The 57,671-nt window shown below is 52.9% G+C and carries 50 protein-coding genes and 2 tRNA genes; 26 read left to right on the top strand and 26 right to left on the bottom strand.

The window, feature by feature from the left end; genetic code table 11:
* Positions 1-48: 48 nt before the first annotated feature.
* Positions 49-633 (top strand): nuclear transport factor 2 family protein, encoded by a 585-nt coding sequence (locus tag SBO83_RS14965; RefSeq protein ID WP_396132042.1) that lies wholly within the window; start codon positions 49-51, stop codon positions 631-633.
* A gap of 82 nt (positions 634-715) precedes the next feature.
* On the opposite strand, the gene SBO83_RS14960 is transcribed toward SBO83_RS14965, so the two are convergent.
* Positions 716-916 (bottom strand): hypothetical protein, encoded by a 201-nt coding sequence (locus SBO83_RS14960; RefSeq protein WP_034789351.1) that lies wholly within the window; start codon positions 914-916, stop codon positions 716-718.
* A 214-nt stretch (positions 917-1,130) separates the two neighbouring features.
* Here SBO83_RS14960 and SBO83_RS14955 point away from each other — a divergent pair, with 214 nt between their 5' ends.
* A complete protein-coding gene (locus SBO83_RS14955) occupies positions 1,131-2,858 on the top strand; it encodes a potassium/proton antiporter (protein ID WP_396132041.1) in 1,728 nt (575 codons plus the stop codon).
* 109 nt (positions 2,859-2,967) lie between these two features.
* Here SBO83_RS14955 and osmE read toward each other — a convergent pair whose 3' ends face one another.
* Entirely contained in the window at positions 2,968-3,300 is a 333-nt protein-coding gene (gene osmE, locus SBO83_RS14950; RefSeq protein ID WP_034789322.1) for an osmotically-inducible lipoprotein OsmE, read from the bottom strand.
* 246 nt (positions 3,301-3,546) lie between these two features.
* On the opposite strand from osmE, the gene SBO83_RS14945 reads away from it, so the two are divergent.
* On the top strand, positions 3,547-4,149 hold the full coding sequence (locus tag SBO83_RS14945) for a cupin domain-containing protein (protein ID WP_396132040.1): 603 nt from the start codon (positions 3,547-3,549) through the stop codon (positions 4,147-4,149).
* A gap of 12 nt (positions 4,150-4,161) precedes the next feature.
* Here the strand turns inward: SBO83_RS14945 and SBO83_RS14940 are convergent, their stop codons facing one another.
* From SBO83_RS14940 to SBO83_RS14910, 7 genes are all read right to left on the bottom strand, one after another.
* The gene (locus tag SBO83_RS14940; RefSeq protein ID WP_084674052.1) at positions 4,162-4,662 is read right to left on the bottom strand and encodes a GNAT family N-acetyltransferase; all 501 of its coding nucleotides are present in this window, start codon (positions 4,660-4,662) and stop codon (positions 4,162-4,164) included.
* Between the two features lie 56 nt (positions 4,663-4,718).
* Positions 4,719-6,368 (bottom strand): methyl-accepting chemotaxis protein, encoded by a 1,650-nt coding sequence (locus SBO83_RS14935; protein ID WP_396132039.1) that lies wholly within the window; start codon positions 6,366-6,368, stop codon positions 4,719-4,721.
* Between the two features lie 97 nt (positions 6,369-6,465).
* Entirely contained in the window at positions 6,466-7,536 is a 1,071-nt protein-coding gene (locus tag SBO83_RS14930; RefSeq protein ID WP_353501594.1) for an ABC transporter ATP-binding protein, read from the bottom strand.
* The gene (locus SBO83_RS14925; RefSeq protein ID WP_034789316.1) at positions 7,529-9,298 is read right to left on the bottom strand and encodes an ABC transporter permease; all 1,770 of its coding nucleotides are present in this window, start codon (positions 9,296-9,298) and stop codon (positions 7,529-7,531) included. The genes SBO83_RS14930 and SBO83_RS14925 overlap by 8 nt, the downstream gene beginning before the upstream one ends.
* Before the next feature lie 233 nt (positions 9,299-9,531).
* Complete coding sequence (locus tag SBO83_RS14920; protein ID WP_353501593.1) at positions 9,532-10,620, bottom strand: ABC transporter substrate-binding protein; 1,089 nt, start codon at positions 10,618-10,620, stop codon at positions 9,532-9,534.
* 284 nt (positions 10,621-10,904) lie between these two features.
* A tRNA-Ser gene (locus SBO83_RS14915) sits at positions 10,905-10,992 on the bottom strand.
* 241 nt (positions 10,993-11,233) lie between these two features.
* Positions 11,234-11,321, bottom strand: a tRNA-Ser gene (locus tag SBO83_RS14910).
* A gap of 271 nt (positions 11,322-11,592) precedes the next feature.
* On the opposite strand from SBO83_RS14910, the gene yccA reads away from it, so the two are divergent.
* Positions 11,593-12,255, top strand: a complete 663-nt coding sequence (gene yccA / locus SBO83_RS14905; protein WP_034789313.1) for an FtsH protease modulator YccA — start codon at positions 11,593-11,595, stop codon at positions 12,253-12,255.
* 106 nt (positions 12,256-12,361) lie between these two features.
* Positions 12,362-12,691, top strand: coding sequence for a sulfurtransferase TusE (gene tusE, locus SBO83_RS14900; protein WP_396132038.1), 330 nt, complete (start codon positions 12,362-12,364; stop codon positions 12,689-12,691).
* Positions 12,692-12,711: 20 nt separating this feature from the next.
* Here the strand turns inward: tusE and yccX are convergent, their stop codons facing one another.
* Complete coding sequence (gene yccX, locus SBO83_RS14895) at positions 12,712-12,990, bottom strand: acylphosphatase (RefSeq protein WP_396132037.1); 279 nt, start codon at positions 12,988-12,990, stop codon at positions 12,712-12,714.
* Positions 12,991-13,087: 97 nt separating this feature from the next.
* Between yccX and rlmI the strand changes: the two genes are divergently transcribed.
* Positions 13,088-14,281: a 23S rRNA (cytosine(1962)-C(5))-methyltransferase RlmI gene (gene rlmI, locus SBO83_RS14890; RefSeq protein ID WP_353501590.1), complete on the top strand. Its 1,194-nt coding sequence runs from the start codon at positions 13,088-13,090 to the stop codon at positions 14,279-14,281.
* Between the two features lie 123 nt (positions 14,282-14,404).
* Positions 14,405-14,722: a heat shock protein HspQ gene (hspQ, locus tag SBO83_RS14885; protein WP_353501589.1), complete on the top strand. Its 318-nt coding sequence runs from the start codon at positions 14,405-14,407 to the stop codon at positions 14,720-14,722.
* A gap of 81 nt (positions 14,723-14,803) precedes the next feature.
* Here hspQ and SBO83_RS14880 read toward each other — a convergent pair whose 3' ends face one another.
* On the bottom strand, positions 14,804-15,217 hold the full coding sequence (locus SBO83_RS14880) for a CoA-binding protein (protein WP_396132036.1): 414 nt from the start codon (positions 15,215-15,217) through the stop codon (positions 14,804-14,806).
* A 203-nt stretch (positions 15,218-15,420) separates the two neighbouring features.
* Between SBO83_RS14880 and SBO83_RS14875 the strand changes: the two genes are divergently transcribed.
* On the top strand, positions 15,421-16,080 hold the full coding sequence (locus tag SBO83_RS14875) for a DUF2057 family protein (RefSeq protein WP_396132035.1): 660 nt from the start codon (positions 15,421-15,423) through the stop codon (positions 16,078-16,080).
* Between the two features lie 132 nt (positions 16,081-16,212).
* Positions 16,213-16,674, top strand: coding sequence for a methylglyoxal synthase (locus SBO83_RS14870; protein WP_396132034.1), 462 nt, complete (start codon positions 16,213-16,215; stop codon positions 16,672-16,674).
* A gap of 49 nt (positions 16,675-16,723) precedes the next feature.
* Here SBO83_RS14870 and helD read toward each other — a convergent pair whose 3' ends face one another.
* Positions 16,724-18,778: a DNA helicase IV gene (gene helD, locus SBO83_RS14865; protein ID WP_396132033.1), complete on the bottom strand. Its 2,055-nt coding sequence runs from the start codon at positions 18,776-18,778 to the stop codon at positions 16,724-16,726.
* Positions 18,779-18,969: 191 nt separating this feature from the next.
* Here helD and SBO83_RS14860 point away from each other — a divergent pair, with 191 nt between their 5' ends.
* Positions 18,970-19,431, top strand: a complete 462-nt coding sequence (locus tag SBO83_RS14860; protein ID WP_353501584.1) for a YccF domain-containing protein — start codon at positions 18,970-18,972, stop codon at positions 19,429-19,431.
* An 88-nt stretch (positions 19,432-19,519) separates the two neighbouring features.
* Positions 19,520-21,661: a YccS family putative transporter gene (gene yccS, locus SBO83_RS14855; protein ID WP_396132032.1), complete on the top strand. Its 2,142-nt coding sequence runs from the start codon at positions 19,520-19,522 to the stop codon at positions 21,659-21,661.
* A 48-nt stretch (positions 21,662-21,709) separates the two neighbouring features.
* Here the strand turns inward: yccS and SBO83_RS14850 are convergent, their stop codons facing one another.
* On the bottom strand, positions 21,710-22,336 hold the full coding sequence (locus SBO83_RS14850) for a TfoX/Sxy family DNA transformation protein (RefSeq protein WP_396132031.1): 627 nt from the start codon (positions 22,334-22,336) through the stop codon (positions 21,710-21,712).
* Positions 22,337-22,554: 218 nt separating this feature from the next.
* Here SBO83_RS14850 and sulA point away from each other — a divergent pair, with 218 nt between their 5' ends.
* Entirely contained in the window at positions 22,555-23,067 is a 513-nt protein-coding gene (sulA, locus tag SBO83_RS14845) for an SOS-induced cell division inhibitor SulA (RefSeq protein WP_396132030.1), read from the top strand.
* A 360-nt stretch (positions 23,068-23,427) separates the two neighbouring features.
* On the top strand, positions 23,428-24,507 hold the full coding sequence (gene ompA / locus SBO83_RS14840; RefSeq protein WP_353501580.1) for a porin OmpA: 1,080 nt from the start codon (positions 23,428-23,430) through the stop codon (positions 24,505-24,507).
* A 169-nt stretch (positions 24,508-24,676) separates the two neighbouring features.
* On the opposite strand, the gene matP is transcribed toward ompA, so the two are convergent.
* Positions 24,677-25,132 (bottom strand): macrodomain Ter protein MatP, encoded by a 456-nt coding sequence (gene matP, locus SBO83_RS14835; protein ID WP_396132029.1) that lies wholly within the window; start codon positions 25,130-25,132, stop codon positions 24,677-24,679.
* 210 nt (positions 25,133-25,342) lie between these two features.
* Here matP and SBO83_RS14830 point away from each other — a divergent pair, with 210 nt between their 5' ends.
* The gene (locus SBO83_RS14830; protein ID WP_353501578.1) at positions 25,343-27,109 is read left to right on the top strand and encodes a Lon protease family protein; all 1,767 of its coding nucleotides are present in this window, start codon (positions 25,343-25,345) and stop codon (positions 27,107-27,109) included.
* Positions 27,110-27,177: 68 nt separating this feature from the next.
* Positions 27,178-27,696, top strand: a complete 519-nt coding sequence (gene fabA / locus SBO83_RS14825; protein WP_353501577.1) for a bifunctional 3-hydroxydecanoyl-ACP dehydratase/trans-2-decenoyl-ACP isomerase — start codon at positions 27,178-27,180, stop codon at positions 27,694-27,696.
* 155 nt (positions 27,697-27,851) lie between these two features.
* Here the strand turns inward: fabA and rmf are convergent, their stop codons facing one another.
* The 6 genes from rmf to rlmKL all read right to left on the bottom strand — a co-directional run bounded on the left by rmf (position 27,852) and on the right by rlmKL (position 35,886).
* The gene (rmf, locus tag SBO83_RS14820; protein WP_072009867.1) at positions 27,852-28,019 is read right to left on the bottom strand and encodes a ribosome modulation factor; all 168 of its coding nucleotides are present in this window, start codon (positions 28,017-28,019) and stop codon (positions 27,852-27,854) included.
* A gap of 276 nt (positions 28,020-28,295) precedes the next feature.
* Positions 28,296-28,868 (bottom strand): membrane integrity-associated transporter subunit PqiC, encoded by a 573-nt coding sequence (gene pqiC / locus SBO83_RS14815; RefSeq protein WP_396132028.1) that lies wholly within the window; start codon positions 28,866-28,868, stop codon positions 28,296-28,298.
* Positions 28,868-30,523 (bottom strand): intermembrane transport protein PqiB, encoded by a 1,656-nt coding sequence (gene pqiB / locus SBO83_RS14810; RefSeq protein WP_396132027.1) that lies wholly within the window; start codon positions 30,521-30,523, stop codon positions 28,868-28,870. Before pqiB ends, pqiC begins: the two co-directional genes overlap by 1 nt.
* Positions 30,510-31,775, bottom strand: coding sequence for a membrane integrity-associated transporter subunit PqiA (gene pqiA, locus SBO83_RS14805; protein ID WP_396132026.1), 1,266 nt, complete (start codon positions 31,773-31,775; stop codon positions 30,510-30,512). Before pqiA ends, pqiB begins: the two co-directional genes overlap by 14 nt.
* An 80-nt stretch (positions 31,776-31,855) precedes the next feature.
* Entirely contained in the window at positions 31,856-33,760 is a 1,905-nt protein-coding gene (locus SBO83_RS14800; protein WP_396132025.1) for an ABC transporter ATP-binding protein, read from the bottom strand.
* A 5-nt stretch (positions 33,761-33,765) separates the two neighbouring features.
* Positions 33,766-35,886 carry a bifunctional 23S rRNA (guanine(2069)-N(7))-methyltransferase RlmK/23S rRNA (guanine(2445)-N(2))-methyltransferase RlmL gene (gene rlmKL / locus SBO83_RS14795; RefSeq protein ID WP_396132024.1) on the bottom strand — a complete coding sequence of 707 codons (2,121 nt, stop codon included), beginning with the start codon at positions 35,884-35,886 and terminating at the stop codon, positions 33,766-33,768.
* A gap of 115 nt (positions 35,887-36,001) precedes the next feature.
* Between rlmKL and SBO83_RS14790 the strand changes: the two genes are divergently transcribed.
* A complete protein-coding gene (locus SBO83_RS14790; protein ID WP_396132023.1) occupies positions 36,002-37,105 on the top strand; it encodes a YcbX family protein in 1,104 nt (367 codons plus the stop codon).
* A gap of 30 nt (positions 37,106-37,135) precedes the next feature.
* On the opposite strand, the gene SBO83_RS14785 is transcribed toward SBO83_RS14790, so the two are convergent.
* Entirely contained in the window at positions 37,136-37,684 is a 549-nt protein-coding gene (locus SBO83_RS14785; RefSeq protein ID WP_353501571.1) for a cell division protein ZapC, read from the bottom strand.
* Between the two features lie 200 nt (positions 37,685-37,884).
* Positions 37,885-38,895, bottom strand: coding sequence for a quinone-dependent dihydroorotate dehydrogenase (pyrD, locus tag SBO83_RS14780; protein ID WP_396132082.1), 1,011 nt, complete (start codon positions 38,893-38,895; stop codon positions 37,885-37,887).
* Between the two features lie 280 nt (positions 38,896-39,175).
* Between pyrD and ssuE the strand changes: the two genes are divergently transcribed.
* The 5 genes from ssuE (at position 39,176) to ssuB (ending at position 43,550) form a co-directional block, all read left to right on the top strand.
* The gene (gene ssuE / locus SBO83_RS14775) at positions 39,176-39,757 is read left to right on the top strand and encodes an NADPH-dependent FMN reductase (RefSeq protein ID WP_353501570.1); all 582 of its coding nucleotides are present in this window, start codon (positions 39,176-39,178) and stop codon (positions 39,755-39,757) included.
* A 73-nt stretch (positions 39,758-39,830) separates the two neighbouring features.
* Complete coding sequence (locus SBO83_RS14770; RefSeq protein WP_396132081.1) at positions 39,831-40,754, top strand: sulfonate ABC transporter substrate-binding protein; 924 nt, start codon at positions 39,831-39,833, stop codon at positions 40,752-40,754.
* A 62-nt stretch (positions 40,755-40,816) separates the two neighbouring features.
* Entirely contained in the window at positions 40,817-41,971 is a 1,155-nt protein-coding gene (gene ssuD, locus SBO83_RS14765) for an FMNH2-dependent alkanesulfonate monooxygenase (RefSeq protein ID WP_353501569.1), read from the top strand.
* 11 nt (positions 41,972-41,982) lie between these two features.
* Positions 41,983-42,780: an aliphatic sulfonate ABC transporter permease SsuC gene (gene ssuC, locus SBO83_RS14760; RefSeq protein WP_353501568.1), complete on the top strand. Its 798-nt coding sequence runs from the start codon at positions 41,983-41,985 to the stop codon at positions 42,778-42,780.
* On the top strand, positions 42,777-43,550 hold the full coding sequence (ssuB, locus tag SBO83_RS14755) for an aliphatic sulfonates ABC transporter ATP-binding protein (RefSeq protein WP_353501567.1): 774 nt from the start codon (positions 42,777-42,779) through the stop codon (positions 43,548-43,550). The genes ssuC and ssuB overlap by 4 nt, the downstream gene beginning before the upstream one ends.
* An 80-nt stretch (positions 43,551-43,630) precedes the next feature.
* Here the strand turns inward: ssuB and pepN are convergent, their stop codons facing one another.
* Positions 43,631-46,246, bottom strand: a complete 2,616-nt coding sequence (pepN, locus tag SBO83_RS14750) for an aminopeptidase N (protein WP_396132022.1) — start codon at positions 46,244-46,246, stop codon at positions 43,631-43,633.
* A 347-nt stretch (positions 46,247-46,593) separates the two neighbouring features.
* On the opposite strand from pepN, the gene SBO83_RS14745 reads away from it, so the two are divergent.
* The 5 genes from SBO83_RS14745 to SBO83_RS14725 all read left to right on the top strand — a co-directional run bounded on the left by SBO83_RS14745 (position 46,594) and on the right by SBO83_RS14725 (position 54,058).
* The gene (locus SBO83_RS14745) at positions 46,594-48,006 is read left to right on the top strand and encodes an MFS transporter (protein ID WP_396132021.1); all 1,413 of its coding nucleotides are present in this window, start codon (positions 46,594-46,596) and stop codon (positions 48,004-48,006) included.
* Between the two features lie 318 nt (positions 48,007-48,324).
* Entirely contained in the window at positions 48,325-49,530 is a 1,206-nt protein-coding gene (pncB, locus tag SBO83_RS14740) for a nicotinate phosphoribosyltransferase (RefSeq protein ID WP_396132020.1), read from the top strand.
* A 290-nt stretch (positions 49,531-49,820) separates the two neighbouring features.
* Positions 49,821-51,221 (top strand): asparagine--tRNA ligase, encoded by a 1,401-nt coding sequence (gene asnS / locus SBO83_RS14735; RefSeq protein ID WP_185688136.1) that lies wholly within the window; start codon positions 49,821-49,823, stop codon positions 51,219-51,221.
* Positions 51,222-51,523: 302 nt separating this feature from the next.
* Positions 51,524-52,633, top strand: coding sequence for a porin OmpC (gene ompC / locus SBO83_RS14730; protein WP_396132019.1), 1,110 nt, complete (start codon positions 51,524-51,526; stop codon positions 52,631-52,633).
* Positions 52,634-52,867: 234 nt separating this feature from the next.
* Positions 52,868-54,058 carry an aromatic amino acid transaminase gene (locus SBO83_RS14725; protein WP_396132018.1) on the top strand — a complete coding sequence of 397 codons (1,191 nt, stop codon included), beginning with the start codon at positions 52,868-52,870 and terminating at the stop codon, positions 54,056-54,058.
* 91 nt (positions 54,059-54,149) lie between these two features.
* Here SBO83_RS14725 and SBO83_RS14720 read toward each other — a convergent pair whose 3' ends face one another.
* The 3 genes from SBO83_RS14720 to ldtD all read right to left on the bottom strand — a co-directional run bounded on the left by SBO83_RS14720 (position 54,150) and on the right by ldtD (position 57,456).
* Positions 54,150-54,797 carry an MBL fold metallo-hydrolase gene (locus SBO83_RS14720; RefSeq protein WP_396132017.1) on the bottom strand — a complete coding sequence of 216 codons (648 nt, stop codon included), beginning with the start codon at positions 54,795-54,797 and terminating at the stop codon, positions 54,150-54,152.
* An 84-nt stretch (positions 54,798-54,881) separates the two neighbouring features.
* Positions 54,882-55,430, bottom strand: a complete 549-nt coding sequence (locus tag SBO83_RS14715; protein ID WP_353501560.1) for a YcbK family protein — start codon at positions 55,428-55,430, stop codon at positions 54,882-54,884.
* A gap of 178 nt (positions 55,431-55,608) precedes the next feature.
* A complete protein-coding gene (gene ldtD / locus SBO83_RS14710) occupies positions 55,609-57,456 on the bottom strand; it encodes a L,D-transpeptidase (protein ID WP_396132080.1) in 1,848 nt (615 codons plus the stop codon).
* Positions 57,457-57,671 lie beyond the last annotated feature (215 nt).

Here is a 57,671-nt window from a genome sequence, read left to right as displayed (position 1 = left end):
TGCTGTCAGCAGAAAATGACTAAGCAACGAATCATCAGGAGCAGCACCATGAGCAATACACTGCAAGACCGCCAAGACATTGCCGACCTAATGACCGGCTGGATACATCGCGATTTAGCTGAGTGGGATCAACTGCTCGAATTGTTCCATGACGACGGCATTATTGAAGTCACATGGTTTGAAGGCCTGTTCGGCGAGTTCGTCAAGGGGTCGCAGAAAATGGGCAATTCTGGCTTCAGCACCAAGCATGTGATTGGCTCGCCGGTGATCACTTTTAATGGCGATCGGGCGATTGTCGAAACTAATGCCATTATTATTGGCGAAAATGCCTCGCTGGGGCTGGGCTGTAACGGCCACAACCGTTTCTATGACTTGGTGGAAAAACGCGACGGCGTGTGGCGTATTGTTAAACGCCAGTCGATTTACGACATGGGCAACTTCACCTTCCCAGTTGGCGTGGTGGATATCGATCAGGCCACGGTGGCGAAGTACCCGCGCGAGTATGCGGCGCTGGCCTATCTGCTGGAGAAGAGTGGTTTCCCAGTGAAACGGGTGTTCGCCACCAAATTTAGTCAGCAGGAACAAGAGATGAAAGCCAAAGGCAAACAGTGGCTGGCTGAGGCGAAAGAGTAGCGAGGTAAAGTTGTTCTGAAACAGAGATGGCAGGCCCGCGCGGCCAGCAGCGGCGCGGGCTGCGTTAAGCAAGAGACGAAAACTAGCCGTTACCTTTGCCCGTTTTCGGATACTCGCTACCCGCCGAGACTTCCGGCAGGTCGTCTAAATCGGGCTGAATGCCCTCCGAGATATAGTCTTTCGCCGCTTTGGCCTGTTCATGGCCAGATTTATCGCGCACCAGTACGTGCTTAATAGTGCCGTCTTTCAGGACTTCGCGATGGATGCCAGTAAATTCGCTCATAAGTTCCTCTTTCTGGTGATCAAACTGAAGCCGGATGCTCATATCAGGTTCCATGAGCTCAGTAATAAGCATAGTTTTATTCCGCCAGAGTTCGAATAATAAATATCTGAATATTCCTTCAGCGACGATAACTTTTTCCTGATAAATTAATACGCGAGTCAATGGCATACTGGCTCAATCAGGTTTTATCGGTGCATTAGTAGGAGAAGGCATTTTGGACGCAAGCACTATCAACACACTTTTCTTCGTCGGCGCCCTGTTGGTAGCAGCAAGCATTCTGCTCAGTTCGCTCTCTTCCCGCCTCGGAATTCCCATTTTGGTCATTTTTCTCGCCATCGGTATGTTGGCGGGGGTTGACGGCATTGGCGGCATCGCCTTTGACAACTATCCGGCGGCCTATTTAGTCAGTAACTTGGCGCTGGCGGTTATCCTGCTCGACGGCGGCATGCGCACCCGGGCCTCCTCCTTTCGCGTGGCCCTCTGGCCCGCCCTGTCGCTGGCCACCGTCGGTGTCCTCATTACCGCCGGATTAACCGGCATGGCGGCGGCCTGGCTGTTTAAAGTCGATATGATTCAAGGCCTGTTGATTGGCGCGATCATCGGCTCCACCGACGCCGCGGCGGTGTTCTCACTGATTGGCGGCAAAGGCTTAAACGAACGCGTCAGCGCCACGCTGGAGATTGAGTCAGGCAGCAACGACCCGATGGCGGTATTCCTGACTATCACCCTGATCGACATGATTGCCAAGGGCCAGCACGGCCTGAGCTGGATGTTCGTTCTCGACGTGATTCAGCAATTTGGTTTGGGTATTTTCTTCGGGCTGGGCGGCGGCTGGCTGCTGCATAAGCTGATCAACAAAATCTCTCTGGCCACTGGCCTCTACCCCCTGCTGGCTTTCAGCGGCGGGCTGATGGTTTACGCGCTGACGGTAGCGATGGACGGCAGCGGAATTTTGGCGGTGTATCTCTGTGGTCTGGTGCTGGGCAATATGCCGATCCGCAACCGCCACGGCATTATGCAGACTTTCGACGGGCTGGCGTGGCTGAGCCAAATCGGCATGTTCCTGGTGCTCGGCCTGCTGCTGACGCCAAGCGATCTGCTGCCGATTGCCGCCGGCGCGCTGGCCTTGTCTCTATGGATGATTCTGGTTGCCCGCCCACTTTCGGTATTCGTCGGGCTGTTCCCGTTCAAAAACTTTACCCTGCGCGAGCGTTTCTTTATTTCGTGGGTCGGGTTGCGCGGCGCGGTGCCGGTGATTCTGGCAGTATTCCCCATGATGGCGGGCATCCCGCAGGCCAACTTGTATTTCAACGTGGCCTTCTTCGTGGTGCTGGTTTCCCTGCTGCTGCAAGGCACCTCGCTGGGTTTTGCCGCCAAGAAAGCCAAGGTGATCGTGCCGCCGATGCCTACGCCGATTTCCCGCGTGGGGCTGGATATCGACGTGTACAGCAATTGGGAACAGTTTATTTATCAGTTGGGTTCTGAGAAGTGGTGCGTAGGCGCGGCGCTGCGTGACTTGAAAATGCCTGCGGAGACGCGCATTGCGGCCCTGTTCCGTGGCACCGAAATGCTCCACCCGACTGGCAGCACCAGGCTGAAAGAAGGTGACATTCTTTGCGTGATTGGACAGGAAAAAGACCTGCCGGAGTTGGGCAAGCTGTTTAGCGACAGCAACGCGGTGGTACTGGATGACCGATTCTTCGGTGACTTTATCCTGCAAGCCGATGCCCCTCTGGACGCCATTTCACAGCTTTATGGCTTGAATCTGGATGATTCGGTGGATAAATCCCTGTCACTGGGCAACTTCGTGATTAATCTGCTGGGCGGTGAGCCGGTCATTGGTGACCACATTGAATGGGATGGCCTGACGTGGACCATTGCTGAGATGGATGGCAAAGACGTGAGCAAAGTCGGGGTAAGAATTGTGACTGAGAAAGCCTAAGCCAAAGGTTTCCCACCCCAAAAAACCCATAAAAAAACGCCTGTGAGGTTAAACCTGACAGGCGTTTTCTTATTTAGCGGCCAGCAAAAGCTGCCGCTAAATCAAACCGTTATTGGCCGGCTTGTGGGTCTTTGTCGTAATCTGAACAAGACTGGTAGCCTTTATTCATTACGTGGCCCGTGTCGTTAAAGCTGACGAAGTAAGTCTGAGCTTTACCATCACGTGGCGCAACGGCGTAGGTCTGACAAGTCCCTTTAGCATGGACCAGCGTCGCTTCTGTTGAAGGTGGGCCCGCCAGAGCACGAACCTGAGCTTTGGTCATACCGACTTTAACGTCGCTGACCACAGGCTCTTTAACATAGCTTGCCGCGCGATCGTAAGTCTGACACCCAGCAAGGACTGATACCGCTGTAGCAACAATAATTAACATCTTCTTATTCATGACTTCTTTCTCCTGAAGTGCTTATGTTTAGTTAAGACTAGAAGAAACGGTCAGTTTCGCCAGTTAATATGACTTTTATTTGTCAATTACCCCGCCAATTCGGCTTTTTCTGATAAGAGTGATTAAAGAGTGAGCGGCCTTGCGGCGCTGTTAATGTCAAAACGGCGACTTTGTTCTATAAATGAAAGAAGTAAACCCTCGGACTTAGGGTAATTGGTTTCTCTTTTGTAACAAGGAGCAGTGCTAATGGCTTTGGACAGACGTCGATTTTGTACTTTACTCAGCGTTGCCGCCCTGCTGCCCTTACCTTTCACCCTCAAAGCCCAACCTCGGGAGGTCGCCGTGGAGATCCTGCACACCGGCAAACCTGACGGCGGCGTGCCCAACAGCAAGCTGCCTCTGCTGATTTACCATCACGTTATCCCACCAGAAGTGGCTGACAATGCCGAATACCTTGAGCATCTGTTCCGTTCTAACGGCTGGCCGCCCCAGTGGCGTTATCCGGTCTACCCGTTTACCCATTTCCACTCCAATACCCATGAGGTAGTGGGCGTGTACGCAGGCTCGGCCAAGCTGCAGTTGGGAGGCGAGAAAGGCAGGATTATTGAGGTTAACGTCGGCGATGTGCTGTTAATTCCGGCGGGTGTCGGCCATAAGCAGATTTCAGCGGATGACGATTTTATGCTGGTCGGCGCCTATCCGCCAAACGTCACCGCCGACCTGTGCCACGATGAGCCGAAGAAGATGGCGGAGCGAATTAAGGCGATAAATCAGGTGCCGATGCCGGAAAGCGATCCGGTCACCGGCCATTCAGAGGGAAGTATGCACTACTGGCGCACGGCCAAATAAGCTCAAGCCAAGTTAGCGCAGCGGGCGCTGCATAACCGTGACCTGCTCGTTGTCCACTTCGCGCGTTTCCACTTCCTGCCAGCCAAGGCGGGAGTAGAGTCCCTTTTGATCAGGCGTGTAGAGCCAAAGCGTATCAACACCCGCCGCGCGCGCACGCTCGATGCTGGCATTGATCAAGGCGGAGCCAATACCACGGCCGCGCAGGTGGTGGCGGGTAAAGACTTCGCCCAGCCAATATTTGCGCTCGGCCACGTCGTCCAGCTCGTAGCGCATCACGCCGGCAGTGCCGACAACTTCGTTATTCTCATCGAAAGCGACCAGCACGAACTGGCGGCCTTTACTGGCTAAGCGCTGGGTAAGTCTCTGACGAATATACTCTTTCTGGGCCCAGTGCGGAAAAGCAGACCATTCGCCATGCAGGTATTCTGTGATAACCTCGAGGTACTGGGGTACATCCGCAAGGTTGGCAATCTTCACAGCACAGGCGTTGGATGGGGATGAAGTCTCAGTCATGGGAAAACCGTTTTAAGCAATCAGGGCAACTAATTTGTCGATTCCCCCGTTGACTGTCAAGCCGCAGCCTGAATTTCGCCCAAACCAAATCTAGACACCGCCCTCTCCAAACGTTGCGATTGCGCCAATAACTCCTGTGAAGAACTGGCCGCCTGCTGCGCCAACTGGCTGTTTTGTTGCGTAACCTGAGTCAGAGTGACAATGCGTTCGGAGACTTCATGAATGCTTTCGCGCTGGTGCTGGGTGGCGTCAGAAATTTCACCCACCAGCGTGTTAAGCCCGCTAAAAATGGTGATGATCTCATTTAAGCTCTTACCCAAGTGAGTCACCGACGTCGACCCTCGGCCAATTTGCGCCATCGAATCTTCAATGAGTTGATGAATGCCGCGCGTCGAATGGCTGCTTTTTTGTGCCAACAGCCCAATTTCTTTCGCCACCACGGCAAAACCGCGACCGTGCTGCCCGGCGTGAGCGGCTTCAATCGCGGCATTCAGCGCCAAGATATTGGTTTGAAACGCCACGCTGTCGATCATCGCCACGATGTTACTCATCTCGGCGGACTGGCTGACAATCTCTTTCATCGCCGTGTCCACTTTGTGCATCACGTCGCCGCCGCTGGTTGCCACCTGCTGGGCCTGCTCGGCGCGCTGGCTGGCCTGATGGGCGTGCTGCGCGTTGTCCTTCACGCGCTCGGTCAGTGAACTAATGTGCTGGTTGGCGGCGTTTAGCTCATCGCGCTGCTTCAGGGCCTGGGCTGAAAGCTCCTCATTACCTAACGCGATTTCATTAATGTTCACCATGATATGCGACGACGCGTCGCGCACTTCGCTAATCAGCCTGCGCAACCCGGACTGCATCTCGCTCAGGCTTTGATTGAGCTGGTAAACCTCGGTCACCCGCAGGGTTTTGCCGCCAATCTGCTCGGAGAGATCCCCAGCCGCCAGCACGCGAATGTGGGCGATAAGCTGCTGTAAAGGCCTGATAACCCAGCGAGTAATGCCGCGCCAGACCACCAAGGCGATCACCGCCAGCAGCACCAATGCGCCGAGGAACAGAGACTTCGCCTGCGACAGCGCCGCCAGCAGATGGTCGCTGAGCGAGACTGCCGTCTGTTCATTCACACTCAGGTAGCGATAGTATTTGTCGCTGAAATCATCCTGAAACGCCTGAATAGGCACGTTAAAGAAGGAGTCAATGGTGTTGGTTTTTTGCAGGCCGTCGGACTGCTCGCGCAGACCGTCGTAGAACATTTGGTAGCTGGCCTGTAGATCGGCCGCCGCCTTTTGCGCGTCGCCCTGCAAGCCGCCGGTCATGGTGGCGAACTGCTTGAAAGCCTTGTCAGACGCGGCGAGCGCGCCCTGCGACTCCTCCATCAGGCTGTGCCAGCTGCCGTCTGAACCGGTTTCTTTATCCTGCATGAAATAGATCCCCGCGCGGTTGAGCTTATCGCTGGCGATCAGCAATTCCATGCGCGCTTTGTCCATCACCGCCTGCTGCTGGCGCAGGCTTTCGGTGGCAATAACGTTTTGGCGGGCATCTTGCAGGATGTTGGTGAGGATAATGGTCGAGAAAATCTGCAAGGCGGAAAATAGCGTGATAACGCAAATTACTCCAAAAAGAATACCTCTTGGGCGAGAAGTGAAAGCTGTGCGGAATACTGTGCTGAAAAGGCCATGAGATTTAAAGAAAGGGGAAGTTAATTTCATGATAATTCTGCATAATTTTTAGCGTAGGCAGAATTTTACTCGTGGGAAATGACAGAAATATTTCAGGGGCCGCAGCCCCTGAAAGTCAGTCATCACATCAGATTTTCGGGAAGATCCACAGATGTTCAGCGGGTAGCGACAGGCGGAACATCTCCTGACCGCGCACTTCACTGCCATAAGCGCGAACCACAAAATCTTCGGCGACCGTGCGGAACAGGTATTCCCAGCGATCGCCAAGATACATGCTGGTTAGGAGCGGCAGCTCGATTTGGTTGCCCTCGGCGCTATCGCCCAGTTTCACCTGCTCGACGCGGATCACCGCCGTGGCTTGCTGCCCGACCTGCACGCCCTCGCCCGCCAGCCCCCACAGCGCCCAATCCTTACCTTCAATGCGCGCCCTGCCGTTGCTCAGCTCAGTGATTTTGCCGTGCAGACGGTTATTGCTGCCCATAAACTCGGCGGTAAACAGGGTTTTCGGCGAACCGTACATCTCCTGCGGCGTGCCCTGCTGTTCAATTTTGCCATTGTTGAGCAGCAAAATGCGGTCGGAAATCGCCATCGCCTCGTTCTGGTCGTGGGTGACCATCAGCGCCGACAGGCCTAGCTTAATGATCAGTTCGCGCAGGAAGACGCGTGCTTCCTCGCGCAGTTTGGCATCAAGGTTGGAGAGTGGCTCATCCAGCAAAATCACCGGCGGGTTATAAACCAGGGCACGGCCAATGGCCACGCGCTGCTGCTGACCACCAGACAGCTGGTGCGGGTGGCGCTTGCCGAGATGCCCCAGCCCGAGCTGGTCTAGCACCGATTGCACCCGCTGGTTCATTTCGCCCGAGGCCACTTTGCGCAGTTTCAGCGGGTAAGCCACGTTTTCGAACACGGTTTTGTGCGGCCATAGGGCGTAGGACTGGAACACCAGCCCCAAATTGCGCTCTTCGGCCGGGATTTCGCTGCGCGGGCTGCCGTCGTAAACGGTGTTTTTCCCGATCACAATGCGACCCTGCGTCGGCTTCTCCAGCCCCGCCACGGCGCGCAACAGCGTGGTTTTGCCACTGCCGGATGGCCCAAGGAGTGACACCACTTCTCCACGTTTTAAATCCATGGATACGCCTTTCAGCACCGGGTTGTCGCCATAGGTTAAATGCAGATTATCGACGCTTAACTCAATCATGTAATTTGACTCCAAAACGTAAGGCAATACCCAGACCTAACACCACCAGCAGGATGTTAATAAAGGAGAGCGCGGCCACGATATCAATCGCCCCCGCCGCCCACAGGGAAACCAGCATTGAGCCGATAGTCTCCGTGCCCGGCGACAACAGATAGACGCCGGTGGAATATTCGCGCTCGAAAATCAGGAACATCAGCAACCAGGAGCCAATCAGGCCATAACGCGACAGCGGGATGGTGACGTGGCGGGTGATTTGTCCACGGGTGGCGCCCGTGCTGCGTGCCGCCTCTTCCAGCTCCGGCCCGACCTGAAGCAGGGTCGAAGAGATAAGCCGCAGGCCGTAAGCCATCCACACCACGGTATAGGCTAGCCAGACGCTGAAGATGGTGCTGCGCAGCGAACGCAGCCACACCACCAGATTCTCACGCAGCCACTCAGACACCGGCAGGCCAGAGAGCCAGCCCGATTTCAGCGCGTTATCAAGCCACATCGGCAGGAACAGGAACACCCACAAGAAGGCCAGACCGGCCAGCAGGCCCGGCACCGCGCGCGGCACCAATACGCTGTAGTCGAGGAAGCGCGTCACGCCGTCCGGCTTGCGGTGCATGGCGATGCCGATGAACAGGTAGCAAACTACCGCCAGCGCCCCGCCAAAGACGCCAATTGCCATTGAGTTCACAATCGCCCGCAGCAGGTTTGGCTGTTCCCAAATGGTGCGGAAAGTATTGAGCGAAAGTTCGTCCCACAGCGACACGCCGACGCCCCAGTTGGAGATAAAGGCGCGCAGCACCACGCCCACCAGCGGCACGCCGATAGTGACGGTCAGCCAGAATGCCACCACCGCGCCAGCCACCCAGCGCCATTTGCCCAGAGGCAGTGCGCGAGCCTGCGAGGCCTTACCTTTGACGGTGACAAAACGGTTGGCGGTGCGCATCAGGCGGCGTTGCAGCATCACCAGCGGCACGGTGATACAAATCAGCACCACGGCGACGGCGGCCATCAGGTGATAAGACGGCGTGCCGAGCTTGTTGGTCAGCTTATAAAGGTAAGTGGCCAGCACCATGTTGCCTTCCGGGTCGCCCAACACCAGCATCAGGCCGAACACTTCCAGCCCGAGGAAAAACAGCAGCACGCTGGCGTAGAGGATTGACGGGCGCACCATCGGCAGGCTGACGGCGGTCATGACCTGTAGCGGCGTGGCCCCCGCCGTGCGCGCGGCCTCTTCTACATCTGACCCAACGCTGCGCAGCGCTGAGGAGATATAAAGGTAGGCGTGCGGCACGTGAGTCAGGCCCGCGATCACCACGATGCTCGACATGGCATAGATGTTCCACGGTACGAAACCGAACAGCGATTCAGCCCACAGGGAGAAGAATCCCACCGGCCCCGCCGCCACCACGTAACCAAAGCCCAATACCATTGGCGAGACGAAAATCGGCACCAGGATCAGCGGCTCGATCAGCCGTCTTCCCGGTAAATCGGTGCGCACCATCAGGAACGCCAGAATACCGCCCAGAGGAATAGAAATGACAATCAGCCCAAAGGCCAGAATAAAGCCGCTTTTCAGCGCCTTATAGAAATCAGGATCGGTGAAGATAAATTCAAAGGATTCAAGGCTGAACTCCTTCGAAGGCGAAAAGAATGGCGCCGAGAGAAAACTTTGTATAACGATAAACGACAGTGGAATGTAGATAACCAGCGCGGTTATCAACACCACTACGCTGCGCGGCAGGCTCTGCCACTTTCTGCGTAATGCAATCATGTCACGTCCCTTCGGTTATGCGCTCTGAGCCATGCAAATGAAGACGGTCAGAGCAAATCGAGGGGATACGCGCCCTTTTTCACCGACGCGCATCCCGTTTTACCGATTTAAATCAATCAATACCCTAAATCATTTGAGTCATAGGAAGGCGGCAAGCAAATGACCCCCGATGTGCTTACTCAAGTCAGTGATTCGGGTGAGTCGCCCCTGTGGCTCGAAGGATGACGAGTATTTTATTTGGCCGCGGCCTCGCGCCATTGCTTGATGTAATCAAGGCGTTTTTTCTGCTGTAAGTACTCCAGCAGCGTTTCATCAACCGGGATAGGTTTGAGGGCGTTACCCAACATTTTGGTCATACCGTCGATATCGTTATTGCCTTCGATGTCGTTACGGATGGAAGGAATGTCGCCCTGATTCGCCAGGATGCTTTGGCCTTTTTCCGACAGCACGTAGTCCAGCCACAGGCGCGCCGCGTTGCTGTTTTTGGCTTCTTTGCTGATAAAGGAGACGCGGGACAGGACCAGCGTGTAATCCTTCGGATAGGAGATCCCGAGAGACGGATCAGTTTTGGCGCGGGCCTCGGCGTAGGAGCCTAAGATGTTAAAACCAATCAGGTTTTCGCCAGACGACACCCTTTCCATCATGGTGCCGGTGGAGGACTGCACGGCTAAGCCGCCCTTGGCGACGTCAGCCAGCGTTTTGAAGTAGTTCGGGTCAGCCTTGAAATCTTCAACGGAAAGCATGAAGCCCAGACCTGATTTCTCAATGTCATAGGTGGTGACTTTCTTCTTGAATTTGTCGGTCTGGCTGGCAATCAGCTTAGCCAAGGCCGCATGAGAGTCCGGCACGTCACCGGCTGGGATCAGGCGTTTGTTGTAGATAAACACCACTGGCTCATAGGTGGTGCCGTAAGCCTTCTCTTTCCACACTGCCCACTTAGGCAGTTGCCCATGTTCCGGCGAGGTATATTCCTGCGCGTAGTCGGTCGCCAGCTTCAGCGCGGTGTCCATGGAGGAACTCCACACCACGTCGCCGCTGTTGCCGCCCGCCGCCTGCTCACTAATAAAACGGTTGTACAGCTCGGTGCTGTTCATGTCGTTGTATTCGACTTTCACACCCGGATAAGTCGCTTCAAAGCCCTGGATCAGCGGCCCTGCGGCCTTAACGTCGGTGGTGGAATAAATAACGACTTTGCCCTCTTTCTTGGCGCCGTCGACCAGCTTCTGGTAGTCAGCCGGGTACCCTTGAGGTAATGCAGAGATTGCAGAGGAAGACATCAAAACGGCAGTAGCAATCAGAGAGATACGTAATTTCTTAGACATTATTGTTAACCTCTAGTTACATTTGGGAAACTAAAAATCAACATATAGGCAGTGCCACTTCCTGCGCAATCAGGTTAACGGGTTATGTTCGCGAATTGTGAGACGGGGCATTTTTTAGGCAATTAACACCATTAACACCACGAAAAAACCCTCAAGAAAGAGTTAAAAACCGGGGGTAAACAGCCTAGGAAAAATGCAGAAAGAGGGGAAAAGTGAGATTTCGGTGAATTTTAGGCACAAAAAAAGCCGCTAATCACTTAGCAGCTCATTTGCGTTGTTGTTAATGGCGGAGGAGAAGAGATTCGAACTCTTGAATGGTTTCCCATCGCCGGTTTTCAAGACCGGTGCCTTCAGCCGCTCGGCCACCCCTCCGCAACAACAATCTGTCTCAAGAGCAGTGCTCATCAGACGGGGCGTAGTATACAAGAAGCAGAAGAAGATGCAAACATTATTTTCGTTCTATTTTGTTGATTTAATAAGCATTCTTGCAAAATTCATTAATTGCCGAGAAATCGAACAAAGGAAGAAACATGGGAAGGTCGAGACAGGGAATACCAAAACGCAGAGACAAAAAAAAGCCGCTAATTTCTTAGCAGCTTTCTTGTGTTGTATATGGCGGAGGAGAAGAGATTCGAACTCTTGAATGGTTTCCCATCGCCGGTTTTCAAGACCGGTGCCTTCAGCCGCTCGGCCACCCCTCCGCAACGAAGCGAACTATAAACATAGGCCATTAGGTTGTAAAGCCTGATTATGTTCGTTTGCCTGAAAAACAGGCACTGGCGTTTCAAATGATGATTAAATCGACATTACGGCCAGTTTTAAAACAGGGAAGCGTCATTTCTACGGCGAGTTGGCGGTAACTCATGGGTAAAGAAGGGTAAAACGCCTTTAATCACGGCAGGTAACTATCTACTATTCAAGGCTGATTGTATTTTCACCGACTCCAACTTTTGTCGATAAGTGAGATTTTAAATGGAACGTATTGTTGCCTCTTCCTCCTCTCGTGCGGGCGCGCTGTTAAGCACCCACAGAGTTCTACGTAATACCTATTTCCTGCTGGCGCTGACGCTCGGCGTTTCCGCTATTACGGCTACCGCTAGCACCCTGCTGCGTTTACCTTCGCCGGGTATGCTGCTGACGCTGGTGGGTTTCTACGGGTTGATGTTCCTGACTTACCGCACGGCTGACCGCCCTGTGGGTATTCTGGCGGCCTTCGCCCTGACCGGCTTTATGGGTTACACCCTCGGCCCACTGCTTAGCTCCCTGCTTTCGGTTGGCGCGGGTGACATCATTATGCTGGCCCTTGGTGGCACGGCGCTGGTGTTCTTCTGCTGTTCAGCCTACGTGCTGACCACCCGTAAGGACATGTCCTTCCTGTCAGGCATGATGATGGCGGGCTTCGTGGTGCTGCTGGTAGCGGTTATCGCTAACCTGTTCCTGCAGATCCCTGCCCTGTCACTGGCGATTAGCTGCCTGTTCATCCTGTTCTCCGCAGGCGCAATCCTGTGGGAAACCAGTAACATTATTCACGGCGGCGAAACCAACTATATTCGTGCCACGGTGAGCCTGTACGTTTCTCTGTATAACGTATTTGTCAGCCTGCTGAGCATCTTAGGTTTGTCCCGCAGCAACTAATTCGGCCCTTCAGCCAGCCAAGCCTCGCGAAAGCGGGGCTTTTTATTTTGCGGCTCAGGCCTTTTTGCTAAACTGCGCGCAGCGTTTTATTGAGAATTGAGGTGTTATGTTGGAGTTTGCAGGCCGCGAGATAGAAACCGATGCTCAGGGCTACCTAAAAAACAGTGCTGATTGGCACGAAGATCTGGCCCCTATATTGGCGGAAGAAGAAGAGATCGTGCTGACCGAAGCTCACTGGGAAGTGGTGCGCTTTGTGCGGGAATTCTATCTCGAATTCAATACCTCTCCCGCCATTCGCATGCTGGTCAAAGCCATGGCGCAAAAATATGGCGAAGAGAAAGGCAACAGCCGCTACCTGTTCCGACTGTTCCCTAAAGGCCCGGCGAAGCAAGCCACCAAAATTGCTGGCCTGCCAAAACCGGTCAAATGCCTGTAGCTTTTAGGGGATAGCGAAAACTAATGGCGGATTTTAAATTCGCCATAATCTTCCGGTGGCGCGGGCTCGCTTAACACTTTATCTACCTTGGCGTGTTTCGGGCCACCCAGTTTAAGCCACGCCAGCAGTTGATCCACCTGCTCCTGCTCGCCGCAAACAATGACTTCTACGCTGCCATCATCCAAGTTTCTCGCATAGCCCGTCAGGCCCAAGCCGTTGGCCTGCTGTTGCGTCGCGAAACGAAATCCTACGCCCTGCACCCGGCCGTAGACATAGGCGGCTATACTGACTTTTGCCATAATATTCTCTCCGTTAGCGGTATGGTTCGTTGCAATTTAGACTGCTTGCTCGGACAATGACGCTCTTTTTTGCCCCGAACTGACAGAACCTAATTCTATGACTGCTCGTTTATTCTTGGCCAAAGGCCGCGAAAAATCTCTCTTACGCCGCCACCCGTGGGTATTTTCCGGTGCAGTAACCCGTGTCGAAGGTAAAGCAAACTCTGGCGATACTATTGATATTGTAGACAGTCACGGGAAATGGCTGGCTCGCGGTGCATATTCTCCGTCGTCGCAAATCCGCGCGCGCGTCTGGACCTTCCGCCAGGACGAAGATATCGATATCGAATTTTTCGTGCGTCGTTTACAGCAAGCGCAAAGCTGGCGTAACTGGATTGCCAAGCGTGACGGGCTTGATGGCTATCGCCTGATTGCCGGTGAGTCTGACGGTTTGCCGGGTATCACCATCGACCGTTTCCAGAATTTCCTCGTGCTGCAACTGCTTTCAGCCGGTGCTGAATACCAGCGCGCCCCTCTGCTGGCCGCGCTGCAAAAATGTTACCCGGAATGCGCTATCTGGGATCGCTCCGACGTCGCCGTGCGTAAGAAAGAGGGTTTAGAGCTGACTCAGGGCCACGTGATTGGTGCCGAGCCACCTGCCCTGCTGCCGATCCAAGAGCACGGCATGAGCCTGCTGGTGGACATCAAACAGGGTCACAAAACCGGTTTCTATCTCGACCAGCGCGATAGCCGCCTAGCTGCGCGTAAATATGCCGAAGGCCGCAAAGTCCTAAACTGCTTCTCTTACACCGGCGCTTTTGCCGTGTCGGCGCTGATGGGCGGCTGTGAGAAAGTGACTAACGTTGATACCTCGCAAGACGCGCTGGACATCGCTCGTCAAAACGTTGAGCTGAATAATCTGGATCTGTCGAAAGCCGAGTTCGTGCGCGAAGACGTGTTCCAACTGCTGCGCAAGTACCGTGCCGAAGGCGTGCAGTTCGACATGATCGTCATGGACCCGCCAAAATTTGTTGAAAACAAGAGCCAGCTGGCCAGCGCCTGCCGTGGCTACAAAGATATCAACATGCTGGCGTTGCAGTTACTGCGTCCGGGCGGCATTTTGTTAAGTTTCTCCTGTTCCGGCCTGCTGCCGACCGATCTGTTCCAGAAAATTCTGGCCGACGCGGCGCTGGACGCCAATCGCGAGATCCAGTTCGTGGAGCAGTTCCGTCAGGCTGCTGACCATCCGGTTATCGGTTCTTACCCGGAAGGTCTGTACCTGAAAGGCTTCGCCTGCGTAGTGATGTCGTAAATTTATCGTTCTGTGCCTTATCTCGGCACAGAACCTGAATTAACGTCAAGAAACAGGGTCAAAACTTGAAATAGTGCCGCTAACCTCCATATAGACGTTAAGGTAATTTTTCAGGAGATGACTATGATCGCCAGCAAATTCGGTATTGGCCAGCAAGTACGCCACAGAATGTTAGGTTATCTCGGCGTAGTGATTGACGTGGACGCAGAGTATTCGCTAGAGAAGCCAAAGGTTGAAGAACTCGAGACGGATGACTCTATGCGCACCGCGCCTTGGTATCACGTGGTGATGGAAGACGATAAGGGCGAGCCGGTACATACTTATCTGGCAGAGATCCAAATTGATCACGAAGCGGCGCGTTCTCACCCAGAACAAAGCTCTTTGGATGATTTGGCAGAATCTATTCGCAGCCAATTGACCTTACCGCGCCTTCGCCACTAATCCTGCTGAGGGCGGAAATAAAAAACCGACTCTTTTGGGTCGGTTTTTTTATGTCCACATGCAGCAGATTTATGGCCAGACCTACTTCTCCAGACCTAAGCGCGGAATTTCAATTTTCGGGCATTTATCCATGACCACTTTCAGACCGGCCTGTTTAGCCAGCACCGCCGCTTGTTCGCTAATCACCCCCAACTGTAGCCATAGCACTTTCGCGCCAATATCGATGGCCTCTTGCGCGACGCCGTAAGCCGCCTCGGTATTGCGGAAAACGTCAACCATATCAATCTCATGGGGAATATCCGCCAGCGTGGCGTAGACCTTCTGTCCGTGCAGCGTGCTTCCAGCCAGTTTCGGGCTGACAGGGGTTACCTCATATCCCTGAGACAATAAATAAGCCATGACGCCGTTGCTCGGCCTGTTCAGCTTGTCACTCGCCCCCACCAGCGCAATAGTTTTCATCTCTTTTAAGATGGTGACGATGTCATTATCTTGCATGCCATTTCCCTCATTAAGCGACGTATTACCAGTTTAACTCAGTGTCAAAACTTCGGCAGTTTTTAGCTTAAAACTGCGGCAGAAAGCACTGATTGCCAAGAAAATGGCTATAAATGTAACAATAAATACATCCTGTAAAGTTTTGACACATTCGCCGCATTGCTCAATAATAGAGGCTGTCAGTGAAAGGTAAGGAGTGAAGTATGAAAGTCAGATTAATGGCCGCTTTAATGTCGGTTAGCCTGTTGGCACCCGTTTGCGCGACCAGTCTGAAACTTTCATCGGATATCGACCTGCTAGTGCTGGATGGAAAACGTATATCCGGCGCTATTCTCAAAGGGGCTGAAAGCCTTGAAGTCGATGCAGGACAGCATCAGATTTTATTCCAGGTCAGCAAAAACCTGCATCCGGCCACCATGAATGCCCTGATGTACCACTCCCCCGCCATGATAGTCAGCTTTAGCGCCAAAGGGGTTCGTTCGGCTTCCTTCATTTTGCCAACGCTGAATAACGAAATGGATGCCGCATTCTTTAGCAGAAAGCTCAATTATCGCCTTGTTGATCAAGACGGTCGAGACATTCCGAGCCGCCGCGACGTGCTTCGTCAGGTGGTTTATGGCAATGCGACTGATTTAGAAAAGGTGATGCTGCGCTATAACTTATCTGGCCTGCGAGCGTCCGTGCCGGCCTTCGCCACTGCCGTACAGCAGCGGGACAGCTCACTGTTCACTACCACATCACTGTCGATGCTCAACGTTTCCAGCCAAAAGCACAGCAGCCCGGGTAAAACGAGCTGGCCTAAGCTGGTCGCCTCCCCACACGTCGGCCGTTTTTTCTCTTGGTTCAGCTTCCCTTCATCCTGAAAAACCCACCATTATCAGCCTGATGTCACGAAAAACCTCAACGTTCGGCTGAATTGTTGTATCAGAGCTATGCAGAAAATATGAGTTTCAGTACTCTGGACGCAACTCTATTTGGCGTCGAAGGGAATGTTTATGGAATTCACCACCCGCACCATTGGTAAAAAAAAGCATATCGCGCTGGTTGCCCACGATCACTGCAAAAACATGTTGATGAGATGGGTTGATAAGAACGTCGCGGAGCTGTCGCAGCACACCCTGTATGCCACCGGCACCACCGGGAATCTGGTGCAGCGCAATACCGGAATTGACGTGAAAAGCATGCTCAGCGGCCCGATGGGTGGGGATCAACAGGTGGGCGCGATGATCGCCGAAGGGAAGATTGATCTGCTGATTTTTCTCTGGGACCCGCTGAATGCCGTGCCGCACGACCCCGACGTTAAAGCCCTGCTGCGCCTCGCCACCGTGTGGAACATTCCGGTTGCCACTAACCTTGCTACCGCCGATTTCCTTATCGCCTCGCCGCTATTTAAAAATGAAGTCGAGATTTCTATTCCCGACTACCAAAATTACCTGCTTTCCCGCCTGAAATCCTAAGTAAAACGCCCCCATTCACGGGGGCGTTTTACTGTATTACGGAGCCAGATTACGGCTTTCTCTGCGCCGGCACGCCCAAATCTTCAAGCTGGGCAACAAACACTGAAGGCTGCGATTTATCCTGCATTAGCCACACCTGATGCTTGGCGCGGGTGATCGCCACATACAGCAAGCGGCGCTCTTCGGCATCGGCAAAATCCTCTGGCTCGGGCAGTAACACCTCTTCCAACAAAGATTCGCGCGCCGGGGCCGGAAAACCGTCATTGCCCTCGTGCAAACCGACAATAATCACATACTCCGCCTGCTGCCCTTTGCTGGCGTGAATGGTCATAAATTCGATATTGAGCTTAGGCCAGCGCGTCGCCGCTTTCTGCAAAACCTCCGGCCTCAGATGGTGATAACGCGCCAGAATCAGAATTTTTTCATCGGCTTTGGCGAAGCCGCTCAGCTTATCCAGCAGGGCATCCAGCTGTTCATTGGGCAAAATCGTGACGCTTTTCTTGCTGCCTTTAGTCAAGCTATTCAACGGCTTCTTCAACTGATACGGGTTTTGCAGAACAAACTTATTGGCGATTTCACCAATGCGATCGTTAAAGCGATAGGTGGTATCCAGCGCGCACTGCGCCCCTTCGCCAAAATGGCCTTCAAAGGCGGTAGTGAGGGAAAGCTCGGCGCCGCTGAAACGATAGATAGCCTGCCAATCATCGCCAACGGCAAACAAGCTGGTGTAGCTATTTTGCTCGCGCAATGCGGCCAGTAGGCGCGCCCTCTGCGGGGAAATATCTTGGAATTCATCAACTAAGATGTGTTTCCACGGGCTGACAAAACGCCCCTTCTCCAGAATATTGACCGCCTGATGAATCAGCCCGGAGAAGTCCACGGCGTCCTCTTCTTTCAGCGCTGACTTCCAGGCTTTGAGCAGTGGCGCCATCAGGCGAATCCGCTTCTGGAACAGATCGCGCACCTCGTCGGACGCCTGCTCCACCATTTCAGCTTGACTGCCGCCGTGCATGCGCATCAGCCCCAGCCAGCGCTCGAGGCGGCTGCCTAAACGCTCCGCCAGCGCTTTGTTCTTCCAGTAATCTCCTTCAGGAACCTCCCACTCTAGTTCCTCGGTCATCCATGCGCGCCAGCCGCTGGCCTGAACTTTCTTCTCGGCACACTGCTGCTGCCAGGTTTTGATCAACAGGCTGCGACGGGCTTTGCTATCAGTTTCCAGTTTGCTGATTTTTGGCGTTTTCTTGCTCCCTTCCTGAATAATGTGCAGCGCCAGAGCGTGGAAGGTTTTAGCTTTAATGTCACTGGTGTGCAGGCGTTCTTTAATTCTTTCATTCATCTCGTCTGCGGCCTGACGACCAAACGCCAGTAGCAGGATCTGTTCTGCAATCGCTTCCTGACGGTACAATAGCCAGCCCGCGCGGGCCACCAGCACCGACGTTTTGCCACTCCCTGCCCCTGCAAGCACTAAAACGGCGTCTTCGCCGTTGACCACGGCGCGGCACTGGCTGTCATTAAGGGGAGTGGTTTCGATGTTGTCGAAGAAATCGCGATGCTGCTCGATAGTTCTTTCAGTCCATGCCTGATTGCGGGACACCACGCTCTCTTTGCCCTGACGCAGCCATCTCAGACACAGCTCGTAGTCTTCGCGACAATTGTTGAACTCGTGCAAACGCTCAACCGGCACCGGCACGGCGGTAAAGGATTCGGCGATACTTTTTTGCACGGCGGCCAACTCGCTGCTTTTGAACCATTTATCCTGCTGTTCAATGCGCGCGATCTTTTCCGCCTGCTGACGCAAGACGCCAGCGCTGACCTCACTCATCTCCTCACTCCAGCTGCGCCAGACTTTAAGAAGATGGTGATAAAATTGCTGCGTCTCCTGCCATTCCGTGCCGTGCAGGCGCACGACCTTTTCTTCCGGTAGCTCAAACTCCAGCTCGCCCCAGACGATGCCACGTTTACAGCGAATAGAAATTAACTGGTTGAAAGGGATGAGATAATGATGCTTATCGCCACTGACTTCGACGCCTGCGTTGAGTAGCCGCACCCGATTATAGGGGTGCTGCGCCAGATGTTTTCCAAATGAAGTCGATTTCAGTTCCATATCATCACGCCATTTTCTTAGTATTAGGAGCCGCTAACGGGTAGCTGGTTATTAATTAAGGAATTATTTGCTTCAGTTTACCTGCGATAAGCACTGGCGCTCTACCCCCAACATCAGGGTAGAATAAAAAGCGTAGGATTTCCGTTAACGCACTGGCGTTACCCTCTTTTCTGACATGACTGAGTGATAACATGCGCGCAATTTTGAACATTTTGAACTTTGTGCTGGGTGGCTTTTTTACCACGCTGGCCTGGCTGTTTGCCACATTGATCAGCATCGTGCTGATTTTTACCCTGCCACTGACCCGTTCTTGCTGGGAAATCACCCGCCTGTCGTTGATTCCGTTCGGCAATGAAGCCGTGCACGTTAACGATCTGTATCCAGAGAAAAGCAATGCCATCTTAACCGGCACCGGCACGCTGCTAAACATCTTCTGGTTTATCTTTTTCGGCTGGTGGCTGTGCTTGTCCCACATCACGGCCGGTATCGTGCAATGCCTGACTATTATTGGTATTCCAGTGGGTATAGCCAATTTTAAAATTGCCGTGATAGCGCTTTGGCCGGTCGGCCGTCGCGTGGTATCAGTAGAAATGGCAAAACAGGTCCGGGAAGCCAAAGCGGCTCGCAACTTGTCCAATGGCCGCATTCGTTAATATAAAGTTAGTCATTAATTTATAGACCTTTTATATCATTGCTGAGGTTTTCAGCTTTTTAATTAGCCTTTTGCTAAGTGGAGTTCCCTTGTTCTCTTTCGCCCCGGGTTTAAGACGTTATGCCTATAACAGCAACGTCCTTTACAACATCCGCATTTTTATTGCGCTCACCGGGGCGGCCGCCGTGCCTTGGTGGCTGGGGCTGCCCACGCTGACTATCCCTCTGACTTTAGGCGTGGTGGCAGCTGCGCTGGCTGACTTAGATGACCGCCTCTCGGGGCGGCTGCGTAACCTGCTGATCACCTTAGTCTGTTTCTTTATCGCATCAGCCTCTATTGAACTGCTTTTTCCTTATCCATGGGTGTTTGCCTTGGGGCTGATGATCTCCACCTGCGGGTTTATCCTGCTCGGCGCGCTCGGTCAGAGATACGCCACTATCGCCTTCGGCGCACTGCTTATTGCCATCTACACCATGCTCGGCACCAGCATGTATCACATCTGGTACCAGCAACCTGTGCTGCTGATATGCGGCGCAGTGTGGTACAACCTGCTCACGCTGGCGGGGCACATTCTCTACCCGATACGCCCTCTACAGGACTTGATTTCTCGCAGCTATTCTCATTTAGCGCACTATCTGGAAGCTAAAGCGACGTTGTTCGACCCAGATCAGGAAGGCGACAATAAAAATGAGTTGGTGGCGCTGGCGATGGCTAATAGCCAGTTAGTGGCCACCCTGAACCAAACTAAAACCACTCTCCAGACCCGGCTGAAAGGCGATCGCGGGCAGAAAGGGACGCGCCGAACGTTGCATTACTACTTTGTGGTGCAGGATATTCACGAGCGCGCCAGCTCTTCCCATGTGCAATACAAAAAGCTCAGCGAGCAGTTCCACCACAGCGATATTCTCTTCCGCTTCCAACGTTTAATGAGCATGCAGGCGCGAGCCTGTGCTCAACTTTCGCAGTGCATTCTTTATCACCAGAAATACCAGCATAACACTCAGTTTGAGCGGGCTTTCCTGCGTCTTGATGAAGCCCTAAAAAGGCTCGATACCCAGACCCAGCACCGAGAAATGCTGCAAGCGCTGCGCCACCTCTTAATCAACTTACGGGCTATCGATGCACAACTTGCCAGCATCGAATCCGAGCAGGCGCTGCCGGAGAATCAGGAAAATACCAAGACCTTTGCCGAAGACAAGCTGACGGGAATCGACGACATTTGGCTGCGAATATCTCGCCACCTCACGCCGAAATCCGCCCTCTTCCGCCATGCCATTCGCATGTCGATTGTTTTAGCGATGGGCTATGCCTTTATCCAAATCAGCGGCTTAGATCACGGGTATTGGATTTTGCTGACCAGCCTTTTTGTCTGCCAGCCCAACTACAGCGCGACCCGTCGTCGTCTGGCATTGAGGATCATCGGCACGCTGGCCGGTATCGCCATAGGCATCCCAATTCTCTATTTCGTGCCCTCTATTGAAGGCCAGATGGTGCTCATTGTTATCAGCGGTTTGCTGTTCTTTGCCTTCCGCAATGTGCAGTATGCCCATGCCACGATGTTCATTACGCTGCTGGTTTTGCTGTGCTTTAACCTGTTGGGTGAAGGCTTCGAAATTGCCATTCCGCGCGTCATCGATACGCTAATTGGATGTGCTATCGCCTGGGCGGCAGTGAGTTTTATCTGGCCAGATTGGCGATTCAGGCAATTGCCCGTGGTGGTGGATAAGACATTTACTGCCAACTGCCGCTATCTGGATGCCATTCTGGTTCAATACCATCAGGGCAAAGATAATAGTCTTGATTATCGGCTAGCTCGTCGCGACGCACATAACTGTGACGCGGAACTTGCCTCTGTCGTTTCCAATATGACGTCGGAGAAGAATAACGATCAGCAAACCCTTGAAGCCGCTTTCCGCCTACTGTGTTTAAACCACACGATGCTGAGTTACATCTCGGCGCTGGGGGCACACCGGGAAAAGCTGCATGATGCAGAAACCCTGAAACTGCTCGACGACGCGGCCTGCTGCATTGATGACGCGCTGCATCATGAACCTGCAGATGCCGAGAAAGTTCATCGTGCCATTGAGCAACTGATGGCCCGTATTGAACAAAGAACCACGGAATCCGACAGCAAAGAACAGCTGGTCTTACAACAGATTGGTCTGTTGCTGGCACATATGCCGGAATTCACCAATTTAAATAGCAAAATCGTACCGGCCCAAAGCCTCTAGGGTTGAAATGATAAGCCAGCAAAGTCGCTCACTTTGCTGGCGCTATTTTTAACGAGCGGTCTTATCGATCATCGGCTGATGAGATTTAAACCACTGCATTAACACTTCGCGGGAAGCCATAGGTAAAGCAGCCTCATGGAACCCCTGTATCGCTGCTTCAAGTGCAATCAATACATTTAGTCCCAGATTTTTCTTTACTGATTTCAATTTAAGATAAGTAACACAAGCCCCCTGCGCACGCAGTTGTGAAGAGGTAGAGATACCGACTTGCCACAGTAGACGCTCCAGATTGAGCGAAATATTCGGCAGGTCCTTCAGTCTGGCCTCCCCCTCTTTTTTGGTTTTCATATCGTCTAACATGCCTTGCAAAGAGCACTTTGCAAGGGTGATCAACTGGGCAGTGTCTTGCCAAAGCTGCTGGTGAACTTTGAAATAGCGAAGGGTTATCGCGATACCCCGTTTGCGATAAATCAGCGATTCCATCCCCATACGGCGAAAATGTATTTCATTTTCTGGCGTTGCTCGCAGATAGAGATCCCCGTCAGAAACTAAGGCAAACATCACGCCGTTAGCCGACAGGCTATAGCCTCCAAACTGTGAGCGAGAACGGATATTTCCCAGGCAGGTAAATAACTTTTGAGATTCAGAAACTCTTATTTTTGTACGATTAATCATTGCGATATCCTTTCATGAATAAATCCAGACGTACCCTTTGTTGTTACTCGTAAAGCTATTTGCAAAATACGCAAAGTCCCTCACAGCACCAAACATAAAATGCGATTACATTCCGTTGCCTTCCATTTTTGCGAGATTTCTTGGAAAAAATTGGGTTGATCTTTGTCCAGCCAACGAGTACTGTACATCCATACAGTTACTCACTGGCAGGATACATCATGCGAACTCAAGCTCTGACAAATCATCATTTACGGCATCAAGCGGTTTCTGTAACTCCACCGCACGTCAAACAATCGACACCGATATCGAGAAATAGTGGCCTGCTCACAGAGTTCGTATACTGTGAAAGCCAGCCGGCATTGTCGGAACTATTATTACCTGTGCTGCAACATTTAGGTTTGCAGTCACGTTGGTTGCTGTGGTTAACCCCGCAACAGAAACTGAGCCGTAATTGGTTGTCTCAGTCTGGATTGCCGGTGAGCAAAATCGTTCAGGTTAGCCAAATGAATTCCATGTCGCCGATAGATGCGATGGAAAAAGCACTTTTGACAGGGAACTACAGCGTTGTTTTGGGGTGGCTGCCTGATTTAAACGATGCAGAACGTGAAAGATTGCGCTTGGCAGCACTTCAGGGAGGGTCTTACGGATTCATCATGAGACCGACAAATGCTCAAATCTCAGCTCATGGACAGCAATCAACAGTAAAAATTCAGTCCTCTGTGTACCATTAGTTCAAATTAGGAATGTTCTGATGAAATTACCCCCTTTTTTAGTGATTTGTGCTGAAAAGTGGGTTTTTATCGGTAAATTTGCGCCTTCACGGTGCAACTAACTCCAAAGTTTCGTCAACAAATGGCCTTTGATGTTAAGAAATGTGTACATTTTTCCTTTTTTTTCCACGCTGTTAACACATCAAGCTTGTAAGTTTCTCGCCACGTTGTAGACTTTACAACGCCAAGGTTGCTTTATAATGCCAACGTAAAGTGGCAAAGTTCTTAACGGAAGCAATAACTTTGGCGTAAGGATTTTATAACCAAGGGCTTAAAAGCTTAAAGCTCAATTGCCTATTTGGATGATAACGAGGCGCAAAAATGAAAAAGACAGCTATCGCATTAGCAGTGGCACTGGCAGGTTTCGCTACCGTAGCGCAAGCCGCCCCTAAAGATAACACCTGGTACACCGGTGGTAAGCTGGGCTGGTCCCAGTACCATGACACTGGTTTCGCTAACGCTTACAACGGTATCGGCAACGGCCCTACCCACGAAAGCCAACTGGGTGCAGGTGCGTTCTTGGGTTACCAAGCAAACCAATACCTGGGCTTTGAAATGGGATATGACTGGCTTGGCCGCATGCCTTACAAAGGCGACACGAACAACGGTGCTTTCAAAGCACAGGGCGTTCAACTTGCTGCTAAACTGAGCTACCCACTGACTGACGATCTGGACATCTACACTCGTCTGGGTGGTATGGTTTGGCGTGCAGACTCCAAAGGTAACTTTGGCGATACTGGCGCTCGCGTAAGCGATCACGACACCGGTGTTTCTCCACTGGCAGCCGTTGGTTTCGAATACGCTGTAACCAAAAACTGGGCTACTCGTCTGGATTACCAATGGGTTAACAACATCGGTGATGCTGCTACCGTTGGCGCACGTCCTGACAACGCTATGCTGTCTGTGGGTGTTTCTTACCGTTTCGGTCAAGATGAAGCAGCTGCTCCGGCACCAGCTCCAGCACCAGCACCAGCTCCAGTTGTAGAAACCAAGAAATTTACCCTGAAGTCTGACGTTCTGTTCACCTTCGGTAAATCTAGCCTGAAACCAGAAGGCCAGCAGGCTCTGGATCAGCTGTACACCCAACTGAGCTCACTGGATCCGAAAGACGGTTCAGTAGTTGTTCTGGGCTACACTGATGCAGTAGGTTCTGAGCAGTCTAACCAGAAACTGTCTGAGCAACGCGCTCAAACCGTGGTTGACTACCTGGTATCTAAAGGCATTCCTAAAGACAAAATCTCTGCACGTGGTATGGGTGAAACTAACTCAATCACTGGCAACACCTGTGGCTACAAAGCTGGCCGTGCTACTAAAGCACAGATCGCTTGCTTGGCTCCAGATCGTCGCGTAGAGATCGAAGTTAAGGGTATCAAAGACGTTGTGACTCAGCCACAGGCTTAAGTCATACCGCTTTCTACTGTTTAACGACAGATACTAAAAACCCCGCCTAGGCGGGGTTTTTTTATGGATGTAGATTTTTAGAATAACGAGCTTTGTAGAATGGCGAGGTTATAGAATTACTGAGATGATGACTGCGCAGGCCTACTCATAAAGCCTAACGCCTTCCCCCCTACTCTTTATTACCCAGAATCTGCTGCAAATCTTCTTTGAGGGATGACATCTGGCTCGCATACTTCTCTTTGCGTTCCGCGTCTTCTAACAGTTGGATGATGGTATCCGAAAGGGTTGAACCACGGCGCTGCGCCAAGCCAGCAAGACGTTGCCAGACCAGAAACTCCAGATCGATGGATTTCTTGCGGGTGTGCTGATGCTCAGAATTAAAATGTCTTTTTCTGCGGGCACGGATAGTTTGCTTTAGGCGATTTTCCAAAGCAGGATTCATATTATTAGCGATCCAATCCAGAACTTTGACCGGCTCGTTTTCTAATTTGAGAAGTTTATCAACAGCATCTTCGGCGGCGCTATTTTCTAAATGGCGGGTAATTCGTTCACCTTCACGGTGTTTTTTTACCAGATACTTCCACTTCCAACCGCTCTCAAGATTTTCCAGTTGCTGATATTTCATCGTGAGCTCTTCTGTGACCCCGTAACTTTGATAAGCATAACAGCTTTATTCGAATTTTCACTGCAAAAAGCACATGCAAAACTGTTCAATTTTTACACGAACAAACCTTAGCTGCCGTGACCTGCGTCTTAACCACGACACTCCCTGTGTTCATCACTGTTTATTCTTGTATAATCGCCCTTTCCCATTTTACAGAACACAGCTAACACATTGACCAATAACCGACTTGATTGGCAGCTCTTACTGCCCGATACCACGCCCTATGAGGCTATTTTCGCAACGGCTGCTGAGTTGGCCCCAGTGGATTTCGCTGCTATTCAGCCACGACTGGAAAATGGTTTAACGCTGTTCTGTCACCCGCTCTCCCGCCCCCGCTTTATGACCATCAAAGCACTGGAGAGCCGTGAATATCTCTCTCGCATTAATGACGCTATCACCCAGATCCTCCCTGAAGAACGGCCTGTATTTGGCTGTCGCTATCTTATTGAAGGTGGAAAAATCTCGGTGGCGGATGCCAGCACGGTTGAAGATAATTTTGCCGCCAAACTCGCCAGCCACTACCAAGAGTGGATTGAGCCAGAGCAGCTTTTCGGCTGTGTGCGCATCTATAAAGACCAGATTCAGCTTGAGCCGGGCCTGATTCATCAAGTTAACGGCGGCGTGCTGGTGCTATCCATCCGCGCCCTGCTGGCTCAGCCACTGATGTGGCTCCGCCTGAAGCAGATGATCACTCAGGGTGTTTATCACTGGATCTCACCTGATGAGAGCCGCCCGCTGCCCGTCGCTATTCCGTCAATGCCCATCGACATTCGCTTGGTGCTGGTTGGGGATCGCATTTCATTGGGCGAATTCAATGAAATGGAGCCGGAGCTGCTTGAGTCTGCGGTTTATGGCGAGTTCGAATCTGACCTGCCGTTAACCGATGCCGACGATATGGCGACCTGGTGTGGCTATGTCAACACGCTGGCGGACGAGCTGGACATTCCACGTCTGGCTGCTGACGCTTGGCCTGCGATGCTGCGTCTGGCGATTCGCTATAGCACCGACCAAGGTAGCCTGACGCTTTGCCCTGCGTGGCTCAGCGCGCAACTCACCGAGGCGGCACTGTATAATCAGGATGAGTTACTGACCCTGACCTCGTTCGAAGCCGCAATTAACGGGCGCGCATGGCGTGAAAGCTACTTGCAGGAACGCATGCAGGATGAGATTGAATTGGGTCAAATTCGTATTGAAACCGAAGGCGAAGTGATTGGCCAGATTAACGGCCTGTCCGTGCTGGAATATCCGGGACATCCGCGCGCCTTTGGTGAACCTTCGCGCATTAGCTGTGTCGTACACACGGGCGACGGTGAATTCACCGACGTTGAGCGTAAAGCCGAGCTGGGTGGTAATCTGCATGCTAAGGGCATGATGATTATGCAGGCGTTCCTGATTTCCGAACTGGAACTGGATCAGCCTTTGCCCTTCTCCGCCTCAATTGTTTTCGAACAGTCCTATGGCGAAGTCGATGGAGACAGCGCGTCTCTGGCCGAGCTTTGTGCGTTAGTCAGCGCCTTATCGATGCAGCCGATTAACCAGCAAATCGCGGTTACCGGCTCTGTCGACCAGTTCGGCAACGTGCAGCCAATTGGTGGCGTGAATGAGAAGATCGAAGGATTCTTTGAAGTTTGCCAACGCCGCGGCCTCACGGGCAATCAAGGAGTGATTATCCCGACCAGCAACGTGCGTAACCTGTGTTTACACCCACAGGTGATTGACGCCGTGCGTGAAGGCCAATTCCATTTATGGGCAGTCGATAACGCAGGTGAAGCACTGCCTATCCTGACCGGATTAATTTACTCTCACGAAGAGCAAGCTGAAGAAGCTCGCCCAAGTTTACTGGGCTTGATTCAGGAACGTATCGCGCAGGCATTACCTCAGGAACGCCGCAGTTACCCCTGGCCACTTCGCTGGTTGAGTTGGTTCAGCCACAGCTGATCGGAGTTGTTCGGCTTACACCTGTTAGCTAAACTCCGTCCTTCAATAAAATAAGGCTTACATAGAACATGGTAGATAAACGCGATTCCTATACTAAAGAAGATCTAGAAGCCTCTGGCCGTAGTGAACTCTTCGGTGCCGGTGGCCCACCATTGCCATCAGGCAACATGCTGATGATGGACCGCATCGTGAAGATGCAAGAAGATGGCGGCAGCCATGGCAAGGGTTACGTTGAAGCAGAATTAGATATCAATCCTGATTTGTGGTTCTTCGGTTGTCACTTCATCGGCGACCCGGTAATGCCCGGTTGTCTTGGTCTTGACGCCATGTGGCAGCTGGTTGGTTTCTATCTTGGCTGGCTCGGTGGCGAAGGCAAAGGCCGCGCACTGGGTGTTGGCGAAGTGAAATTCACCGGTCAGGTTTTACCGACTGCGAAAGTGGTAACCTACCGCCTGAACTTCAAACGAGTGATCAACCGTAAACTGATCATGGGCGTAGCAGACGGCGAAGTGCTGGTAGATGGCGAAGTGATCTATACAGCGAGTGACCTGAAAGTGGGTCTGTTCAAAGACGCCAGCGCCTTCTAAATCTGTCAGAGCTTGCCCGCCAAGTTCTATCCCACAGGTTGAAAGCTAAAAAAAGCGAATATGTTCTGCATATTCGCTTTTTTGCATCTGAGGGAAATCGAAACAAAAACCTCCGCCCGCGGCGGAGGTTGTTCCTTTTTCTGACAGGGTGCCGCTTAAGCGGTTACTGCCCTGTCCTCCATGGCTTGTCGCCAACCCCCGAGCCAATGTGCGCGGGCATCAACTGCTTGATGCGGACAAACCTCTTTTGAGCGTCCGACAATACCTGCTTGGTATCCACGTGATTGTGCCCGTTCCAGGCGATCGCGTTTTTGTCTCTTCATGCCTTGTTTCCCTCATTTATTCAGGTTCAGGTGGAAAGAAAACAATGGCCCGCTTGCGCGTCCACACTTAACAAATAGCCGCAATTTTTGGTCAGGTCAATGCACAAATTGCACACAACTGTCATATTCATGCGCTATCTTATCGGATTGCGCGCAAGCTAATCGCGCCTGAAAATCCCCATCTGGCTGATCGCCAATAAAAAATCCCGAAGTCTGAAAACTCAGAATTCGGGATTTTGCGTCTTTATCTTAAATTAAATTAAGCTTAAAAAATGTTCATCTTAGCTGGCTAGCAATCTGGCTTGCTTCTTGCTGCCAACCTGCGGCCAGCGTTCGCACCAGCGCGTCGTAACCATCTTCATTTTGCTTAAGGATCAGGTTGAAGCTGCGCTGAATGGTCTGCCCATCGCGGGTTAACACCCAGCTGCCGCTAATCAGCGCAGAGCCGTCATAGCGACCGTGGAAGCCGGTCACATTAACGTTCAACACATCCTGCTCGGCGTTGTTAGCTGGCTGCGCGGACACCACGCGGCCCGGCAGATCACGCCCGAGATAAGTCACCAGCGACTGTTGAAGCTGCTGGTCGAGCGGGCTGGCCCACAGGTTATTTTGCGTCAGAACGTACTGCACGTCATTGGTCTGGAATACTAGACCGTTGCCCGCCAGATAATCCGCCACGCTGACATGCTCCACCCAAACTTGCCGTGGCTGCCCTTGTGGGATCATACTGCCGCTGCTGGTGGCTACCGGCGTGCTGCCCAGAATAGGCAGTTGGTAATAAGTTTTCTGATCGCTACTGCTACAGGCAGTCAGCAACAATGCTAAGACGACAGGTATCCATTTCATCATTATTTGGCCTTCTTCGGCTGAGGATCATCTTGCCCAGGGGCGGCGAAAATCAGTGCATTACTCTTACCATTTAAGGTCTTCAGCACCGGCTGCAATTCACGCAAGGTTTTATCCAGACTCTGCATATCTCCCACCAGATTGCTGTAAGCCGGAGAACCAGGCTGGAAACCCTTCAGGCTGCGATTAAGCTGGATGAGCGTCTGCTGCATATCCTGCGGCAGATTTTTCATCTCTTTGCTGCCCACAATGGCATTAAGCGAATCGAGGGTTTTCTGCGTGGCTTTCATCGTCTTCTGGCTTTCCGCCAGCGTGGTGGTCGCCTCGCGCAACATAGGTTCGATCGGCAAGTTGTTGATCTTGTCGAGCGTGGTCATCAGCTTCTGCTGAATTTGCGCGAAACCGGCGCTGACGGTCGGCAACAGTTTCTGCCCGTCAATCTGGTATGGCCCTTTCCACGGCTTCTCATTGGGATAGAAGTCGAGATCGACATACATCGAGCCGGTCAGCAAGTTAGCAGACTTCATCGAGCCTCGCAGACCTCTGGCAATGCCGTCACGGATATGGTCAGTGATATTGAAATCATTGCCAATCAGCTGGGCAAAACGGTCTGGCTCGATGCGAATCAGCACCGGAATACGGTAATCATTATCCATCTGCTGTTTCAGCACGTTCATTGGATAAGGCACCTGCGCCACGGTACCCAGACGGATGCCACGGAACTCAACTGGCGCCCCCGGTTGCAGGCCGCGAATAGAATCGGAGAAGAACATCACGTAATCGATATGCTTGGTATACAGCGACTCTTGAATACTGCGCTGGTCGTCAAAGAGCTGATAGTTATCGCCATTTTTGGCCGCCGAGCCTTGCTCCCAGCCGTTCGGCACGTCAAAGCTCACGCCGCCGCTGAACAGGGTGGTGAGTGAACCCATCTCAACGCGCATACCCTGTGCCGACATGTCGAAGTTAACGCCGCTGTCTTTCCAGAAGCGCACGTTATCCGTCACCAGCCCATCATAAGGCGCACGGATAAATAGCTGATATTTGATATTGCGGGCTTTCGGATCAAAGTGGCTGGTTTCCACGGTACCCACTTGGAAGCCGCGGAACAGCACCGGGTCGCCCGGACTGAGCTGGCCCGAGCGCTCGCTTTCCAGAATAACGCGGATACCTTGAGCGTCTGGCGAGGCCAGCGGCGGCGAGTCATTTAGGGCATATTGCGCCTTCTCCTCACCTTTATTGCCCGGCTGGAGCTGGATGTAAGCACCAGAGAGCAAAGTACCCAGCCCCGAGATACCCTCACGGCCCACCTGAGGTTTCACCACCCAGAAAATAGAGTCGTCGCGCAGCATCTTTTCCATACCGGAGTTCAAGCGCGCCTTGATGATAACCTGCTGCAAGTTTTCACTCAGGGTGACGCTTTCGACTTTGCCGACATCAACGTTGCGGCTTTTAATGGTCGTTTTACCCCCTTCAATGCCTTCAGCGGAGCTGGTGATCAGCGTCACTTCTGGCCCCTGATGGCTGTAGTGGTAAAACAGGATCCAGGCACCAATTAATGCCGTGACGATCGGAATGATCCAGACTGGTGACCAGCGTTTGATCTTTTCGACCTTCGCAGTGCCGTTGTGATTCTCATTGATATTATTTTCCGCCATCTTGTTGCTCCTTCAAAGACTGAACTCCGGCCCGATCCCAAATTAATCTTGGGTCGAAAGTCATCGCGGCGAACATAGTAAGAATAACGACCCCAGCAAATAGCAGTGCGCCGATGTCCGGATAAATACTCATTAGCTGCCCCATTCTGACCAGTGCAGAGAGCACGGCTATGACGAACACGTCAATCATTGACCAGCGCCCAACAAACTCCACCACTTCATAAATCACGTGCAACCTTTCCCTGTCGATTTGTTTATTACTGTTGGCATCCCAGCACAACCAGCCGATCGCCAGCATTTTCAACGACGGCACCATAATACTGGCGATGAAAATCACCATCGCCACCGGATAAGAGCCTTCACTCCACAGCAACACCACGCCCGCCATGATGGTCGAGGTAATTTTGGTGCCAAGCGCCTGAGTGATCATGATCGGCAATAAATTGGCCGGAATATAGAGCAGCAGCGAGGTTACCAACAGCGCCATGGTCCACTGTAGGCTGTTTTTGCGGCGCGCGTGGCCTTTGGTTTCGCAGCGGCTACACACCGACTGGTCGACGGGCAAAATCGCCATACAGCAGTGGCAAGAACGCAACCCCTGACTCAGACCACTTTCGCCAATTTTCAACGGCTGTGTCAGGCGCGGCGCGGGTTCCACCTGCTGCCACAGCCAGTAGCGGTCGGTACATTGGAAGGCGCGCAGTTGCAGCAGACAGAACAGCACATAGGGCAGGAAGCTGGTGCCAACGCCAACATCGCCATAGGCCATCAGCTTGACGAAACTGACCAAAACCCCCGCGAGGAAAATTTCCACCATACACCAGGTTTTAAGGCGGAAAAGCGTGCGCGCAATGCTGACTTTCCACTGGGTAGAGAGCCGCGTCTTGAGGCAGAGGACAATTATAGAGAGCATGCAAATCGCCGGCAGGAGCTGGACGACGATCATAAAGAGTGTCGCCATACTGGCATAGTTATCAGACACTAATACCCGAGGGATCTGCACCAGCGTCACTTCGCTGCTCAGTCCGGCGACATTCATATTAACAAAGGGGAAAAGGTTGGCGAGCACCAGCATAAACAGCGCGCTGATAGCGAAACCAATAGGACGTTTACGAGGTTCTTTCCAGCGTGAGGTCAGCGTGGTGTGGCAACGCGGACACTTAGCCTTTTGCCCGATGGCGATAACCGGGAGTTCCACCAACAGGTCGCATTGTGGACACAAAATGTGCGGGTCATGAACATGAGAACACACAGTTAACTCCTCAAGTGCGCTAAGGGCAAGAACTGTGCAGACGACGCGCTCCCTGCTCGTCTGCACAGCTGAGGGCAAACTTAACCGTTTTTCTGCGCTTCCAGCGCTTCCCAACGTTCAAAAGCCTGCTCTAATTCCTGTTCTGCTGCAGCCAGTGCGTTCAGCACCTGCTGCGTTTCGTCATGCGGACGAGTAAAGAAGTTGGCATCACTCATCTGCTCTTGTAAACCCGCAATGCGAACTTCAAAGTCGCTGATTTGTTGCGGCAAAAGTTCGAGTTCGCGCTGCTGATTATAGCTGAGCTTATTCGCCGTGCGTTTAGCAGGTTCTGTCTTAGGCTGTGCCGCAGCTTTCGTTTCAGTAGCTGCAACCTGACGAATAGGCTTCTGGTTGCGGCGCTGATGCTGTGCGTCATGGTAGCCACCAACATAGCTGTTGATCACGCCATCGCCTTCATAAATCCAGCATTCGGTAGCTGAGTTATCAACAAATTCACGGTCGTGGCTTACCAGCATCACGGTGCCCTGATAGTTGTCGATCATCTCTTCCAGCAGCTCGAGGGTTTCCACATCCAGGTCGTTGGTCGGTTCATCGAGAATCAACAGGTTGCTTGGGCGAAGGAACAATTTCGCCAGCAGCAGGCGGTTACGCTCACCGCCGGACAGGGCTTTGACCGGCGTCATCGCGCGTTTCGGGTGGAACAGGAAGTCCTGCAAGTAACCCAACACGTGACGAGAACGGCCATTGACCATCACCTCTTGCTTACCTTCAGCCAGGTTGTCCATTACGGTACGTTCTGGATCTAACTCAGCACGGTGCTGGTCGAAGTAAGCCACTTCCAGCTTGGTGCCGCAGTGGACGCGGCCGCTGTCCGCCTGAAGCTGGCTCAGCATCAGTTTCAGCAAGGTGGTTTTACCACAGCCGTTCGGGCCAACCAGCGCGATTTTGTCGCCACGCTGCACCTGCGCGGAGAAATGGCTGACCAGCTGTTTGCCGGAGATGGCGTAGCTGACATCTTCCATTTCGAAGACGATTTTGCCGGAGCGGGTTGCCTCTTCCACCTGCATTTTCGCCGTGCCCATCACTTCGCGGCGCTCGGAGCGCTCGCGACGCAAGGCTTTCAGTGCACGAACGCGGCCTTCGTTACGGGTGCGGCGCGCCTTGATGCCTTGGCGGATCCACACTTCTTCCTGCGCCAGTTTTTTGTCGAACTCGGCATTTTGCAGCTCTTCCACGCGCAGCGCTTCTTCTTTCGCCAGCAGGTAAGCTTCGTAATTGCCCGGGTAAGAAACCAGCTTGCCACGGTCCAAATCGACAATACGGGTAGCCATATTGCGGATAAATGAACGGTCGTGGGAGATGAAGATAATGCTGCCCTGAAACTCCTTCAGGAAATCTTCCAGCCAGCTAATACTTTCAATGTCCAAGTGGTTGGTCGGTTCGTCCAGCAGTAAGACCTGCGGAGAACTCACCAGCGCACGGCCCAAAGCGGCTTTACGCAGCCAGCCGCCGGAGAGCGATTTTAGCTCGGTATCGGCGTCTAAACCCAGTTGCAACAGCACTTCGTTGATACGGCTATCGAGCTGCCACAGGCCCTGATGGTCAAGAATTTCCATCACCTGGGACAGTTTGTTCATGTTTTTCTCGCTCGGGTCGGACTCCACCAGATGAGAAATCGCGTGGTAGGCTTTCAGATGTTCAGCCTGCTCGGAAACGCCTTCTGATACGAAGTCGAAAACCGTACCTTCCACGTTACGCGGCGGGTCCTGTTGCAGACGCGCCACGATCAAATCTTGCTCGTAAACAATGCGGCCATCGTCCAGCGGCACTTCGCGGTTGATGATTTTCATCAGCGTCGATTTACCGGCACCGTTACGGCCTACCAGACACACGCGCTCGTTCGGCTCGATGTGTAATTCGGTGTTATCCAACAGCGGCGAGTCACTGAATGACAGCCAGGCACCTGACATACTAATTAACGACATAAACTTTATTTTTCCTCGCCGGCGTGGGACAGCAGCCAGCAGTTATGAATTTGACGATTACGGGCGAAATCCTGTGACAGGGTTTGGCTGGTGATCTCTTTTGCGCTCAGGCCAAGTTTGCTCAGCCCGTCGAGATCCATCTGGAAACCGCGCTTGTTGTTGGAGAACATGATGGTACCGTTGCGACGTAAAATACGCTTCAAATCTTTCATTAATGCCAGATGATCGCGTTGAACGTCGAAACTGTCGGCCATGCGTTTGGAGTTTGAGAAAGTCGGCGGATCAATGAAGATCACGTCGAATTGCTCATCACACATGCCCAAATAAGAGAGGCAGTCAGCCTGAATCAGGCGATGCTGGCGCCCGGTTAAGCCGTTCGCCCGCAGGTTCTTCTCTGCCCATTCGAGATAAGTACGCGACATATCTACCGTGGTGGTGCTGCGCGCCCCGCCCAGACCCGCGTGCACGCTCGCCGTGCCGGTATAAGCAAACAGATTGAGGAAGTCTTTACCGTTGCTCATTTCACCCAGCATTTTACGCGCAATGCGGTGATCAAGGAACAGGCCGGTGTCCAGATAGTCGGTCAGGTTCACCCACAGCTTGGCGTTATACTCTTCCACCAGCAGGAATTCGCCTTTTTGTGCCAGTTTCTCATACTGATTTTTGCCCTTCTGGCGCTCACGCGTCTTCAGGATCAGCTGACTGGAAGAGATATCCAGCACGGAGAGCGTGGCGTTAATCACGTCGAACAGACGCTGGCGGGCCTTTTGCGCATCCACGGTTTTCGGCGGCGCATACTCCTGCACCACGATTTTGCTGCCGTAGCGGTCAACCGCCACGTTGTAATCTGGCAGGTCGGCGTCATACAGGCGATAGCATTCGATGCCCTGCTGCTTGGCCCACTTCTCCAGCTTTTTCACGTTTTTGCGCAGGCGGTTGGCGAAGTCTTCCGCAATTTGCGCGCCAGCAGCGCCGGCCGGGTTCTCAGCCAGCTGGTAGTTTTTCTGCACGCATTCCAACGGGCCGTTTTTCGCCTTAAATTGGCGATCGGCGCGCAGTTGCAGGCAGCTCAGAAGCTCCGGCGAGGCGCTGAATAGCGACAACTGCCAGCCGCCAAACTGCGTTTTCATGATGCGGCCCAGCAGGTTATGCAAGGCAATCAGCGCGGGTTCGCTTTCCAGACGCTCGCCGTACGGCGGGTTGCTGATAACCGTGCCGACCGGGCCTTCTGGCAGTGGGTTAGTCAACTTGCCGACTTCTTTGGCATCAAAGCTAATCAGCTCAGAAACCCCGGCGCGACGGGCGTTGGCACGGGCCATTTCAATCACACGACGGTCAATATCAGAGCCGAAGAAGCGAGAAGTGGTTTCCTGCACCGCGCGGCGCGTACGCACCTGCGCCTCGGCGGTCAGTTCACGCCACATCTCGGCATCAAACTTGTTCCAGGCGGTAAAGCCCCAGTGTTGGCGATGCAGGCCCGGCGCGCGATCGGCGGCGATCATCGCCGCTTCAATCAGCAAAGTGCCAGAGCCACACATTGGATCAACCATCGGCGTACCGACTTGCCAGCCTGAACGCATCACGATGGCCGCTGCCAGACTCTCTTTCAGCGGAGCCTGTCCCGCCAGATCGCGGTAGCCGCGCTGGTGCAAGCCTTCGCCGCTCAAATCCAGAGCAACGCTGGCAGTGTCGCGCTGCAAAAATACGTTAACGCGGATGTCTGGTTGCTGTTTCGCCACGTTTGGACGCTGGTCAATTTTGCGGGTGAAGCTGTCAACGATGGCGTCTTTCACTTTCAACGCGCCGTATTGGCTGTTACGGATCTCATCGTTCAGCCCGCTAAAATGCACTGCGAAGGTTTTATCGACGCCGAAAATTTCCGGCCAGTCGATTGCCATCACACCCAGATAAAGGTCTAAGTCACTGTGGACTTTAAATTCATTCAGAGGCAAAAGAATACGCGAAGCCAGACGGCTCCAAAGCAAACTTTGGTACAGCAGGCGATCGTCACCTTCAAAATGCACCCCTCCCTGCACAACTTTGCAGGCTTGCGCACCCAGCGTTTCCAGTTCGCTTTTTAAAAGTTCTTCCAGTCCACGCGCCGTGCTGGCAAACAAAGAGTTCATATCGACATATCACCAAAAAGAAAATAGTTGCGCATTATAGCTAATCCAGCCAGCTTGTCATAAAGTCTCTGGTCATCATAAAAAATATAACCGAAATCAAAGGAGGCACGTTCCCGTGGCTACCCTTTCTCGCCTTTTTATACACCCTGTTAAATCAATGCGTGGGTTACAGCTGTCGCACGCGCAGGTGACGGCCAGTGGTCTGGCATTTGACCGGCTTTTCATGTTGACTGACCCACAAGGCACTTTTATTACTGCCCGACAATATCCTCAGCTGGTTCAGTTCACCCCTTCTTTATTACCCGACGGTCTGATGATCACCAGCCCGGATGGCGATACCCTCTGCGTACTTTTTCGTGATTTCAGCGGCCAGGGCCACCCCACCGAGGTGTGGGGCAACCATTTTACCGCCGTTATCGCCCCCGAAGCTGTCAATCAGTGGCTGAGCGGCTATTTAAAACGCGACGTGCAGCTGCGCTGGGTGGGCGAAGAACTGACCCGCCGGGTGAAAAAACACGCCGAAGTCCCCCTCTCCTTCGCCGACGGCTTCCCTTATCTATTAATGAATGAAGCCTCGATGCGCGATCTGCAAAATCGCTGTCCGAGCGGCGTCAAGCTAGAGCAGTTCCGCCCCAACTTAGTGGTCAGCGGCGCTGAGGCCTATGCCGAAGACACCTGGCAGACTATCCGCATAGGCGAAGTGATCTTTGACTTGGTGAAGCCATGCAGTCGCTGCGTTTTAACCACGGTGAGCACCGAGCGCGGGCGTAAGCATCCGCGCGGCGAGCCGCTGAAGACCTTGCAGGGCTATCGCACGGCAGAGAACGGCGACGTCGACTTCGGCCAAAACATGATCGCCCGTAACACCGGCATGATCCGCGTGGGCGACAGCATACAGGTGCTGGCGACTAAGCCGCCGCGCCCCTATTCTGCAGGTGAAGTGATTGAAAGCGTGGCTGCGCCTAAGAATGAAAGTAAAACGTTGGAAATTAACTATCAGGGCACGACGTTTACTGGCAACAACCAGCAGATTTTGCTCGAGCAATTAGAGATGCAGGGGTTGCGCATTCCCTATTCATGCCGTGCGGGGATTTGTGGCGCTTGCAGATTGACGCTGGAGTCGGGCGAAGTGTCACCGTTGAAAGCCAGTGCGATTGGCAAAGATGGGACGGTATTGGCGTGCAGCTGTATTCCGAGTTCGGATGTGGTTTTGGGCTAACGTCGGCAATAACAAACAATCAGGCGGAAATCACACCGCCTGATCGTAAAGCTGGCGGTTATCAGCGCGCACCGGGGCGGGCATCAGGCGGTCATGCATAATCTTAATCGCGTCGCCGAGCACCATGCCGCGCCCTGCCAAGGTTAAACGCTCTTGCGCCAACAGGCACAGGCTGGCGTTATCTCCAGACTCCACCACCAGCAGCGTCGCCTGCTCGCCGCTCTCCATCACCTGCACTTGCGCTATCTGGCCGTTGTCAGGCTGGAAAGGACGGGACTGCTGAGTGAAATGCCAGCTTTTAGGCATTAAAGGTTTGAGGAATCGGAATGCCACTAAAGCGTTAAGCACTAATTCAGCGCGCTGCTCATTGGCTAATTTAATTGCCTTACAATGCTCTTCATAATCGAAATATAAGGCAGCGTCGTCGACACAAAATGAGGCGTCACCAAATGCATCTGGCGTTAACATTTTTGCTGGAAAGCGCGAACGGAAAATCATGCCATTAGCTAAATCCAGCATGAGCCGGTCATGCTCAGCATCAAAATACCAACGCCAATTATCATCTGGTTTGATTTTCATTTCGTTATCCTGTTTGCTCCGAACCCACAATCCGATCACTCACTATTTAAAAGGCGGCAAAACAGCATAGGCTTTTTAGTAGAGAGGCTAAATCAGACAAATCTTGAGCTGCCGCTAACCTTATATCAGGCCAGTGGACAAAATATAGACGAGCCGGGTTAATAAATAAACCCCCCGGCTGCCTGAGATATGAAAAAATATTAGATATGGGTAACAATATCTTTAATCAAACGCGGTCCGTGATAGATAAACCCTGAATATATTTGTATTAATGAAGCACCCGCTACCATTTTTTCACGGGCCGAGGTTAAGGAGTCTATTCCCCCCACGCCAATAATCGGCATCTGGCCTTTAAGTTCATTCGCCAGCATACGGATGATTTCGGTGCTGCGGAACTGTACCGGGCGGCCACTTAATCCACCCGCCTGCTCGCAATAATTAAGCCCCTGGATCAATTTACGATCGAGGGTGGTATTTGTGGCGATCACCCCATCCATATTATGACGAAGCAAACTGTCGGCTATTTGGATCAATTCTTCTTCTGAAAGATCCGGCGCGATCTTAACCGCCACGGGAACATATTTTTGATGGCGCTGCTGAAGTTCCAGCTGCTTATTTTTAATCGCTGCCAGTAAATCATCCAACGCTTCGCCATACTGAAGTGAACGCAATCCGGGGGTATTTGGCGAGGAAATATTGACCGCGATATAGCCCGCATATGGATACACCTTCTCCATACAGGTCAGATAATCGTCTTTACCATTTTCCACCGGCGTGTCTTTATTCTTGCCAATATTGATGCCGAGAATTCCACCAAAGTGTGAACGCTTTACATTATTGACCAGATTATCCACGCCCAGATTATTAAAGCCCATGCGGTTGATAAGCCCCTCGGCTTCAACGACGCGGAATAAGCGCGGCTTGTCATTACCTGCCTGCGCACGTGGCGTCACCGTCCCCACTTCGACAAAACCAAAGCCCATCGCGCCGAAGGCATCAATGCATTCGCCGTTTTTATCCAGCCCGGCGGCAAGGCCTAACGGGTTTTTAAATGAAAGCCCCATGCAGCTAACCGGTTTGGTTGGCACGGATTGGCGAATAAGGAATTCAAAAGGTGAACCTGAAAGGCGGCTCAGTTGGCGGAAAGTTAATTCATGCGCGTGCTCTGGGTCGAGCTTAAACAGTGCTTTCCTGACAAGTGGGTAATACATGCAGACTCCTGGGGTCCCGTGGCTAGACGGGGCGGTATTATCGACTAACATCCGAGCAAAGGGAAACGATTCACTACTAAAATTCCCTATCCGCGCAATCGATACCCTTTTATTTACCTCTTCGTTACCTTCACGTCACCTTTGCAGCATCTCTTAAACCGGTTTTTGGCTATATATAGTCAAAATTTAGATTTCCAGTCCCCCGCCCGCGCCTGTTAGCTTTAAACCACTAAGTTAAAGAAAATGATGAATCTATAATTTTTGGTTATAAGGAGTAGTGATGCGCGTTATATCCCTTGCAGGCAGCCCGAGACAACCTTCACGTTCATCGGCGTTACTGGCCCTGAGCCACCGCTGGTTGGCCTCTCGCGGCGTTGAAGTGATTTCCTACAGTTTGCAGGACTTCAATGCAGACGATCTGCTGTTCGCCAACTTCGGCAGCCCGCAGTTGAAAAAGCTCATCGCACAACTCGCTGACGCGGATGGCCTGATTGTCGCCACGCCGGTCTATAAAGCCTCTTTCTCTGGCGCGTTGAAAACCCTGCTGGACCTGCTGCCTGAGCGCGCGTTAGACCATAAAGTGGTGCTGCCTCTGGCTACGGCAGGCTCGATCGGCCACATGCTGGCGGTGGATTACGCCCTGAAACCGGTTTTGGCTTCGCTAAAAGCGCAGGAAGTGCTGCAAGGCGTGTTCGCCGACGACAGCCTTATCACTGACTACCAGACCTTCCCGGCCACGCTGCAACCCGCGCTGAATGAACGCCTCGAAGAGTCGCTGGAAAACTTCTATCTGGCCCTCAGTCGCCGCCGCCCAATCCCGCACTCTGCCACTCAGACCTCTGCGGCGAGTATTGGCGTCTGACTGCACTAACAGGAGTTTGCTGATGCCATCCCCCTATTCTTTATTGCAACGCCTGCCGCTGATTGCCGGGCTGATGGCCGCCATGGCCTTCGGCGCGCAGGCCGCCAACTCGCCAGAGAAAGATCCGGCGACCTTCCGCATCGCCTACCAAAAAGGCTCTGTCGGGCTGGTGCTGGCGAAATCGCATCAATTATTAGAGAAGCGTTTTCCGCATACCAAAATCAGCTGGATTGAATTCCCCGCAGGTCCGCAAATCCTGGAAGCACTGAACGTCGGCAGCATTGATCTGGGTGGAACCGGCGACCTGCCGCCGCTGTTTGCCCAAGCCGCCGGGGCCGATTTGCTGTATGTCGGGCAAGAGCCGCCGAAGCCGCAGGCTGAGGTGATTCTGGTCGACAGCAACAGCCCGATTAAAAGCGTTGCCGAGCTGAAAGGACGCAAAGTCGCCTTCCAAAAAGGTTCCAGCTCGCACAACCTGCTGCTGCGCGCGCTGCAACAGGCGGGGCTGAAGTTCACTGACATCAAACCGGTGTATCTCACGCCGGCCGATGCCCGCGCCGCCTTCCAGCAACACGACGTCGATGCCTGGGCGATTTGGGATCCGTACTACTCCGCGGCCAAACTGCAAGGCAACGTTCGCGTGCTGATCGACGGCAGTACGCTCAACCAAACCGGCTCCTTCTATCTGGCACCGAAGCAATATACCGAGGCCAACCCGCAGTTTATTCATCAAGTGTTAGCCGTGTTAACGCAGGCCAACGCGCTGGTGAAAACCGACCGGGCGCAGAGCATTCAGCTGCTTTCCAAGGCCATGGGATTACCAGAAAACGTGATTGCCAGCTATCTAGATCACTTACCTGATTCCCCCATCACCCCGGTGGATGCGCGTACCGAGAAAGCCCAGCAGGCCACGGCTGACCTGTTCTATCAAAACAAGATTTTACCTAAGCAGGTCGAGATCAAAGACCGAATCTGGCGCGACGCCGCCACTCACTGAGTTAGCAGAACAAAATAGCCGCCCTCCCAAGCAAGGGCGGCGATAAGAGAGGAGTAAATCACATGAGTCTAAACGTTTTCTGGTTTTTACCGACCCACGGAGACGGTCGCTATTTGGGCACGGACAAAGATGCCCGCACCGTTGACCACGGCTATCTGCAACAAGTGGCGCAGGCGGCTGACCGTCTGGGCTTCGGCGGCGTGTTGCTGCCAACCGGCCGTTCGTGTGAAGACTCCTGGCTGGTAGCCGCCTCGCTTATCACCGTGACGCAAAAGCTAAAGTTTCTGGTGGCGCTGCGCCCGGGGATTATCTCCCCGACCCTTGCGGCGCGTCAGGCGGCGACGCTCGACAGGCTGTCCGGCGGCCGCGCGCTGTTTAATCTGGTTACCGGTGGCGACCCTGCCGAGTTGGCAGCCGAAGGTTTACACCTCAGCCATAAAGAGCGTTATGAATCAGCGGCCGAGTTCACTCGCATCTGGCGACGCGTGCTGGAAGGCGAAACCGTCGATTACCAAGGCAAACATATTCATGTCAAAGGGGCCAGCCTGATGCAGCCGCCGGTGCAGTTCCCGCGCCCGCCGCTCTATTTCGGTGGCTCTTCGGATGAAGCGCAGGACCTGGCCGCCGAGCAGGTTGAGCTGTACCTCACCTGGGGCGAACCCCCGCACTTAGTGAAAGAGAAAATCGAACAAGTGCGCGCCAAGGCCGCTGCTCAGGGGCGTACCATTCGCTTCGGCATTCGCCTGCACGTCATCGTGCGCGAAACCACCGAAGAGGCGTGGCAGGCGGCGGATCGCCTGATTGCCAATCTTGACGATGAAACCATCAAGAAAGCGCAGGCCGCCTTCGCGCGCACTGACTCCGTGGGGCAGCATCGTATGGCGGCGCTGCACGGCGGTGACCGCAACAAATTGGAAATCAGCCCGAATCTGTGGGCCGGCGTGGGGCTGGTGCGCTCCGGCGCGGGCACGGCGCTGGTGGGCGATGGCCCAACCGTCGCCGCCCGCATGCAGGAGTACGCCGATTTAGGCATCGACACCTTTATCTTCTCCGGCTACCCGCATCTCGAAGAAGCCTATCGCGTCAGCGAGTTGCTGTTCCCGCATCTGGATCTGGCGAAACAGGATCAGGACAGCACGGTGAAACGCGCCATTGAAGCTCGCGGCGAACTGGTGGCCCATGACTTCGCGCCAAAACACGCTTCAGCCGAGCAGTAAGGAAGATCAGCATGCATAGCAAAACCTCACATCGCTGGCTGGACCGGATTTTACCTTGGATTGTTCCGGTAGCGCTGATTGGCGGGTGGCAACTGGCGGTTGAAGCCGGATGGCTGTCAGACCGCATTTTGCCTGCCCCGAGCGCGGTTATCGAAGCATTCTGGACATTAGCCAAAAGCGGCGACCTGTGGCAAAACCTGAAAATCAGTACTTATCGCGCCCTGATTGGCTTTGTGATTGGTGGCAGTCTGGGGCTGCTGCTGGGCTTTATCACCGGCCTGTCGCGCTGGGGTGAACGCCTGCTCGACAGCTCCTTGCAGATGCTGCGTAACATTCCGCATCTGGCGCTGATCCCACTGGTGATCTTATGGTTCGGCATCGACGAAACCGCCAAGATTTTCCTGGTGGCGCTCGGCACCCTGTTCCCTATTTACCTCAACACCTACCACGGCATCCGCAATATCGATCGCGGTTTGCTGGAGATGGCGCGCAGCTACGGCCTGTCCGGTTTGCCGCTGTTTATGCAGGTAGTCCTGCCGGGCGCGCTGCCGTCAATCATGGTCGGCGTGCGCTTTGCGCTGGGCTTTATGTGGCTGACGCTAATTGTCGCCGAAACCATTTCTGCCAATTCGGGGATTGGTTATCTGGCGATGAACGCCCGCGAATTCCTGCAAACTGACGTGGTGGTGGTGGCTATTGTGCTGTATGCCATTCTCGGCAAGCTGGCGGATATTCTGGCCCGTTCGCTTGAGAGCGTTTGGCTGCGCTGGCACCCTGCTTATCAGAAAAAACAAGGAGATGCCGTATGAGCAACACCACTCGTATTCCTCAGGGCACGCCGGTGACCTTGTCCGGCATCAGCAAAAAGTATGGCAACCGCACGGTGCTCAAAGACATTAACCTGCGCATTGCGCCCGGTCAGTTTGTCGCCGTGGTCGGCCGCAGCGGCTGTGGTAAAAGCACCCTGCTGCGCCTGCTGGCCGGTCTGGAGAAAACCACTCAGGGCGAGCTACTCAGCGGCAGTGCGCCCCTAAGCCACGTGCGCGATGACACTCGACTGATGTTCCAAGACGACCGCCTGCTGCCGTGGAAAAAGGTTATCGATAATGTCGGTCTGGGGTTGAAAGGCGCATGGCGAGAAGCGGCTCAGGCCGCGCTGGAAGAGGTCGGTTTAGCCGATCGCGCTAACGACTGGCCTTCGGCACTGTCCGGCGGGCAAAAACAGCGCGTGGCCTTGGCCCGGGCGCTGATCCACCGCCCTCGCTTGTTACTGCTCGACGAGCCTTTGGGTGCACTCGACGCCCTGACGCGTATTGAGATGCAGGGACTTATCGAACGCCTGTGGCAACAGCACGACTTCACCGTTTTGCTGGTAACCCATGACGTCAGCGAGGCGGTGACCGTCGCCGATAGAGTGATTTTGATTGAGCAAGGCGAGATAGGCTTAGATTTGCAAGTAGACCTGCCGCGCCCGCGCCGCAAAGGCTCGGTACGGCTGGCAGAGCTGGAAGCCGAAGTGCTGGAGAGAGTATTAACGCCTTCTGCGCCAGCGAGCGAGGCGCGTCGCGCTCAGGTTTAAGTTCTTCACCAAAGAAAAAGGGCGATGTTTCCATCGCCCTTTTTTATGCCTATTGATACTTAATTCACCTGATGCAGCAATTAAGCATCCAGCGCTTTAGATACCTTCTCGAACAGGTCGCCGGAGAGGTTTTCCAGCCCTTTCAACTGCTCCAGTGCGTTACGCATCAGCGCCTGGCGCTGGCTGTCATAGCGTTTCAGGCGGATCAGCGGCTCAACCATGCGCGCGGCAACCTGCGGATTGCGGCTGTTCAGGTCGGTTAGCATCTCCACCAGGAACTGGTAGCCACTGCCGTCGACCGCGTGGAACGCAGAAGGGTTAGCTGAAGCGAAGGCCCCCACCAGCGAGCGAACGCGGTTCGGGTTGCTCATGGTGAAGGAGCGGTGAGTCAGCAGCGAACGCACTTTCTGCAAGACATCCGCCGCCGGGCTGGTGGCCTGCTGAATGAACCATTTGTCCATTACCAGACCATCCTGATGCCAGCGCTCGTCGTACGCCGCCAGCAAGGCTTCGCGGCAAGGCAGCTGGGCAGAAACCGCCGCAGACAGCGCCGCCAGTGAGTCTGTCATGTTGTCGGCTTGTTCGTATTGGGCTTTCACAATCTTGTCAGCCTGAGCCACGTCGCCAAAGGCCAGATAGTGCAGGCAGATGTTGCGCAGTGCGCGTTTGCTGATATCGGCATGGGTCACGCGGTAAGCCGGCAGGCTGTTGGCATGGTAAACGGCGAGGAATTCGTCGCTCATTTCCGTCGCCAGGCAGCGAGTAATGGCTTCGTGAACCGCGCTGATGGCTTCTGGATCGATAACGTCGAACAGTTCCGCGATTTCGTTTTCCGACGGCAGAGTCAGGATCTGCGCCGCCAGGCCCGGATCGATATTCTCATCCAACAGCACCGCGCGGAAAGCGTCGGCCACGTGCAGCGGCAGAGACAACGGCTGTTTCTGCTGGTGGCGCGCCACGTTCAGTTTGATGTAAATCGCCAACAGGCTCTGGGCTGAATCCCAACGCGAGAAGTCGTTACGCGCGTGTTTCATCAGGAAGGTCAGCTGGTGATCGCCATATTTGTAATCCAGTTTCACCGGCGCGGAGAACTCGCGCAGCAGCGACGGCACCGGCTGGTATTCCACATCTTCAAAGATGAAAGTCTGCTCAGCTTCGGTCACGTTCAGCACATTGCTGACCACGCCGCCGTTCTGTTTCAGCGCAATCACATTGCCTTGTGGATCATAGAGTTCGATATCCAAAGGAATGTGCAGAGGCAGCTTCTCAGACTGGTCCGGCGTCGCTGGGGTCCTCTGGCTGACGGTCAAGGTGTACTGCTGTTTTTCCACGTCATAGTCGTCGCGCACGGTCAGCACCGGCGTACCCGACTGGCTGTACCAGCGGCGGAACAGGGAGAGGTCAACGTTGGACGCATCTTCCATCGCCTGTACGAAGTCGTCGCAGGTGGCCGCGCTGCCGTCATGGCGTTCGAAATAGAGCTGAATACCGGCCTGGAACTTCTCTTCTCCCAGCAAGGTGTGCAGCATACGGATGACTTCTGAACCCTTCTCATACACGGTCAGCGTATAGAAGTTGTTCATTTCAATGACTTTTTCCGGGCGAATTGGGTGCGCCATTGGGCTGGCATCTTCCGCAAACTGCGCGGCGCGCATCACGCGCACGTTGTCGATACGGTTAACAGAGCGTGAACCCAGATCAGAGCTGAACTCTTGGTCACGGAAGACGGTCAGGCCCTCTTTCAGGCTCAGTTGGAACCAGTCGCGGCAGGTCACGCGGTTGCCGGTCCAGTTGTGGAAGTATTCGTGGCCGATCACGGCTTCAATGCCCAAGTAGTCTTTGTCGGTGGCGGTTTCTGCTTTCGCCAGCACGTATTTGGAGTTGAAGACGTTCAGACCTTTGTTCTCCATCGCGCCCATGTTGAAGAAATCAACGGCAACGATCATGAAGATGTCGAGGTCATATTCGAGGTTGAAACGGGTTTCATCCCACTTCATGGACTGCTTCAGAGACTCCATGGCCCAGTCGGCGCGGTCCAGATTGCCACGGTCAACAAACAGCTCCAGCGCCACGTCGCGGCCTGAACGGGTCTTAAAGGTGTCGCGCAGGACGTCGAAATCCCCCGCCACCAGCGCAAATAGGTAGCAAGGTTTTGGGAACGGGTCTTCCCATTTAATCCAGTGTTTGCCGCCTTCCAGCTCGCCCTGATCAATACGGTTGCCGTTAGACAACAGGTACGGATAGCGCGCTTTGTCAGCCACGATGCGGGTGGTGAAGCGCGCCAGAACGTCCGGGCGGTCCAGATAATAGGTGATGTTGCGGAAGCCTTCGGCTTCACACTGAGTACAGAGCGCCACGCCAGACAGGTAAAGCCCTTGCAGCGCGGTGTTTTTGGACGGGTGAATTTCGTTGACGATGCTCAGTTCAAAGGCATCCGGCAGACGGTCGATCGTCAGGGTGTTTTCAGTCAACTGGTAGCTTGGCCAATCCTGACCATTCACTTTCAGGCTAATCAGCGTCAGTCCTTCACCATCCAGCACCAGCGCAGCGCCTTCCGCACCCTGGCGTTTAATCTGGCTGACCGCGGTCACAACCGTGGTTTCTGCATCAAGTTCAAAGTTGAGATCGATGTCGGTGATGGTGTAATCCGGCGCACGGTAGTCGTGGCGATATTTGGCTTGTGGCAGTTGAGTCATAAAAAACCTTTTAACGTTTTCGTCAATCTTGACGACGTTTGTTGTTGGGTTAGACGCCAGAGCATCCCTTAACGGCGATCCTGTAGCTTGAAAAGCTTTCCTAAACTTTACCACAGGCACCTGAAATTCCCAGATTGTTACAGGCTTGTGAGTCTGTTAGGACACGTTTTGTTCAGCACGGGCAATCTGGCTCGACCCTCTCCGGCCTCCGCTGGCGGGTTGTTTAATTAATCAGCCAGTTTTTTATGCTTAATTTTCGTGTTTAGCCCATGAATTCAAAATTTAAAACCGCACACTAATCATTAGCATGATTGTTAATACCATGTGTCCGAGAGGTTAATAAAAAAATGAGCGGTATAGCTGCGCCCGGAGTGGATTCGACTTACTCTAAAAATAATCATAACCCTACGCTGTCGGCTCGCATCGACGCACTCCCACCTACGGCCGGACTATGGCGCTTTATCGTTTTGCTCTCGCTAGGCGGTTTTTTCGAACTCTATGACCTGTTCCAGACGGGCTATATCAGCTCGGGCCTGGTGGCTGAGAATATCTTCCACGTCGGCGCGGCCGGGATTTTCGGCATTGCCGATCAGGCGGCGTTCGCCTCCAGCACCTTTTTAGGACTGTTTGTCGGCGCCAGCCTGCTGGCACCCAATGCCGACCGTTTTGGCCGCCGCATGACCTTTATGTTCGCGCTGGTCTGGTACGGCTTTTTCTCCTTATTAATGGCTTTTCAACACAGCGCCGAAGGAGTAATTCTTTGCCGCTTCTTAGTGGGCATTGGGCTGGGTCTGGAGCTAGTAACCATTGATACCTATCTGAGCGAATGGGTGCCGACGCGCCTGCGCAGCCGGGCCTTCGCCTTCGCCTTCTTCATTCAGTTCCTCTCGGTTCCGGCGGTGGCATTAATGTCATGGTGGCTGGTGCCGCAGACCTTCTTTGGCCTCAGCGGCTGGCGTTTCGTGGTGATTGCGGGAGCGGTGTGCTCGATTGTTATCTGGCTGGTGAGGAAGAATCTGCCGGAGTCGGCGCGCTGGCTGGCGCAGCAGGGGCGGCACGAAGAGGCTCATAAAGTCGTCACGGAGATGGAAAAGCGTTGCGGCGTCAGCCACAGCCCGGCCTATGTGCCGAAGGCGGCGCGCGCAGAACCGCCACGAAAAAGCACCTTTAAAGAGATTTGGGCACCTGAGTATCGTTCGCGCACGCTTATGCTGATGGTGATGAACTTCTTTCAGGCCATCGGCTTCTTTGGCTTTGGTAACTGGCTGCCCACCCTGCTCTCCGGCCAGGGCACGACGCTGACCCATAGCCTGCTGTACGCCTTCTTTATTACTCTGGCCTATCCGCTGGGTTCGCTGATTTGCAGCCGCTACGCCGATAAAATTGAAAACAAATGGCAGATTGTTCTCTCTTCATTAATGACGGTGATTTTCGGCACGCTGTTCGCTTTCCAGAGCAATGCCCTGATGCTAATTATTTGCGGCTTCCTCATCACCTATTCCAATGCGTGGCTAACCTACAGCTATCACGCTTATCAGACAGAGGTGTTCCCGACCCACATTCGCGCCCGCGCGGTGGGCTTCTGCTACTCCTTTAGTCGGCTTTCTACCGCCTTCAGCAGCATTATGATCGGTTTGATTTTGCAATACGTAGGAACCGGCGGGGTGATCGCGTTTATCGTGATCAGCATGTTAATTGTCATGCTGGTGATTGGCCTGTTTGGGCCGAAAACTCGCGGCATTAATTTGGAAAACATTTAGCCAAACACGCCGGGTGACGCCCGCTTCCCGGCATTTTTGTTATTTAAATGTGATCAGACCTGGCATTTCGCCTTGCAAAATAGTTAACAGAAAGAGCCTTTGTGGGCGGAAGCGCACATTTAATCCTCGACCCATCGCGGACAATTATGATGTGATGTGGGTTCTTTCGCAGGATATTACGGTATACTTCACAGACTTTGCTGTTTTATCCAGAACGCTTTTTTATCTGGAATGGTTGTGTACAGGCAAACTGCCTACCTATGTAATGTAACGGTGATTGCCGACGACCCTTTCTGACGAGGATGCTGTAAACGCGCTATGACTCCATACGCCTCCCCGATTTTGACTTCGCTGTTAGATACCGATGCCTACAAGCTTCATATGCAGCAAGCGGTCTACCATCGCTACCACAATATTAGCGTGGTCGCAGAATTCCGCTGCCGTGGTGATGAGCTGCTGGGCGAATACGCCAGCGAAATCCGTCAACAAATCGAGATGATGAGCCAACTGGCCCTGACCGATGAGGAATTTACTTATCTGTCCGGCCTGCCGTTCTTCAGCAACGATTACCTTAACTGGCTGAAAACTTTCCGCTATAACCCAGAGCATGTCACGGTTTCAGACCGCGACGGGCATTTGCACGTGCGCATCGCCGGTCCATGGCGCGAAGTGATCATGTGGGAAGTGCCGCTGCTCGCCGTGATAAGCGAAGTGGTACATCGCCAGCGTTCGCAGCAGGTCACGGCCCAAATGGCCATCGACCAGCTACGTAAGAATCTGGCACGCTTCAAAGAAGAAGCCGCCGACGTCGATATTTCCCGCTTCCGCCTAATGGACTTCGGCACCCGCCGTCGTTTTACCGGCGAAGTGCAGCGCGCCATTGTCAGCACGCTGAAAGAGGAATTCCCGTACTTAGTCGGCACCAGCAACTATGATTTGGCGCACCAGCTGAAATTATCTCCGGTCGGCACCCAAGCCCACGAGTGGTTCCAGGCGCATCAGCAAATTAGTCCGGTGCTGGCTAATAGCCAGCGCGCCGCGTTGCAGGCCTGGCTGGATGAGTATCCAAATCAGCTGGGTATCGCCTTAACCGACTGCATCACTATGGACGCCTTCTTGCGCGATTTCGGTCCGAAGTTCGCCAATGCCTATGAAGGCTTGCGCCATGATTCAGGGGACCCGGTTGAATGGGGTGAGAAAGCTATCGCCCATTATCAAAAGCTGGGTATCGACCCGATGACCAAGACGCTGGTGTTCTCAGACAATCTCGACTTGGATAAAGCGCTGGACCTCTACCGCCACTTCCACACTCGGGTGAATTTGGTGTTTGGTATCGGTACGCGTCTCACCTGTAATATTCCTGAGGTGAAGCCGCTGAACATAGTCATCAAGCTGGTGCAGTGCAACGGTAAGCCGGTGGCTAAGCTTTCAGATAGCCCGGGCAAAACCATCTGTCAGGACAAAGCCTTCGTTAAAGCCTTACGCAAAGCTTTTGATTTGCCGCTGGTGAAAAAAGCTTCCTGATCAAAACGCCGTCGGCCACACCGGCGGCGTAATTTCCTCCCCCAGTTCTGCCTTTCCGCCCCCTTTAGACTTTTTCTTCCTTTATATACCTATTATTTGCTTTTGCTTACTTGCCACTCATCAGCTTGATGCAACTGATCCCGCCACCGGTTTGGCGGACAAATGTTGTCTGGCGAAGGTGATTTCTGCTTGTGTCCTGAGAAAGGCTAAGTAACATAGCAAAATCCCTTTTTAAAGGGTGTCCATTATTTCTGAATCACCATCTGAATTTATAAGAAAGAGAGAAACCTATGAGCGTTGTGCCTGTAGTCGACGTACTGCAAGGCCGTGCTGCGGTTGACAGTGAAGTCACCGTACGCGGTTGGGTACGTACCCGGAGAGATTCTAAAGCTGGCATCTCCTTCGTCGCCGTTTATGACGGTTCCTGCTTTAATCCGTTACAGGCCGTTGTGAATAATTCTCTTCCAAATTATCAGGATGAGGTTCTGCGCCTGACCACCGGTTGTTCAGTCGAAGTGACCGGCACCGTTGTTGCCTCTCCTGGCGAAGGCCAGAGTTTTGAGCTGCAAGCAACGGCTATTAAAGTGGTTGGCTGGGTCGATGACCCGGACACTTACCCGATGGCGGCTAAACGCCACAGCATTGAATATCTGCGTGAAGTGGCTCACCTGCGCCCGCGCACCAACCTGATTGGCGCCGTGGCTCGCGTGCGTAACACCCTGTCTCAGGCTATTCACCGTTTCTATCACGAGAATGGCTATTTCTGGGTGTCGACTCCGCTGATCACTGCGTCTGATACCGAAGGTGCTGGCGAGATGTTCCGCGTGTCCACGCTGGACTTCCAAAACCTGCCGCGCACTGATAAAGGCGAAGTAGATTTCAGCGAAGACTTCTTTGGTAAAGAAGCGTTCCTTACGGTTTCCGGCCAGTTGAACGGCGAAACCTACGCCAGCGCCCTGTCCAAGGTTTACACCTTCGGCCCGACCTTCCGTGCAGAAAACTCCAATACCAGCCGCCACCTCGCCGAGTTCTGGATGGTGGAGCCAGAAGTAGCCTTTGCGACTCTGGATGACATCGCGGCACTGGCTGAAAGCATGCTTAAATATGTTTTCCAGGCCGTTCTGGACGAAAGAGCGGACGATATGGCGTTTTTTGCTGAACGCGTAGACAAAGATGCTGTTTCTCGCCTGCAGCGTTTTGTAACATCAGATTTCGCCCAAGTGGACTACACCGATGCTGTAGAAATTCTTATCAATTGTGGTCAGAAATTCGAAAATCCGGTTTCTTGGGGCGTCGATCTCTCTTCTGAGCATGAACGCTATCTTGCAGAGCAACACTTTAAAGCGCCTGTAGTGGTTAAAAACTATCCGAAAGATATCAAAGCATTCTATATGCGAATGAATGAAGACGGAAAAACAGTTGCAGCTATGGATGTGCTAGCACCAGGCATCGGCGAAATTATCGGCGGTTCTCAGCGTGAAGAACGTTTAGATATGCTGGATGCTCGTTTGGAAGAGATGGGCCTGAATAAAGAAGATTATTGGTGGTATCGCGACCTTCGTCGCTACGGCACCGTGCCACATTCAGGTTTCGGCTTAGGCTTCGAACGTCTGGTAGCTTATGTCACTGGCGTGCAAAACGTTCGTGATGTGATCCCGTTCCCACGCACACCACGTAATGCAACCTTCTAATTAACTAAAATATTTTCCAATTAACATTTTAGTTACACAAATAAGGCCAGCTTCGCTGGCCTTAGTCATTTTTAAAGATAGATCCCTGTCACAAAGTTCCGTAAAAATTACATTTTGTAATACATTTTTTCCTGCTGAAACATATTTGGGGGTTTGGTAGCATTTTCGATGTGGATTAACCCCCCTTCGGATGGAACACTGCGTTCAGACACAGGAGACACCAAACTCTCAAGAATAGTTCCCTAAAGAATTATTTACGGCAGTGGCAGGTGTCCAAATAAAACCAATGAGGGTAATAATAAATGATGAAGCGCAATATTCTTGCAGTGGTGATCCCAGCTTTGTTAGCTGCTGGTGCAGCAAACGCAGCTGAAGTTTATAACAAAGACGGCAACAAACTGGACCTGTACGGTAAAGTTGACGCGCGTCACCAGTTCTCTGACGACAACGGCAGCGACGGCGACCAGACTTACGTTCGTTTCGGCTTCAAAGGCGAAACCCAAATTACTGACCAACTGACCGGTTACGGCCAGTGGGAATACAACGTTCAAGCTAACCACGCTGAAAGCGCTGGCGACGAAGGCAACAAAACTCGTCTGGGCTTCGCAGGTCTGAAATTCGGCGACTGGGGTTCATTCGACTACGGTCGTAACTACGGCGTGATCTACGACGTAATGTCTTACACTGACCAATTGCCAGTGTTCGGCGATGACACCATGTACCAGAACAACGACAACTTCATGGTTGGTCGTTCTAACGGTCTGGCAACTTACCGTAACAACAACTTCTTCGGTCTGGTTGATGGTCTGAGCTTCGCTATCCAGTACCAAGGCAAAAACGAAAACGATGGCCGTAACGGCATCGACCAGAACGGCGACGGCTGGGGTGCATCAACCGCTTACGCTATCGGTAATTCCGGTGTTAGCGTAACTGGCGCTTACTTCTCTTCTGACCGTACCGATGCTCAAACTGCTGACGGTAACGGCGACAAAGCTGACGCATACGCATTGGGCGCAAAATATGATGCGAACAACGTATACCTGGCTGCTTTCTACGGCGAATCTCGTAACACCACCGGTTACGGCGTAGACAACGCGCAGTTCGCTAACAAAACTCAGAACTTCGAAGTGGTTGCACAGTACCAATTCGACTTCGGCCTGCGTCCATCTATCGCATACCTGCAATCTAAAGGTAAGGACCTGAACGCTGTTAACGGCGCTAACGGCACCTTCGCAGGCGGCGACGCTGACCTGGTTAAATACATCGAAGTGGGTACCTACTACTACTTCAACAAAAACATGTCTACCTACGTTGACTACAAAATCAACCTGTTGGACGACAACGACTACACCAAAGCTGCCGGTACCAATACCGACAACGTTGTTGGCGTTGGCTTGCAATACCAGTTCTAATTTCGCTTAATCGAAGCACTTTCGGGTGCTTCACCAGCGAATGTAAAGGCAGAGCTTCGGCTCTGCCTTTTGCTTTTCAGCTTCTCTCCTGCCTTTTCCATCATCAAAATTATTAATCTCGACAGCCGCCTCACAACTCTGCTTTCTTTTTACCGCAAACGGTTGGCAAACTGATTTTGAGGCGGTAACCTGAGCCCTCTTTCTGCTAAATATCAGGTCATGGAAGTCTTTCACATGTTTGAAAAAATCATTGCTGCTCCTGCCGATCCTATTCTGGGTCTTACCGATCTTTTCCGTGCTGACGATCGCCAAGATAAAATTAATCTGGGGATTGGTGTTTATAAAGATGAAACGGGTAAAACTCCGGTTCTCACCAGCGTAAAGAAAGCCGAACAATATCTGCTGGAAAACGAAACCACCAAAACCTATCTGAGCATCGACGGCCTGCCAGACTTCGCACGCTGCACCCAAGAGCTGTTGTTTGGTAAAGACAGCGCCATTATTGCGGCTAAACGCGCGCGCACGGCACAAACGCCAGGCGGCACCGGCGGCCTGCGTATTGCCGCTGAGTTTATCGCCACGCAGACTGCGGCTAAACGCGTTTGGGTCAGCAATCCAAGCTGGCCAAACCATAAAGGCGTGTTCAACGCTTCTGGTCTGGAAGTGGTTGAATACAACTATTATGACGCAGCAAACCATGCGCTTGATTTTGACGGCATGCTGAAAAGCCTGAGCGAAGCTAAAGCGGGAGACGTGGTACTGTTCCACGGCTGCTGTCATAACCCTACCGGTATCGACCCAACAAAGGCCCAGTGGACTCAGCTCGCAGATCTGTCCGTGGCTAACGGCTGGCTGCCGCTGTTTGACTTCGCTTACCAAGGTTTCGCTAAGGGTCTGGAAGAAGATGCTCAGGGTCTGCGCATTTTCGCCGCTAAACATACGGAACTGCTGGTTGCCAGCTCCTACTCTAAAAACTTCGGCCTGTACAACGAGCGCGTAGGTGCCTGTACCCTCGTCGCCGCCGATGCAGAAACAGCAGATCGCTCTTTCAGTCAGGTTAAATCGGTGATCCGCGCCAACTACTCCAACCCACCATCACACGGTGCGGCAGTGGTAGCGACCATTCTTGGTAATGAAGCGCTGCGTGCTATCTGGGAACAAGAGCTGAGTGATATGCGTCAGCGTATTCACCGTATGCGTCAGCTGTTCGTGACCACCTTGCAGGAAAAAGGCGCGCAGCAGGACTTTAGCTTCATTATTAATCAGAACGGTATGTTCTCCTTCAGCGGCCTGACCAAAGATCAGGTTCTGCGCCTGCGCGAAGAGTTTGGCGTATATGCGGTGAACTCTGGCCGTATCAACGTCGCAGGTATCACACTGGACAATATGTCCCCTCTGTGTGAAGCCATTGTTGCCGTTTTATAATCACTGAATTCGGCAAACTAAAAAGCCCGTCAGGCAACTGGCGGGCTTTTTTTATGACTCTTATTACTGCCTGAGTGGTTTCACCCCACCTTTACCAGACCGGTAATTCATCCTGTAAAAACGGATTCGTTTTGCGCTCGAACCCTAAATCTGACATTGGGCCGTGCCCCGGAATGAATTTTATATCATCACCCAGTGGCAGCAATTTGGTTTTAATTGAGTGAATCAATGCCTGATGATCGCCTCGCGGGAAGTCACTGCGCCCCACGCCACCACGGAAAATCACATCGCCAGACACGGCTAAACGGCTTTTCTCATTGATGAAAACGATATGCCCCGGCGTATGGCCCGGACAGTGTAAAACGGAGAGTTGTTCTTCGCCGACGGCGACCTTATCGCCCTCTTCCAACCATTGATCGGTTTCCAGAGGCGCGCAATCGGCTAATCCAAACATTCTGCTTTGGGTTGGCAGCGATTCCAGCAGGAATAGGTCTTCTTTCTGTGGTCCAATGATGGGTACCGAATAGTGCTGCGCCAGTTCCGCTGCAGCCCCCACATGGTCAAGGTGACCATGAGTCAGCAAGATTTGCTTAACATCGACGCCAAGAGATGAGACTTCCGCAATGATTTTTTCGGCTTCCCCACCGGGGTCGACAATGGCTGCCTGATTGGTTTCAGTACACCAAATAATCGAACAATTTTGGCTGAACGCCGTGACAGGAATGAGATGGTATTTCATAAGGCTCCACGGCGGCTTATTTGTTCATCTTTTCATTCATAAGAAATAAGAAGTCATGAACCAATAAGCCGCATATTACACATATCACCAGGTTCTCGCCGGACCCGTATCGATATGCACAAAGTTGCTACGTGGATAATATCCTACACCACCCATCTTCATTTTTAACGCGGCTTTGCGAATATTACTCAAGTCTATGCCGGCAATATGGAAGTCCATCGCCTGACCCAGCGTGTGATAGCTATGTTTCGCCACGCCGCTGCCGGGTTTACGCATGCTGTTATTAGTGGCTAAGGTGCGATAACCAGAAATGAGCTGGACCGGTTTATTGGTGCCCAACATCACTTGTAAGCGATAGAGATGGTCAAATAAGGCGGGGTCGATACTCTTGACTTGCTCGGCACGGTAATCTCTGAACAAGTGGTTCAATCTTGCCAACTCATCCTTGTTGTAACGCTTTCCATCAAAAAACTCGGTTTTGAGGGTCTCACCGGTATTTATGTTGTTAACCACTAAAATACGCGGACGAGGAGTGGAAAGAGTGGCAAAAGCGCGTCCAGGAAGAAGTGCTATGCCCACAGCGGCACCGCCAAGTGCCAGCCATTTACGGCGATGTTTGTCGATTTGGTCCATGAACAGTTTATTACCCGATAAGAGAGTCAAAGTAGGCGCAAAATTGAGCCCTTCCGAACCTTAACCGCCTTATTTCAGTGAGTCAACTCGCTGTATAAAGCATAGCGGGAATAGTGTGGCCACTATTCCCGCTATCAGGCCAATTACTCTGACCGCTATCATTTTAGTTTTACTGCATTTATTGCAACAAAATTTCTGCCTGTGGCAAAATTTGCGCGCCAGATCTCACTGGGGAATCATAATTGTAAATATCTGTGCGGAATTGCGGCTTACCGTCCTCTGCAACCCATGCCGTCAAGTAAAACAGTTTTACTGGTATACGGTGACGAATAGGCACAAAGGTCGTATTCCCGCCCTGCAGCGTGGACGAGATACGCGTGTCATTCCAACCAGCATCCTGCAAGAGCATATTCGCCAGCTCAGACGCTTTATTCACACGGACACAACCTGAACTCAGAGCACGAATATCCTTCTGGAATAACCCGTGGTTAGGCGTGTCATGCAAATAGATGGCATCCGAACTCGGCATATTAAATTTGTAACGTCCCAGCGAGTTGGTCGCCCCGGGTGCCTGACGAATTCGATACGGGAAATGATTCGGCGACACGACGCTCCAGTCAATCATCGTCGGATCGATCACTTCCGCATCATTGTTCCAGCCAGACAGCACGGTATAGCCATGTTTCTGGAAATAGCCGCTATCGCGCATCGCCTTAGGCACAATATCTTCCCGCACCAGCGTTGTCGGCACGTTCCACGGCGGGTTAACCACCACATTGTTCAGCGCACTGCTCATTAACGGCGTTTTACGACTTGGTCGGCCAACAATCACCCGTGAAGACAAAACCTCGCTGCCGTTGAGGTAATAAGTCAGCTGATAGTTAGGAATGTTCACCATAATGCCGGTATTCACATTACCCGGCAAAATGCGCAGCCGCTGGATATTCAGCGCCAGCAGCGTCGCACGCAGGCGTGGCGAGGCGTTCAGCCATTCGCGAGTTCGGGTACCGATAATGCCATCGGCCTCAAGCCCCTGCCATTTCTGGAAGCGCTTTACCGCCTCGACCAGTTCTGGTGAGTATTGGTTATCGGCTACGGCAATCGGCGTCGGTGCTGCGGACTGCCCCGCTGGCGTCACCGATGGCAATACATCCGTCACCGAGGTTGCTGCCGGACTGACTACCGGGGATTGCTGAACTGATTTATCGGCAGTTTCATCAACCGACAGGTCATCATTTGCCGCGGCACCCGGACCATCTTTGGCGATGGTTTCATCCGTAGGCTTTGGCGATTTGGCCTCAGCCGTGCTGGCGGTCATCATGCCGGTGCGACTGAGGATCTCGCGCAATGCCGGGATATCATCACTGATTTGCCCTGGCCGTAAACTGGCGGCGTTAGTGACCTGTGGCCATGGGTGGTTATCTGCCAGCATGGTTCTCAGCGCGGCGTGCATTTTGGCATACAGTGGATGCTGTGGCGTTAAGGTCGCCATATAACCTGCCGTGGTGCCCTTGCGCAGCGCCAACTGCCATTGATTGATCACTGTCAGCGGCGGCGTGGTCATTTTGTAAGGCGTGGCGCTATACAGCCAATTATCACCGTTCGCCTCGACGCCGCTCACAAATTGCAAATACCCCAGCATTGCATCAGACAGCACAATATCTCGCGCCATCCCGGTAACCTGCGGGTCAGTTAGCCACTTTACCCACTGAGTGAACTGAGGTTGAATGCCCGAGAGGGCCAGCTCTGCTAATTGCTGCTGGAATTGATGGACGGTGTCCCTGTCTTCCCACATTGGCTGCATATGATTAGCGGCGTAAAGAGATGAAAGAGAGGATAGATAAAGCGGCTTAACCCCTTTTGGCAACTCAGCCTGCAGTTGGCTAAGGCTTTGGACGCTAGAAAGCGTCGCCGAACGCACCGAAAGTGTCGGCACTGCCGCGAATGCAGCCTGTAGCGGCGCTAATCCCAATGCGATTAGACAGCTGGCTGCCAGAAATCTGAGAGACCCTTGACTCGTAAACATCATCCCTTGCCTCCCTTAATATGCCCAAATCAAATCCGATAAATTCAAGCAAAAAACCCATGGTTTAAGTATATAAACATAATTCTTTTTTTGCGCGAGATCTCAACACAATAGCACCTCGCGTGCAGTGAAGACTCTAAGCTAGCACGAGGATGAAATAAAGTACTCACAGAGGATAATCATTAGGCTAACTGCTGCAAAAGATGTCTTTGCAG

Source organism: Ewingella allii (genome assembly GCF_044430645.1).
In the GTDB taxonomy this organism is placed as follows: Bacteria; Pseudomonadota; Gammaproteobacteria; order Enterobacterales; family Enterobacteriaceae; genus Ewingella; species Ewingella allii.
Note: the sequence above shows the minus strand (reverse complement) of the source record. Positions and strands in the feature narration are given on the sequence as shown.

What these genes read in the sequence shown, in the direction of transcription:
- pqiC (WP_396132028.1), bottom strand. Translation starts at nt 28,868, where the DNA reads ATGATGAAATGGATACCTGTCGTCTTAGCATTGTTGCTGACTGCCTGT.
- asnS (WP_185688136.1), top strand. Translation starts at nt 49,821, where the DNA reads ATGAGCGTTGTGCCTGTAGTCGACGTACTGCAAGGCCGTGCTGCGGTT.
- SBO83_RS14945 (WP_396132040.1), top strand. Translation starts at nt 3,547, where the DNA reads ATGGCTTTGGACAGACGTCGATTTTGTACTTTACTCAGCGTTGCCGCC.
- SBO83_RS14870 (WP_396132034.1), top strand. Translation starts at nt 16,213, where the DNA reads ATGGAATTCACCACCCGCACCATTGGTAAAAAAAAGCATATCGCGCTG.
- fabA (WP_353501577.1), top strand. Translation starts at nt 27,178, where the DNA reads ATGGTAGATAAACGCGATTCCTATACTAAAGAAGATCTAGAAGCCTCT.
- pyrD (WP_396132082.1), bottom strand. Translation starts at nt 38,895, where the DNA reads ATGTATTACCCACTTGTCAGGAAAGCACTGTTTAAGCTCGACCCAGAG.
- SBO83_RS14715 (WP_353501560.1), bottom strand. Translation starts at nt 55,430, where the DNA reads ATGGACCAAATCGACAAACATCGCCGTAAATGGCTGGCACTTGGCGGT.
- tusE (WP_396132038.1), top strand. Translation starts at nt 12,362, where the DNA reads ATGTTGGAGTTTGCAGGCCGCGAGATAGAAACCGATGCTCAGGGCTAC.
- SBO83_RS14800 (WP_396132025.1), bottom strand. Translation starts at nt 33,760, where the DNA reads ATGTCGTTAATTAGTATGTCAGGTGCCTGGCTGTCATTCAGTGACTCG.
- matP (WP_396132029.1), bottom strand. Translation starts at nt 25,132, where the DNA reads ATGAAATATCAGCAACTGGAAAATCTTGAGAGCGGTTGGAAGTGGAAG.
- rmf (WP_072009867.1), bottom strand. Translation starts at nt 28,019, where the DNA reads ATGAAGAGACAAAAACGCGATCGCCTGGAACGGGCACAATCACGTGGA.
- ssuD (WP_353501569.1), top strand. Translation starts at nt 40,817, where the DNA reads ATGAGTCTAAACGTTTTCTGGTTTTTACCGACCCACGGAGACGGTCGC.
- ompA (WP_353501580.1), top strand. Translation starts at nt 23,428, where the DNA reads ATGAAAAAGACAGCTATCGCATTAGCAGTGGCACTGGCAGGTTTCGCT.
- SBO83_RS14880 (WP_396132036.1), bottom strand. Translation starts at nt 15,217, where the DNA reads ATGCAAGATAATGACATCGTCACCATCTTAAAAGAGATGAAAACTATT.
- SBO83_RS14940 (WP_084674052.1), bottom strand. Translation starts at nt 4,662, where the DNA reads ATGACTGAGACTTCATCCCCATCCAACGCCTGTGCTGTGAAGATTGCC.
- rlmI (WP_353501590.1), top strand. Translation starts at nt 13,088, where the DNA reads ATGACTGCTCGTTTATTCTTGGCCAAAGGCCGCGAAAAATCTCTCTTA.
- pncB (WP_396132020.1), top strand. Translation starts at nt 48,325, where the DNA reads ATGACTCCATACGCCTCCCCGATTTTGACTTCGCTGTTAGATACCGAT.
- SBO83_RS14960 (WP_034789351.1), bottom strand. Translation starts at nt 916, where the DNA reads ATGAGCGAATTTACTGGCATCCATCGCGAAGTCCTGAAAGACGGCACT.
- SBO83_RS14935 (WP_396132039.1), bottom strand. Translation starts at nt 6,368, where the DNA reads ATGAAATTAACTTCCCCTTTCTTTAAATCTCATGGCCTTTTCAGCACA.
- SBO83_RS14745 (WP_396132021.1), top strand. Translation starts at nt 46,594, where the DNA reads ATGAGCGGTATAGCTGCGCCCGGAGTGGATTCGACTTACTCTAAAAAT.
- SBO83_RS14770 (WP_396132081.1), top strand. Translation starts at nt 39,831, where the DNA reads ATGGCCGCCATGGCCTTCGGCGCGCAGGCCGCCAACTCGCCAGAGAAA.
- SBO83_RS14850 (WP_396132031.1), bottom strand. Translation starts at nt 22,336, where the DNA reads ATGATTAATCGTACAAAAATAAGAGTTTCTGAATCTCAAAAGTTATTT.
- pepN (WP_396132022.1), bottom strand. Translation starts at nt 46,246, where the DNA reads ATGACTCAACTGCCACAAGCCAAATATCGCCACGACTACCGTGCGCCG.
- ssuE (WP_353501570.1), top strand. Translation starts at nt 39,176, where the DNA reads ATGCGCGTTATATCCCTTGCAGGCAGCCCGAGACAACCTTCACGTTCA.
- ssuC (WP_353501568.1), top strand. Translation starts at nt 41,983, where the DNA reads ATGCATAGCAAAACCTCACATCGCTGGCTGGACCGGATTTTACCTTGG.
- SBO83_RS14930 (WP_353501594.1), bottom strand. Translation starts at nt 7,536, where the DNA reads ATGATTGAGTTAAGCGTCGATAATCTGCATTTAACCTATGGCGACAAC.
- yccA (WP_034789313.1), top strand. Translation starts at nt 11,593, where the DNA reads ATGGAACGTATTGTTGCCTCTTCCTCCTCTCGTGCGGGCGCGCTGTTA.
- rlmKL (WP_396132024.1), bottom strand. Translation starts at nt 35,886, where the DNA reads ATGAACTCTTTGTTTGCCAGCACGGCGCGTGGACTGGAAGAACTTTTA.
- SBO83_RS14965 (WP_396132042.1), top strand. Translation starts at nt 49, where the DNA reads ATGAGCAATACACTGCAAGACCGCCAAGACATTGCCGACCTAATGACC.
- ldtD (WP_396132080.1), bottom strand. Translation starts at nt 57,456, where the DNA reads ATGTTTACGAGTCAAGGGTCTCTCAGATTTCTGGCAGCCAGCTGTCTA.
- SBO83_RS14785 (WP_353501571.1), bottom strand. Translation starts at nt 37,684, where the DNA reads ATGAAAATCAAACCAGATGATAATTGGCGTTGGTATTTTGATGCTGAG.
- SBO83_RS14860 (WP_353501584.1), top strand. Translation starts at nt 18,970, where the DNA reads ATGCGCGCAATTTTGAACATTTTGAACTTTGTGCTGGGTGGCTTTTTT.
- yccX (WP_396132037.1), bottom strand. Translation starts at nt 12,990, where the DNA reads ATGGCAAAAGTCAGTATAGCCGCCTATGTCTACGGCCGGGTGCAGGGC.
- SBO83_RS14925 (WP_034789316.1), bottom strand. Translation starts at nt 9,298, where the DNA reads ATGATTGCATTACGCAGAAAGTGGCAGAGCCTGCCGCGCAGCGTAGTG.
- ompC (WP_396132019.1), top strand. Translation starts at nt 51,524, where the DNA reads ATGATGAAGCGCAATATTCTTGCAGTGGTGATCCCAGCTTTGTTAGCT.
- hspQ (WP_353501589.1), top strand. Translation starts at nt 14,405, where the DNA reads ATGATCGCCAGCAAATTCGGTATTGGCCAGCAAGTACGCCACAGAATG.
- SBO83_RS14725 (WP_396132018.1), top strand. Translation starts at nt 52,868, where the DNA reads ATGTTTGAAAAAATCATTGCTGCTCCTGCCGATCCTATTCTGGGTCTT.
- osmE (WP_034789322.1), bottom strand. Translation starts at nt 3,300, where the DNA reads ATGAATAAGAAGATGTTAATTATTGTTGCTACAGCGGTATCAGTCCTT.
- sulA (WP_396132030.1), top strand. Translation starts at nt 22,555, where the DNA reads ATGCGAACTCAAGCTCTGACAAATCATCATTTACGGCATCAAGCGGTT.
- SBO83_RS14720 (WP_396132017.1), bottom strand. Translation starts at nt 54,797, where the DNA reads ATGAAATACCATCTCATTCCTGTCACGGCGTTCAGCCAAAATTGTTCG.
- SBO83_RS14920 (WP_353501593.1), bottom strand. Translation starts at nt 10,620, where the DNA reads ATGTCTAAGAAATTACGTATCTCTCTGATTGCTACTGCCGTTTTGATG.
- pqiB (WP_396132027.1), bottom strand. Translation starts at nt 30,523, where the DNA reads ATGGCGGAAAATAATATCAATGAGAATCACAACGGCACTGCGAAGGTC.
- ssuB (WP_353501567.1), top strand. Translation starts at nt 42,777, where the DNA reads ATGAGCAACACCACTCGTATTCCTCAGGGCACGCCGGTGACCTTGTCC.
- helD (WP_396132033.1), bottom strand. Translation starts at nt 18,778, where the DNA reads ATGGAACTGAAATCGACTTCATTTGGAAAACATCTGGCGCAGCACCCC.
- SBO83_RS14875 (WP_396132035.1), top strand. Translation starts at nt 15,421, where the DNA reads ATGAAAGTCAGATTAATGGCCGCTTTAATGTCGGTTAGCCTGTTGGCA.